Source organism: Ureaplasma rhincodontis (assembly GCF_057537535.1).
On record NZ_BAAKAX010000001.1, the window covers coordinates 1 to 57671 of the forward strand.

A 57671-nucleotide genomic window follows, 5' to 3' on the forward strand; every position below is an offset into this window, starting at 1 on the left:
GGGTTCAAACCGTCGTGAGACAGGTTGGTCCCTATCTGTCATGCCCGTAGGAAGATTGAAGAGTTCTGTTCCTAGTACGAGAGGACCGGAATGGAGACACCTCTTGTGATCCTGTTGTTTCGCCAGAAGCACTGCAGGGTAGCGACGTGTCTAATGGATAAACGCTGAAAGCATCTAAGCGTGAAGCCAACTTTAAGATTAATCTTCCCTTTTTTAAGTAAAGTAAGAATCGTTATAGACTATGACGTTGATAGGTCAGATGTGTAAGTGCTGCGAGGCATTTAGCTAACTGATACTAATAATTCGAGGACTTAAAATAAATACTTATGAATTTTGATGATTGTATAATATTTAGTTTACAACTATACTATCTATAGTGTGGTGACGTTACTATTGTGGAAACACCTGTTCCCATCCCGAACACAGAAGTTAAGCACAATGAGGCCGACGGTAGCGCAAGTGAGAATAGGAAATTGCCACGCAAAAAAAAGCACCATTATTGGTGTTTTTTTATTGCCCTATATATAGTATTTGGTATATAATTAGATATATTGATTTTATTCGAAATTAAGGACAAATATGTTAATAAATAACAAAACAAAAAATACAAAAATATTAAAAGCGGTATCTACAGATCATAAAATTAAAGGATTTGAAGATATTAAAAAAGAATATACTATTTTTAATTCTGATATGGATACTTACAACATTATTTTAAGTAATGAAAATAATTGTAATGATGAAATCTTCAGAGCATTATCTAAATTCTTTAAAGCTCAAAAAAGAAACCAATTCGATATTGATGCAGATTCATTTTTAGCTTTTATAAACTCTGATGAAGAAAAATTAAATACCATTGCTACTTTAGTTAGAAGTATTGAATATGGATCAGTTACTCCATGAACTTTAAAAACTTCAAAAATTGTAACATTAGAACATAATTTAATTTTAACTGCAAAAGAACATATTAACTATGCTGAAGAAATTAAAGTAGTTTCTGAAGCCCAAACATTTGCAAGACAAATGCAAGACACATCTTCAAATCACATGCAACCTGGTGCTTTTGAAAAAACAATTAAAGAAAAATTCAAAAATCTTAAAAATGTAAAAATTTCAGTTTTAGATCAAGCAGAAATGACTAAAAAAGGAATGGGATTAATTCTTGGAGTAGGTCAAGGTGCTTTAAATGAGATTGATAAACCAAGAATGATGGTTATTGAATTTTTAAACAATCCTGAAGCTAAAGATGATATTAGAGCTTATGTTGGTAAAGGTGTATGTTTTGACACTGGTGGTTTAAATATTAAAACTGGTGGTCATATGAGATGAATGAAATATGATATGTCAGGTGCTGCAATTTCAGCTATGACTATTTATTCATTTGCTAAAAACAATGTTAAGATTAATGCCTATGCAGTTTGTCCATTAGTTTTAAACTTATGTGGTTCAAATGGTCAAAGACCAGACGACGTTGTAACTTCATATAGTGGTAAAACTGTTGAAATTGACAATACAGACGCTGAAGGTAGATTAATATTAGGTGACGCATTAACATATGCTGCTAAAGATATTAATGCTACAATGGTGTTCGAAATTTCTACACTAACTGGGGCTATGACATATGCATTAGGTGAAACATATACTGGTGTTTGAGCTACAAACGACAGAATGTGATCTAAAGTTGAAAAATCAGCTCATGAAGCTGGTGAATTAGTATGAAGATTACCATTCCACCATGATTACTTAGATTTATTAAAATCTAATTATGCTGACATAGCTAACTCAGTTTCTGATCCAAGAGGTGGTTCATCAAGAGCTGCTGCTTTCTTGAAAGAATTTGTATTAGGAAAACCATTTGTTCATTTTGATATTGCTTCAACAGGTGATAAAGGTAATGCAGGAACTGGTGCAATATTACACACTTTCTATCATTTAGCAAAGAGATGTAATAAAACTTGCAACAAATAATTATCAAAAAGTAAAATAAAAAATTATAATATGATTTGTGTTTAATCAGAACTTAAGGTATTAATAAAATATGGAATCAGTTTTACAAAAATTTGATTTAGCTAAAGAGAATAAATTATTTCAAGCTCATCAGTCTAATATCAAAAACTATAAAAAATATTCGAGAATAGCAATTTATGCGCTATTAATTCAAATTTTAATCATTGGCGGTATAGTTATATTGTTCATTCTTCCTTCTAAACAAGTAGGAATAGATGTCGCAGCTAAATTTTTTGATGCTTTTAAAATCAACGAATTTACTGTTTATAACAACGGAATAATTGATTACACCGCAAGGAATGCTTGACAATGAGCATGATTAGAATTTATAATGTTCTTTGGAGTTGTAGGAATAATTAATTTAATTTTTATTTTCTATTTACCAAGCGCTTTCAAACCAGTTAATAAATCATTAATAGGAAACTCTTTCTTATTCTTGATTCCAATTATAGGAACTATTCTTGGTTTAGCAGTAATTAAAGGCCATTATAAGAAATCTAAATTATTAGCTTTCTATCAATAAAATAAAAAAACGGGATCTCCCGTTTTTTTATTTGTATTTTCTAACATTCAATCTATTGTTAAGTTTAATAATGTCGCTATTATAGTCAACCATATAGTTTTTAAGAATTTCTCTAAGTCTATCAATGGCCTCTATTTGAGCTAATATTTGATAATAAGAATGTTTTGTATCTATTATTTCTTTTTTAACCATTAGCAATTGTTTAGTTATATAAACAGTTTCGTCATTAATAATTGTTATTTCACAGAAATTTTGAAAAATTTCAGTAATATATTTTTGATTTGATATATTTTCATTAACAAATAACATTACTCTATAAGCTAATAAATTAATATTATAATTACTATTTTTTATTGATAAAGGAGCATCTTTTGCTAATAAGAAATATTCATTATGTTTATAATCAAATCTTTTCTTTTCTTTAATAAATTTATTGAATACGTCATTTGTTTCTCCGTTTATGACAGCGGCTGATAAATTTAAAATTATTTCAATGATTTCGCTAAATTTATAACTTTCAAAATCAAAAGTTTTTGAGAACTCTCTTTCTTTAATTTTTATAAATTCATAAGTGAATTCATACATTATATTGAAAAAGTTTGATTCAAACAATAAATTTCATTCTTTTTTTTCATTGCCTAATTTATAAACTTCAAGAGCCGCTAATGCATTGTTTGTTTTATTATTTTTCTTCATTGAACAATCTTTCTAATTCATTTTTAATAAATTCTAATATGGACTTAATAGGACCATAGTTCATTCTATTAGGACCAAGAACACTTATTTGGTGTTCTGAGTTGTTAATATTGATTCTAGCTGATGCTATGGCTATTTGTGAATTAGGTATTGACTTATCAAAACAAAGTTGGTAGTTCTCATCATCGAACTTTATTTGTTTTCATATATTACCTTTTTCGATCATTTCTATTATTTTATAAATATTTTTATTATCTTTGAATTCTGGATGTTGAAGAATAGAACTTATACCAACTATACTTTGTTTTGTTTTAGGTACAGCCATCGCGAACATTTTCATAAATATTTCTTGGGTTACATATTCATATTCTTTAACCTTTTTTCTAACAATTTCTTTTATGCTTATTAAATTTGTTTCGATATCTTTTAAAGCGGTTTTGAATAAATATTTATTGAATATATTTATACATACTTCAACGTCTTGAAATTGATTTTCATTAGTTATTTCAAATCTAGCTTTGTTAATACTTCCGGAATTAGTAAACAAAACAATCATTCCATTTGTTTCATTTAATTGAACAGCAGTAATTTTGCTAATTAATTGTGTTTCTGTAAATACATCAGTTTTTGATATAGAAGGAAGATGAGTTATTTCATTAATTATGTTAAGGCTTTCACTTATTACTGTATCTATTCCTTGTTCTCTATGGGTGAATACAGATTTAAGTTTAGATATTATATCTTCTGCAAGTTGAGAAGAACTTGCAATTTGCTCTTCATAAAACTTAAATCCAGCAATCGAAGGAACCCTTCCACTTGAAGTATGTGTTTTTTCTAGAAAACCAGTTTTTTCTAAAAAAGCCATTTCATTTCTAACGGTTTGTCCAGAAATATCTTTTAAGTATTTTTCTACAATAAGTTTTGAACTTATTGGTTTAGATGTTTTACTATATTCTTCGATAATAATTTTAAGGATATTTATTTGTCTCTCGTTTAATAAGTTCATGATTAAATCTCCAAGTTATTTTTTAAATTCATAATTATTTCTTTTGTTGAGTTAAATATTTGATAATCTATAATTTCTTCAATCGCTTCTTCTGATTTCATTTTAAATGAATCTACCATCATTGTTTTTATAATAAGATCAAAATTAAAATCAGAACTATTATTTAATATTTTTATTTCTTTATCGTTTTTAGAATATATAGTTTTTTCTTTAGAAGATACAACATTATAAGTGTTTTGATTTTCTTTAAATTTGATAGTTAAATAATTGTTTTCATCAAGTTTAAAATCATTTAAATATCATTGAACATTAGGAACTTGATTTAAGGATTCATAAATTAGTTTAATTTTAGCTTCTTTGTTTATTTCTTTATAAATGACTTTTTTTAATCAGTTTATTTTAAAATTAGTTATTATTGAAGCACCAATGAAACTCAATATAAAAGAACAAAAAAGACCAGAACCTAATAAAGCTCAATGAGCTAAACCTATTTGCAACTTAATAGAATTAACAGCTCCAAGGATCATAAGTATTACTCCAATAAAAACAAATAATCCTAAATAAATATAAGTTCACAATTTGAATTTTTTAATTATTTCTTTGTTTTTATTAGTTTTTAATGTTTTTCTAACAAATTTAGACCCTATTTTTTTATTATCCAAATCTTTAAAAAATATGTCTATCTCTTTTTTTGATAACATTTAATTTTCCTAATATAATAATAAGTTGTAAAGTTATTATAAACTAATACAAACATTAATTTAAGGTATAAGTAACAATGGATTATAAACTTACTCTTAATATGCCAAAAACATCTTTTTCGATGAAGGCAAATTTAAACAATTTAGAACCAGAAATTCAAAGTTTCTGAATTAACAATGATATTTACAAAAAAACATTGCTGAAAAACAAAAAAAGCAAAACTTTCTTCTTACATGATGGACCTCCATATGCTAATGGAAATATTCACGTAGGTCATGCATTAAACAAAGTTATAAAAGACATCATAATTCGTTCAAAAAATATGCAAGGATTTCACGCTCCCTTTATTATGGGATGAGACACTCATGGTTTACCAATAGAACTTGCAATGTTAAAAAAGAACAAAGACGCAAGAAATTTTTCTACTCTTCAAGTAAGAGAAGCATGTAAAAAATATGCTTTAGAACAAATTGAAAATCAAAAATCACAATTCATGAAAATGGGATTAAACACTGATTTTAATGATTATTATGTAACTTTAAATGAAGATTTTCAAATAGAACAATTAAATTTATTTAACGAAATGATTAAACAAAATTTAATTTTTAGAGACAAGAAACCAATATATTGATCTTGATCTTCACAATCAGCATTAGCAGAAGCTGAAATTGAATATAAAGATGTTGAATCAGATAGTATTCATTTTCTGTTTGAACTTAATGATAAAAAATTCAAAGATGTTAAAGCAATTGTTTGAACTACAACACCTTGAACACTGCCATCAAATAGAGCTATTGCTGTAAATCCAAAATTTGAATATGCAGTGATTTCAGTTAACAAAAATAAATATTTAATAGAAAAATCATTAATAGATAAAGTTTCAAAAGAACTTGAATTTTCTAATGTTAAAGTTATTTCAACACATCTTGGTAAAGAATTAGAAAATATTGAATATAAACATCCTTTTTATAATGATGTTTATAAATTCATATTAGCTGATTATGTTACTAATGATGATGGAACAGGGTTAGTTCATAACGCCCCTGGTTTTGGTCTTGATGATTATTTAGCATGTAAAGAATATGGAATTGAAATATTTTGTCCTATTAATAATTATGGTAAATTTACAAATGAAATTAATGATAAAGAATTAATTGATAATTTTTATACTTCTGTGAATCCTATAATTATTAAAAGATTAGAAGATAATAAATTATTATTGAAACATAAAAAAATAATTCATAGCGCCGCACATGACTGAAGAACTAAAAAGCCTGTAATGTACAGAGCTACTGAACAATGATTTGTCGGATTATCAAGTATTCAAAATAATATAACAGAAGCTTTATTAGAAATAAAGAATAATAATAACCAAAAAACAATCAACAGAATTCAAGATGTAATTTCTAGAAGAGTTGAATGATGTATTTCAAGACAACGTGTTTGAGGTGTGCCTATTCCTATTATTTATGAAGATAACAAACCAATTTTAGACAATGAATTGATTTATAACATTATTGATGTTTTATCTATAAACGGAATAGATTCTTGATTTGATTTAGATGTGTCTAAATTCCTAACTTCAAAATATTTAAATACTAATAAAACATATACAAAAGAAACTGACATAATGGATGTTTGATTTGATTCTGGTTCAAGCCATAATATTATGAAGAAAAGAAATCTTTCATACCCTGCGGATTTATATTTTGAAGGTAATGATCAATTTAGAGGTTGATTTAACTCTTCATTAATAACTGGAGTTATTCAACACAACAAAGCCCCCTATAGAGATCTTTTATCTCATGGTTTTGTTCTTGATGAAAAAGGCCTTAAAATGTCTAAATCAAGAGGGAACATTGTTGATCCTCTTAAAGTATTTAATAATTATGGTGTTGATATATTCAGGCTTTGAGCTGCTAATTCAGAATATAGAGAAGATCAAAAAATTGGAGACAATTTATTAAAACAAACTTCTGAAATCTACAGAAGAATAAGAAATACTTTATTTAGATTCAGTTTGGCTAATTTAGAAGACTTTGACACAGTTAATGATTTACAAAATGAATTTGAATTAGAAGATAAATTTATTCTTAATAAATTAAGCATTTTACTTAATGAAATAGATGAAAATTATAATAATTATCAATTCAGTAAAATTATTAAATTAATTAATGAATTTACTTTGTTCTTATCAAGTTGATATTTTGACTTCATAAAAGATACTTTATATTGTGAAAGCACAGATTCTATAAGAACAAAACAAATAAAAACTGTTTTATATTACATTTTAATTAACTTAACAAAAGCATTAGCTCCTATAATTCCTCACACAACAGAAGAAGTTTATAGAACACTAAAAAATGTTAACGAAGAATCAATTCATTTAGAGTCTTGATTTGAATTAAACAAATTTGTAGAATTTAATGATGCAGAAATGTTTGATAATTTCTTTTCAATTAAGGATAAGGTATACAATTTATTAGAAGTTTCACGTAAAAATGAAATTTTGAAGAAAAATACTGAAGCACTAGTTTCATTCAAAAAAATTAATCTTGATCAAGAACTTTTACAAAAATATTTAATGGTTGCTAAAGTTGTTGTTGATCCTAGTCAAAAAGAAGAAATTCTTATTTCTAACTCTCAATTTAGCAAATGTGAAAGATGTTGATTATTCAAAGAACAAGAATTGTTCGCTAATGTAGATATTTGCATTAGATGTTTAGAAGTAATAGAAAAAAGGTAGTAATGAAATCTTATTTGAGTTTTCTTTTAATTACAACATTCAAGAGATGAAGTACATACATAGCATTCGGATTATATTTGTTATCTGAATGTATTTTGTACTTTCTAATTCCTCCACTTATTGATAAAACAATAGAAGGTGTATTGAGTTATGAAGGAATGGCACAAATGTTATTTATGTTTGGTGCTATTTCTTCTGCCATGTTTGGAATATTTCTATTTAGAAGTCCAATAGATGATGGAACTGAATTATTGATGCTTTCTAAACCATTAAAAAGATCAGTGATAATATGATCAAAAATAATAGTACTTTATATACTTATTATTACTTTATCTTTATTAGCCTGCATACTTGCAATATTCTCCTTTTTAAGGCCAATTGACGCTAATAATGCAACCAACTTGATAAGTGGTACGTTTATATCGAGCTTTATAACTTTTAATTTCTTTTCAGCCATCGCTATTCTTGTTTCAACTTTCTTTAAGAAGGTGATGATCTTTTTAATAACTATAGGAACAGCACTTGCTATGTCTATATATATGCTTATAGCATTTATGTCTACAGCAACTCCAGGATCTGAATTCGAAAAACAAAATATAGAAACAACTCCAATATGTTTAGTCTCTAAAAATAGTACTACTAACAAAATAAGTTATGAGTGATATATTGTGGCTAGAAAAGACAATGTATTACTAACCCCAAAATCATTAACTATTAATGGAAATCCTAAAGATAATCCTGAATTTTATAACTTCCAAAGCTATTTATCAACTAAATATGCTGAAGCTATAAAGAACACTAATATAAAAATTTCTCAGGCTTTTAGTTTGGGTTTACAACTTATTTATATGCTAACTACAAAGACTCAAAATTATTTCTTACAATCTCCAAATGATTTCTTCTCAAGTGATGATTTAGATAGTGCTTTTTCATATAGTTTTAATCCATTATTTAATAAAGAAGTTGATAAATATTTCACAACCAACTTTAAAACAGCTTCATATTCAGAAAACAATAATTCAACAACGTATGTTCTTAATTTAAATAATAAATTTAAATTTAAATTATTAACTGATGAAAAAACATATAAACTTTATTCAGATCTTCCAGATAACATGAAGAGCGGGACATTTGATTTTTCTAAAAAAGATTCATTAAGTTATGTTCCATTATGAAACTCTCAAGAGTTGAATAATAAACCGGCTAGTTTTAGTTTGAATTCTACTAATAACGAAGCCTTATTAACTTCTTTATACACAACATTCTTTAATAAAGAAATTCTTAATTTCTTAGTAAATGATATGCATTTGAATGAAACAAATTTCAATCAAACAATTAATTTACTTTATTCAACAATTTTTTGACAATCAAACTTCTTTGAAAATAATTCTTATAAAACTTTTATTAATAGTTCATCTAGAAGAAAAGCTTTTATGAATTTTTCTAACGAATATAGCAGATTTCAATATTTAACTTATCAATTATTTCAAACTAAAAATATTATTCTTAACACTCTAGCTCCACAAGAAAAAGAATTAATAGAAAAAATAATGATTTCTATATTAAATACTAATGGATTTGATATAGCTATTAACAGAGATTATTTATTTACTGGAGTTCCAACTCAATTCAAAGATCTATTCATTAAAAATGGTTCTAATCCTAATCAAACTGAAGCAAAAAGAAAAGCCAAAAAACTTTTAGCTACTTATAGCCCCTACTTTAATTTATTACCAACTGAAAAATTATCAACCATTAATAATTATAAAGTTTCTGGAAGTTATGATATTTCTATATTAATTCCTTGCTGAACAATAATAACAACTTTAGGGATGTTTTCTTCAGTTGCTATATACGCTAAGAAAGACTTTGCATAGGAGATAAGAGATGAAATCATATATAGTATTTTTATTTAACTCCTTAATTAAAAGAGTTTCTTTTTACATAACAACATTATTGTATTTCTTCATGGAAATATTAATTTTGTTTATAGTTCCATATATTATTAACGCTCCACTAACATATATTTATCTTTTAACTTGATTTTGAAGTATGTTAGTTGTTGTTGGCGCGATAATGACTGTTGTTATTACTACTAATTTATTTAGAAGTAGTATAGATGATGGAAGTGAACTGTTAATACTTTCTAAGCCAATTAGTAGGACTAAAATTTTGTATTCCAAAATTGTAGTTCTATTTAGTGTTGGAATATTAATATCAACAACTTCTTTTTTAATAGGATTATTTACAAGCATATCTCCTAGCAATCAAGATTATTTTTGATTAATAAGTGCTGGTCTATTTGTTGGTACATTAATAATATTCTTATTGTTTAGTTCAATTAGTGTTGTTTTATCAATATACTTTAAAAAAATAATAACAATTATTGGTGTTGTTGGAGTTAATACGCTTTTATTGCTTTATTTATTTGTTTCTGCTGTTACATTAACTTCTCCTTCTTCTTATTTTGAAAATAGAAATATATCTTTTGAAAAAGTTAATGTATTAGAAAAACAAAGAGTAAATATAGACAATAAAAGTGTCTTTAAAACATTTGATGGTGTAATAGGTTTATATAAAAACAAACCTATAAATAATAAGACAACTGTTGAAAATGGTTCACTTCTATTAGAACAAAATTCAGATCCAAGATTATTCTTATCTGATTTTTATAGAATGGCAGTTAAAAACACAAACGCAAGAACAATGTCCATTACTAATTTAATGTATCAATGATCTTCTCTTTATAATTTAATATCTGAAGAATATTTAACAAGAAATTGAGATCAATTCTTATATTTATTAAATGAAAATAGTTCTTCAGTTAATTTCTCTATAAAACCTTCAAAAGAAAATTTATTCATTAATAGTACTCCAGAAGAACTTGATAATAAATATTTTATATTTAAAATAAAGGGTTTTGAAACAGATCCTACTGTTGTTCAATCATTTACTATATCTAAACAAATAGAATCTTTAATATCTCCTGTATTCTCTAAATGAATACATAATGAATATGTTGAAGACAGTTCAAATATTGTTCTTAGAACTTTACCAAATATATATTTGAAATTTGAACTTCCTTCTACAACAAATCAAAATAAACCTAAAGTAAAAATTAATGTAGATTGAAAAACTACAAAAGAAATTGATTTTGATTTATCAAAACCTACTTGAAAAAAAGAATTTGAAACTAATTTCTTAAAACCATTAATAAAGCTTAACGACACTATTAACAATCATTTATTGCCACTTTTAACTTATTTAAATATACCAATAAATGAATCATGATTAAAATCTACAATAATGGCTTCATTATTTTGAAAACAGTTATCGAATGTAAGTTCAAACAACACTCAAAATGTCACTTATAAGAATTTTGAAAAACTAAATGAAACAAAAAAATCAGAAATAGTTAACAACTTCTATTCTGATGTTAATAAATTAGATATGTTGTTATTTAAATATTTAGAACCTCCTGTTGGTTCTTCAATACCTATTTTTGATCTTTCTAATAACATTTCAACTCCAAGTGAAATAGCATTAACTCTATTGGGCGTTTCAAAGAAAATGAATAAAGAAAATCCTTTGATTGTTTCTTTATTAAATCCAAATGAATTAACAAATCTTATTAACAACTTTTCAACACCCGCTGATATCAAATCAGAACTTAAAAAGAATTTTGCTATTGTTAAAAATTCTTATAAATTAATTAATATTAATAACTTAGAAACTGTTTCAAATTTTAGACCAGAATTATTTTTGAGTTACGATTCAATGGCTGCTGGATGAACCGCTTTTGCTATAATATTATCAGCATTCTCAATAGCACTATATTCTAAGAAGGACTTTAGATAATGGAAAATATAAAAAATACTATTAACAATGTTTTTTTAAAAGATAAAAAAGCAAAATTCATTGAAGAAAATTCTTCTTCTTTATTAAAAGTTACTAATCTAACTAAAAGATATAAAAAAAATATGCCACCAGCAATTTCTAATTTAAACTTTGAAGTAGGACATGGAGAGTTCCATGTTTTTATAGGTGGTAATGGTGCTGGGAAAACTACTAGTATTAAATCAATAGTAGGAGCTTATGCTAATTATGATGGCGAAATTAGAATCTCAGGATATTTAAATAACACAGTAGATGCAAAAAGACTGATTGGTTATATTCCTGAGGTTGCTAAATTCCCAGAAGGTATGAGTTCTTATACTTATTTAGTAAGTATGGCTGAACTTTCAGGGATTTCTAAAGAAGAAGCTAAAGAGTTTGCAACTAAAACTCTTAGTGATTTTAAAATGGACAAATTATCTAAAAAATCACCTAATACTTTTTCAAGTGGTCAGAAGAAAAAGATTCTTCTTGCTCAATCTTTAGTTCATAGTCCAAAATTATTGATTATGGATGAACCAGCTGCTAATCTTGATCCAAGAGCTAGAATTGATTTCTTTCAAACTATTAAGAAATTACAACTATCAGGTTGTTCTATCTTTATTAGTTCACATATATTAACTGAAGTTGATAAGTATGCAACACATGCTACTATTCTTGATGGTGGCAAGATTGTGTTTACTGGTTCTTTAAAACAGTTTAGAAACAAACGTAATAAAGATATTATTTTAAAAACAAAAGATAATAAAAAAATATTTGAAATTCTTGAAAAAGAAAAATATGAAGTGAACTGATCTACTTCTAAAGAAGATTGTTTAATAATTTCAAATCTTAATGAATCTAAAACTAAAGAACTATTAACTAAAATTAATGAACTTACAACTATTATGATTTTTGAAAGATTCTTACCCAATCTTGAAGACATATATAAAGAATATGTAATCAAGGGTTCAGTTCATACAATGACTGAAGAAAAAAACAAAATAAATTAAAGAAAAAAAGAATTAAAGCATATATATAATACGGTGGGACTTTAATTCCTTTTTGTTCTCACCAAATAAATTAATGCATAGATTTTATATAACAAGGTTGTTCCTTTCTCTTTGTTCTTTGTTATACGTTTCTTATTTTCTTTCTCAGAGAATCTATGCATTGTGATTCATAAAAAAAGCATTAGATGAATTCTAATGCTTTTTTTGTTACTCATCTAAAATTTTTCCAAATTTTTCAAAAATAAAAATGAAAAATTCAATGTTTTTTTTTAAAATTTCTATTAATGTTGTTATTAAAATATTAATTTGACCAAATTTACGAATTCTCAATTCATTAAAAAAAAGATGTTCAATTCTATTTCTAGTAACTCTTATTCCATTTTTAGTATAAGTAATTGTATCTCAAGGATTAATTTCTTGTTTGTTTTTAATTTTCTGATTATTTATTTCTATAGATTTTTCTTCTAAAAATCAATTTCAAAATTTATTATCAACTATGCCATATTCATTAATTAAATAATCATTTATCGTTTTTCCAAAGAAATCATAAGAATAATTGCATTTAGTTTTATTATTAAAAATTAAATCTTCAATTTTGTCAAGTTCATAATTAACAATCAAAATTGTTTCATTTATTTTCAATTTTTTATTTTTTTTGACAATACTCCCATCTACTAAAACGCTTTGTTTAGCGAAATTTTTGTTTATTTCTTCTATTGTCAAAAACGGAAAAGAATTCATTATGATATCATCTATTCTTTTGCCGACATTTTCTTCATTTATTTTGATACTAATGTTTTTAATTTTGGATATTCTTTGATTTTCTTGAACTTTTTCATTCTCATCTTCAATAATTTTATTTCCTATTTTTACCATCCTTCTTCTTATTCATCAAATCATTTCTTTTTCTGAATTTGGTTTAAAATTATTTAATAATATTGTTTTTATTTCTTGTCCATGGTCTTTTTTTTTAATAAGAAATTCTTCTTTAAATTCATCAAATAAAAATTCTTTATTAGGATTCGATTTTTTTTCAAACCAGTTTAATAGTTCAAAAAATTCATAATTTCTATTTTTTTGAATTTTATCTATTTCATTTTGCTCTATTTTTAGAAAATCTTCTATTTCAAAGGGTTCTTCAAAAAAAGAACCAAATTTAAAAAAATAAAAATTTGAAATTACACAATCAGAACAAGAATAAATATCTTTGATTATATATTTTAACTTAATTCAGACTTTGATATCTTCGGTAAAATTATTTTTTATATACTCTATTGTTTCTTCTCAATTTTTCATTTTCAAAATTCAATTCAAAAATAAAAAATCAAGATTTCAATTAAACATTTTTTCATTAAAGAAAAATTTTTCACTATTGCAATTACAAAGATTCAAATTTGATTCAAAAATTTTATTTCACTTTAATTTTTGACATTTTTCGCATCAAGCAAGCAACTCTTGTAGTTTTAAACGTTCTTTAACATATTCGTTATATTTTTTTCATGTGTTTATATATAATTCACTTTTTTCCAATTTTTCGATTATGTTTTTAAAAATTTTTGAAATTTCATTTAAAAAATCTTTTTTTTCTTCTTCGGTTTTATTATAGATATTAGTAATTTCATTTTCTATGTTTTTAGAAAACAAATCTTCAAAAATTGATTTATCTATTTTGTTTTTTTTCATAATTTATACACTCACATCAACATTTAATTTTCTATTCCGTGAAAATATTCAACTAAAAAAGAAAACAAACTAAAATTGATAAATAAAGCTAAAAGCAAATCGGATATAACTGCAACATCATTTTTAAGGTCTCATCTTTTATAGGTATTGAAAATATTAAAATTATATTCAGCATATTTGCTTCTAAGTTTTCTAATAAACTCACTTTCTTCCATAGTTAAAAAAACCATATCAAACATATTAATGATTTTATTTTCTTCTTGTAAAGAAAAATTTTTTAATTCATTTTTTTCTAAAAGTTCTTTGATTAAATTAAAAAATTTTTTGCTATCTTTTTGAACGTTTTTTAAATCTTTTCAATGTTTATTCTCTCTAAAAAGATCTTCTGAAATAAATGATTCATTTAAAAAATGATTTAATTTAAAAAAGTAAAAACTTGATTTTACAGAATCACTTGAAGAACAAACACTTTCAAATAAAGCCTTAGCTCTATAATTTATATTTGTTCTTGCTTCAACGTTTCTGTTATGGATGTTTGTAAAACTTTCAAAATCATTTTTAATTTTATAAAGTGAATTACTTCAAGTTCTTATTTTTAAAATTCAATTAAAAAATAATAAGTCAATATTTTCAATAAATAACTCTTTATTAAATTTAATTTTTGGTTCTTTACAAGAACAAAAAGAAAGTATATGTGATTTAAGATTATTTCAAATTATAAACTTATCATTTATAACTCATCCACAATAATCACATATTGTTAATAATTTAGTTATTTTTTTTATATTTTCTTCTGGTTCTTCAATTCTTGATTTCATTTTTAAAAACAAGTCTTGTTCTTCCAATTTTTTCGCAACATCTTCAATTTTTTCAAAAAATCTATTTAGTATTACAAACTTTTCTTCATATTCTTCTGTTTCCATAAAATCAGATATTCTTTCATATAAATAATCTGAATCTTTGAATTCTTTAAAAATTGAATTATTTAATTTATATCTATTCATAATCTATTTACTTCTTTTAATTGTTTCTATATAATATTTAATCTTAATAACATCGGTTAAATTAATTCCACTAATTCTTGATGCTTGATCAAGTGTTAATGGTTTTATTTTATTAAGTTTATCTATTGCTTCTAATGAAATATTAGGAACTTCTTTATAGTCACTTATTTTTTCTAAAGAAAGTTTCTTGTTTTTATTAATTCTTTTAATAGATTCTTCTTGTTTTTTAATATAACCTTCAAACTTAACTAAGATTTCAGTTTTCATTATTATATAAAAATCTATATCGAAATTATTAATATCTAAATAATTAATAATATCTTTTAGTTTAACATCAGTTCTTTTAAGAAAATCAAATAGGCTTTGATTAGTTTTTTTATAGTTATATTTAAGTTCTTCTACTTGTCCAACTGTTCTTTCTTTAAGAACAGAAATAATCTTATTGATTATGTTTGTTTGTTCTATATAAATAGAGTATTGTTTGTCATTTATTAAACCAACATCATGACCATATTTAATTAATCTATCATCAGCATTATCATTTCTTAAATATAATCTATGTTCTGCTCTTGAAGTTAAAAGTCTATAAGGTTCTGAAACTCCTTTAGTTACAATATCATCAATCATTACTCCGATATAAGATTCTTGTCTAGATAATATTAATGGATCTTTATTATCTAAGAATCTAACAGCATTAATACCAGCTATTAAACCTTGTGCTGCAGCTTCTTCATATCCCGAAGTTCCATTTATTTGACCAGCAGTAAATAAACCTTTGTATTTCTTAATCATAAGCGTAGCATTGATTTGTAGAGGATCTATGGCATCATATTCAATAGCATAGGCATATTTAACTATTACAGCATTCTCAAAGCCAGGAAGGCTTTTAATCATTTCATCTTGAACGTATTTAGGCATAGAAGTTGAAAAACCAGCCAAATATTTTGTATTCAATGATAAAGATTCAGGTTCTACAAATATTTGGTGTCTTGGTTTTTCTGGAAATTTAACTAGCTTGTCTTCTATAGATGGACAATATCTTGGTCCTATCCCATTAATCATTCCACCATACATAGCAGATTCGTTTATGTGTTCATTAATAATCGAATGAGTTTTATCAGTTGTATGAACTATATAACAATCAACTTGATCTTTAAGATCCATGAACTTTTTATCGAAATGAGAGAAAGATCATTTACCTTTTGAACCGGGTTCTATTTGCATATTTGAATAGTCAATAGAACTATCTAATATTCTTGCAGGAGTTCCTGTTTTTAATCTAATAAGGTTTAATCCAAGATTGGCAAGATTAGTAGAAAGTTCAGAAGCTCCTTTAAGGCCTTCTGCTCCTATTTTTTCATTATGATCACCTTGATGAACAACAGGCTTTAAATAAGTTCCTGTTGTTAATATGACCACTTTTGTATTAATAATAAAATTTTCAAGTCTTATGCCTTTGATTTCATTTTTATTATCAAACAATAATTCTTTGGCTTCTGTAATAATAAGGTCAAGATTTTTTTGTTTTTTAACTTCTTCTAAAAAAACTTCATGATATTTTATTTTGTCTATTTGTGCTCTTAAAGCTCAAACTCCTGGTCCTTTAGAAGAGTTTAGTAATTTCATTTGCAATTGGCACTTATCAGCAATCTTACCTTGCATTCCTCCAAGCGCATCAATTTCTCTTGTAACTACTCCTTTTGCAGGTCCTCCAATAGAAGGGTTGCAAGGGGTGAGCGCTAATGATCTTTCGTGTAAAGTAACAAGCGCTGTTTTTTTATTAAGTTTAGCTGCAGCAAAAGCGGCCTCTAAACCTGCATGACCAGCGCCTACAACTACTACATCATAATCTTTTGTTTTCATATAAATCTCTTTCTATTATCATTTATTTTGTAAATTTGAAAACACTCTATCAACTTGAAATCTTAATGCACTTATAACGCCAGTAAATAAGAATATATAAATTGGTGTTTTTACACATTCTTTAATGATTCTTGGCAATAAGTAATAAATAACGCCAAATTTAAGATAACTATTTGGTTGTTTTCCATTCATAAATTTATAGTATTCTATAGCGCTTATTGGTCCTAATAAAAATGAAAATATTAAAGTCATTATAATACAACACAAAGCGCCATACATAAAGTAAATAAAGGTTTTTGTATTACTATATGTTTTCATAAAATAATACTTCCTTATCATTATAGTTTCTACTATTCCTAAAAAAATTATTATTAGAGTTAATATGAATCATCTAACAACTTCGTTAAAAGTTTCAGATAGATGACCATATTTAACTAATCTTTTAAATAATTCAGAATTTGGATCTGTAAAGTGAAACATTAATCCCAAACACACTGCAGCAAAAGACAATATAACAATTTGAAAAAATATGAAATCTATTCATATTTTTTTATTAAGTTTAAAACTTAATAACGCTATAGCACCAATCAAACCAGATATGAAACCGACCATTGGCTCTTGAATGGCATATAATCAAAACCATAAATAACCATGCATTAGAAAGTTTAATGAATCAGTTATAAATCCAAAGAATAATCCAACAAAAGGACCAAAGAATCATCCAACAACCATTGTTGGCATTCACCCAAAACTCAAAGAAATACCAAAAGCAGGTATTGGTATTGATAAAGCACTCAAAACAAAAGACAACCCCATCATAGAAGCAATTATGACAATTAGGGTTGTTGATTTAAATAACTTAAATTTGTAAGTTGGAAAAAAGAAACTTAATATTAAATCTCTTTTTGTTTTTATTGTGTTTTCAGTTTGAACAAAATTATTTTTTTGTTTTCAAATCATAAGTTAAAAACCAAATTTAGAAAATCCAGTTTGATCATTGCTTATGTCGAAATCTCTAGTTCCAGCACGTATGTCTGAAATATAAGAAGATAATAATTCATTTAATCTTTCAACATCTGTTTTGGGGTTTAATACAAAACCTAAAACAATGATTAAACAAGACAAGAAACCAAAACCAAATAAAACATAATTTGAAATTAAATAGGCATTAACAGCTCATTCGTATTTCAAGTTATTATCACCAATTGTTGTTGAGTCATTAGGAGTTATGGGATTAGGATCACTCAGAGTTTGATCAAATACTGTGTTTAATTTAACTATTGTTGAAATATCAGAAAACATAGGCAAAATAACAAACATTAAAACTATTATTGAACTTATTAATGAAAATCTAAATCTAGAATTATCATTCTTTCATGATTTAACTAATGTGAAAATGGTAACACCAAGCGTTCCAAGTAATATTAATGAATCCAATGGGAACGGACTTCTTAAAAGAGGAATAGTTTGTGCATTAATATTTGAACCTGTTGGTGGAACAAATCAAATTTTAACATTTTGAGAGATTATAAAGTTGTAAGCAAAAACAACAAAACCAATTATAACCAAAGCAGCTATTAATCCTATAAAAATGAATTTAAGAATTGGTATTGCTTCTGGTTTTGATTTAAATTTATAAACAGAACCTTTTGAAATATCATAATTCAAAAGCATTTTAGCTTGTTGAGTTATCATTGCTTCTTCAAAATCATTTGTTTTTCAATTATTTTGATTATTGAAATTTGAATAATTAGAGTAATTTGAATCATCCTCTTTTTTTGATTCTTCATAATCTTCTAATTCAATAGGTTCTTGCTCATTAGAAACTTTATTGTTTTTATTTAACAATTCATCAAGATTAATATCTAAATTATTTTGAAGTTTAGTTTTTAAATAACCAATATCATCTTCAATAAGATCTTCATCATTTGTTAAATTTTCTGTTTTAACAAATTTTTCAGAAGTAATAGTTTCATAGGCAACAATGAATTTTGAACCTACATTACTTAGTTTGTCTTTTTCTTCGATATTAAGTATATAGCTTATATATCTAATAATATCTATTTTGAAATCTTTATTATTAGATAAATACTCTTTGGTTGTTTGGTTAATTACAATTAAATCTAAATAAGATATTAATTTATCATAACAGTTTCCATAAACATCATTAGTTTTTTTATCTGTGTTCATAAAGCATTCCTTTCTTTAAAAAACTCTTATCAAAAAGCTTTTTAACATTATAAACTTGTTTAAGTTTTCATTTTTTATTTTTATATCTAAACTATGTAAACCAGAAATAATAGATTCTATTTTTTCTAAATCTCAATTTTTTAATAAACTATTTTGTATTTTAATAACAAACGGATTAATTTTAAAAATGTTAGAAATCTCTGTATCAATAATATTATAATCAATTTTTGCTTTTTTGATAAGTCAAGAGTTAAAAAATTGTGTACTTAAAATGTTAATAATTTGAATGGGATCATGTTTTTGTTCATACATGTTTTCTAATAAATTTATTAAATTAGTAAGATCTTTTTTTAATAAATATTCATGTAATTTAAAAACATTTATTTCTTGATAAGATGAAATTAAATTTTTAGCTAAATCTAAAGTTATTTCATCATGAACTAATAATTTGTTGATTTCTTGCTCTATTATTTCTAAATTATTTCCAAGAGAAAGACTTAAGTAATTAATTAGGTTTTTATTTATTTTAATATCTTTTTCTATGAATTTATCTTCTATATAAGAAGAAATGTTTTTTGAATTATATTCTTTAAGAATTTTTATATCTTTATCATCAAATAAAGATTTAAAATCTTTGTTCTTTAATAATGTTTTATCAGTTATGAATATTATAGAAATTTCAGTTTGATTATTTATAAATGATTCAAGTTTTTTCAAAATCTTAAATTCTTTTTTGAATGTTTCTAATTTATTTAAAAAAGAAGAGTTTCAAACAACAAAAACCTTTTCATTATAAAATAAATCATTTTGAGAGATTTCTATTAATAACTCATTGAAATTCTTTTCATCATAATGAAAATTTATAAACTCTTTATTAGTTTTCTTTTTCAAATCATCTATATGTTTTTTAGTTAATGTTAAAGAGCTAGAATTTAAAATTTTCATTATTTATAACCTTATTTTTCTATTTGTTTAATTGGTTTTTCAGTTAATTCGTCTTTTTTAGTTGTTCTTAAAACATAAATAGCTATAAAGACGATAAGCAATAAGGCGCCAATGGAACCAACAACAATAGCAATTATAGTTCCTTTTGATATTATTTTTACTGGAATATTAGTTAAAGTAATATCCTTATAAATTTTAGGTTTTTTAATTAAGTCGCCTGTTTTATCATCATAGTAATTACTTAGTTCATAATCAAACTGAATAGTTTTTTTGTTTTTTGAAATTCTTTTATTTGTTATTTTTATTTTTATAGGAAGTTCAAAACCATAAAAATAATTAGTCAAAATTACATTTTTTAAATCAATGTCAGTGAATTCTTCTGCTCTTGATGGAATTTCAATAAAATTTTTCATTAATTCATAATCAAGTGTTTTAGAAGGTTCGCCATGATAAATCAAATTAAGATTTTTAACTTCAAATTTTATAGGTTCTGTAGATGAAGTAGTAACTATTCCATTATTCAATATGTTAGTTGCTCTTAATTCAAAACTGGTTGCTTGACAATTTGCAGGTTCAGAATTGTATTTAAGTTCTAATTTCGTTTTCAAAGATGGATTTTTGATTTCTAATCCTGTATATTTTATAAATGTAAGAACATCGTTGCTATATTTATCTTTGATATCATCTGAATTTAATTTATTAATTATTATTTGCAAATCATTATGAAGGGTTATAAAATTTTTATTTATATCTTTAAAATCAAAAATTAATTTTTTGGCAGTTATAGTGGTTTTTAAAAATGGCAAAGTGTTTGTTGGTATTTGAAACTCTAGATTACTACTTGTAGTATATTTATTGTTTATTTCAAATGAAACTTTAATTGTTTGTTTTTCTGTTGTTATATTTAAACTTCTTAATATATTCACATTATTAACTACATCATTTGGAGCAGAAGTTTTTTTGAAACTAAAATATGAATTTTTTTCACTATTTGGAAGTGATGTAAATACGGTTTGGAATTGCAATAAACTGTCACAAAGTTTAGCAAGATTTTTGAATTTTTCCAATTGAAAAACAAAAGATACATCAGTTTTTGAGGTTGGATAAAGTGAGGTTTGATTATTTGCTAATCCAATTCTTAATCATTCTTTTGAAGTGTTAAAAATATTTGGTAAATTGAAGTTCTCTTGATTAAAAGCGTTAGTTGTACCAAAAGTAGAAAGCTTAAATGCATTATCTCCTATTTTTTTACATGTTGAAGAAACAAAAGCAGAATTTAATTTAGTATTAGAAAATGCTAATGTTCCAATTTCTTCTAATATTTTTGCGTCATGTAAATTAATCGAAACCAAATCAAGATTATTTTCAAAAGCACTATTGCCTATTCTTTTTATAGTAAAACCATTTAAAGTGGCTTTTGTAATTTTATTTCCTTTAAAAGCACTATTGCCTATTTCTCTTATTTCACTAATTTTAAGATCTAAATTAGTTAAATTGCAATTTTCAAAAGCTCCTGCTTGAATTGTTCTTATGTATTTAGGAAATAATACCGAAGTTAAATTAGTAAGACCATTAAAAGCATTAGCAAACACATCTACTAATCAGTTCGCTTTTGACATGTCTACAATAGTTAGTGTATTTTTTAGTTCAGGACTTGAAAAAGCATTTTCTGCTATTCCTTTTACGTATAAATCATTAATTTTAAGCGGAATAGTAATTCTTGTAGGAGAAGGTTTAGTTATTGTATCAAATCCTGTAATCAAACCAGTAGTTTCATCAAAAATCAAACCTTCTGGTGTGGTGATTACTTTTTTAGTATTTAAAGTTTTTTCATTAGAATAATCATTTTTTGTCTTATTATTTTGATTAAAAGACAAAGCAGAAAAAATACTTATAGGTATTAATAAAGAAGTTGATAAATAAAAAAATCTTTTTAGTTTCATAATTTAACCATCCATAGATAATATAAATTATAATTTTTTTTTGATTAAATGCCAAAGTATATATTTTTTGAAGACTAAATATAATATAAAATATATTGGGGTGTCAGAATGAAAATTAAAGTTAATCATAAAAATTTAGAAAACAAATCTGATAAATATGTAATAAAAGATATGATTAGAAAAAATTGAAGAGTGGATTCATTTTTTTCTAATGAAGAAAATATAAAGAATATTCTAATCTTCTTTTATAAATATTTAGAAAAAACCGCAGATACAAAAACACATATATACAAAGACAATAAACTAGTGTCAATTGTTTATTCTATATGTTCTAAAATTGAACCAAAAGGTTTTAAATTTGAAAATTTTGATAATCTTGAAAAGAAGTTTAGAAATGTTGGTCATTTAAAAGACCTTAATAATTTCAAACACTTTAAACATTTTTTTTCTACGAAATTTTTATTTGAGTGAAATCACTCTCATAATTTAATAGAATCTGGTGTTTTATTAGCAAAATTTGTTGATTTGTCAACAAACGAAAACAATGATGTGCTTGATGCTTTCCATGAGCAAATCAAAGAACTTTATAAAAATAAAAAATGAAAAACAGCATATTATTTTGATTTTGAAACTCAAGATCAAAATTTCACAAATTATTTTAAAACAATATCAAGACTTAAAATAAAAATAGAATCTGAATTCTTTTGTTGATATGAAACATATGTAAATCTTAGTGATAAGATCGGTTTTAATGATAATTTCTTCAAACTTCAACCTAATCATATTTATTACGAAAAGCATATATCTCATGATAAATTTAATAGAGACAAAAACTTCTTACTTATCCATGGTTTAGCATCTTCTTCAGTTACGTTTAACAAAATGGTTGATTTTTTAAGAGGATATGGAAACGTTTATTTAATTGATTTACCATTACATGCTAAATCTAACGTTCATCCTCTTAATGAAATATATTGAGATGCGGTGAATATGGGAATATATGTTTCTACGTTAATCAAAAAACTTGACTTGAAAAATCTAATAATTTGAGGTCATAGTTTTGGAGCTGCAATTGCTATGGTTCTTTCATATTTTATGAAAGAAAGAATCAAATCAATAATATTAGAAGATGCATATAACCCCCAAGCTTTAACTAATAGAAGAGATTTTTTTAAATCTCTTTCTTATGCTGCCATTAAAGGATTTGAATTCAATAAAAAATATAATCTCTCACAAGTTCAAAAAGATATGACTGAACAATTTGAAGAACATAATCATAATTCAAATATTTACAAACCAATTACTTCTAGAACTATATTCTTTTTAAACAATTTATTATTTGAACCTGTAAGATATTTTTTAGATTGAATATATACAGAAAACACCAATATTGATACATTAGTTTTATATGGTGTGTATGATCATGTTATTAGCACAGACGAATCAAAGAAATATTTTGAAAGTTTAACTGATAATTATATATTTAAAACTATTAAATATGCCTCACACTCTGCACACTTAAATAATCCATTAGATGTATATAAAGAAATATCTTCTTTCTTAATAAACAAAAGTGGATGAACACAAAAAAGATAATAAAAAAGCATCAATACAACTTGATACTTTTTTATGTAGTATGTTACTGTTTTTGAGACTAATATCTTCTAGTTTTAAAATTACGTTTTCTAGATTCTTTAGCTTTTTCTTTAAGACGTAATCCAGGTCTTAAATAAAATTGATGACGTTTAGTATCTCTTTTAGTTTCATTAGAAATTCTCTTGAATCTCTTAATAGCTTTTTCTAGATCGCCATCAACGTTGATTCCTCTTGACAAAGTAACTCACCACCTTTCTATTGATTTACATGTTAATGATTATATAATAATTATTAATATGAAAACAAACTATTTTATAAAACAAATAAGTTCCAAAGATAATGATATTTTTAAATCTTTAGTCAAATTGAGAACTAAAAGAAATAAAGAACTGTTCATTATTGAAGGACATAAAATAATCTTAGAAGCTTTTGCTCATAACTATGAATTTGAATATATAGTTATTAATGAACAAAAAGAAACAAATATTATTAATAAAATTAATAATACTAAACTTATTTCTTTGCCTGAAAACTTATATAAAAAATTATCTATAAATAAAGATCCTAGCGAATGCTTGGCTGTTGTTAGAACTAAACAAACTGAATTAAAAGATTACGAAAATTATAAAAACATATTGTTTTTAGATAATCTACAAGATCCTGGTAATGTAGGAACCATAATAAGAACAGGAGCTGGACTTGGGGTAGATTTAATAATTTTAAATAATTGTGCTTATTTAACGAATGATAAAGTTATTAAATCTTCAATGGGAGCTATATTCAAACAAGATGTTTTAGAAGTTAATGGTATAGAAGAATTAAAAAATATCAAATCAAAAGGATTTGATTTGATATCCACTACATTAAGTGATAAATCTATTTACTTAGATGAGTTCAAACAAGAACTAAATAAGAAAGTTATTATTATAGGAAATGAAGGTCATGGAATTTCAAAAGAAATTCTTGATTTAAGCAATATACATATAAAAATAAGATTACATAATAATGTTGAAAGTTTTAATGCAGCTATTGCTGCTTGTATTGTTATGTATGAATTGATAAATAAGAAATAATATACAAATATTAATGTATATTATTTCTTTTATTTTCTACCTGATAAAATAAATTCATGAAAAATAAAATATTAAAGTTACTAACTAAAGATTTTAAAAAAAGTGAATCTTATTTTACTGAAGATGACAAATGAGATTTAACTAGATTTAACGTTTGTTCTGAATTTATTATAGATATGTTGTTAAGAAGTTTATTTGAAAACAGCATTTTAGAAATCAATGATGAATATTATAGATTGTCTAAAATAAAATACAAAGAAAAAGTTAAAGTTGGAACTAGAAAAACACAAGACATCAATGCAATTAAACAATGATGTGGAATTAATTTGAATTCTAAAGAATTAAAGAATATTGACAAGTTGGTTTTAGAAGAAATTTTAGTTGAGCTTGTAAATGAACATTTTGAAAATAATAAAAAATATTTACTTGAGCATTCTAATAAAAAAGCAAAAAGAATTTATTATGAATGAAGTGAATATTATAAAGATTATTTAAATAAAGATATAAACAATAAAAAAATCTTAAATCTTATTGATGAATTGGATGAAGTTTCAATATTATCTGATAAGAATTTTACTTATACGAGCGTTGAAAAATTAAAAAATGAAATAAATAAAAAAACATTAAAGTCAATCAAAAGAGATGAAATTGTTTCAATTTTGCTTAGAAACAATTATTCTGAAAATGTTGATGAATTTTTAAAAATGAAAAATGTAGAAAAAGATTATTTAAGAAACACTTATTCAAACAAAAGAAATCTTATTCATAAATGTCATATATTAGAAATTAAAACTATAAAAAAATTATATTTTGATGAATTGATAACTGCTTCGCAAGCCATAAAATACGCTCAAGATCCAGAAAATTGTTTAATGCTTGAATCAAATATTCACAATCTTTGAGATAGTGGAAATATCAAATTATTAGAAAATGGCATCTTTGTTAATGTTGATTTATCCCCAGAAGAATGAAATTTGTTAAACATAGAAAATAAATCTGTTTTTTCAAAAAATAATGTCAATTTCTCAAATCATAAAAAATATTTATTAAAAAGAATAGCTCATTAACAAGAAAAAAAGCCCACTGCCAGGCTTTTTTTATTACATAACTAATGTATTTAATGTTTTGTTTTTTTGTATTAAATAACAAAACAAGATATTTTAAGACAGATTTGTTTTATCAACTCTGTTTTTAAAATCGATTTTGGTGTTGTGTAAATAGCATATTCTTAAATATAAATTTATGAGGAATTTATATTTGAACATTATAACAATATGTTTTTTGTTATTTTATGATAAAAGGATGTATGAATTTTTGAAAAACAAACAAGAAGTTTTAACTAGTTGTCGAACGTTTTGAATTTAGAATATTCAATTTACACAATATTAAGAATAACACTTTTTTTAGTTTTAGATTAAATTATTTCATAAATATTTTTTAACATAGATATTAAGTATAATATAAAAATATAATTTTAATCAAAATTTGATTAAAAAATATAAGGATAAAAATGTCAAAAAAAAGAAAAATAGGTATAAGTATTTTTTTGTTATTTTCTATTGGAGTTATAATAACAGCAACTACTATATCAGTACTTAATAAAAATTCAAATAATTTTGTTGACGATTCAATTCCACCTGTTGAACCAGATCCAGTTCCTCCAGTTGAACCAGAAATTCCAACTCCAAATCCAGAACCAACCCCTTCAAAATATAATTTAAATCTAATAGCATCTACTTCAGATTTAAATTTACATTACGATCCAAAAACTCAAATAATCACAGACAGCACAGACAAACAAGTAAATAACTCATTAACAAATTCGTTAAAAACAGCATACATAACTATTGAAAAATATATAAATTTATTTATAGAACATTTAAAAACATTAAATAATATAGAAACTTTAAACATAAATGACGCTTCTACAAAATTTAATATTAAAAATCTTTTAAAAAAAAATCTTTGTTTAAAAAAGGTCAGTTTAATTAATATAAATAATTTTAATATGGAAACCGTTATGAAACAATATGATGGTTTTGATGGTTTTAAAGTAGTATTAGAAAATCTTGACAATAAAAACGATAGATATACCGTAACTTTTAAAAATAAAGTTGAATTAGATTCAAACAAAGAAGCATTTATTAGTTCAACTTTTGATCAAGATTTCAATTTTTCTATTAATTGAAAAACTAGCAAAGAGTGAAACGATTATTTAAATAACCAATTAGTAACGACAGAATTCAAAAACTTTTCTAATTTTTTAAATAAAAATGTAGCATCTATTGAATTAGAAATTCTACCAACTCAACCAACTCAACAAATGATTGATAATATTGATCAATTATATGTTCAAAAAACCATTTATCAAATGATGGCTAAAAATACCGCTGATTCTATTAAAAAATCAAAAGGATGATATCCTGGAAAAGATTTTGATATAAATTCATTCAGCAATATTAACTGAGGTTATATTAACGGTGACCTAATTGGTAGATGAGAACAAAATCCATTAATGATGGGTTGAGATCAATATACTGGAATTATGTCAACTTCTGGTCGTGGATCTAATTATTGAATTTCAGAAGTTGATGGAGAAAACAATGAACTTCATGAACCTAATTCAGTACTTAATATATTTAACATTTTAGGTTTATTTGGAAGTAATTATTATCAAGGTATGCCTTTTGAAAATAGTTTAAATTCTTATAAGCTTCCAGCCACTACTCAAAATAAAGTTTTGGGTTCAATATATAACCAACAAGTAGTTGATAAATTACAAAAAAATAAAAACTACAAAGGAATGAACACAGATGCTTCTGTATTATCACCTACTGGTCTTATTGGTTTAATGACTATGAATTCATACTTAATTCCAGAACAAGCAAACGGCATAAGTTATATTGGAAATAATTGAAACTTTTTTGGACTTAACATTAATGGGGCTAACGATGGAACTTCAATTAATGCAACACAAAAAGCAGAAGTTTCAAAGAATATAAATAAACTAGCTAACGATATTTTTGAAATGTATGATGTTTTTAATTTAAATCATATTGATTTTGATTATGAATATCCAACTGGAGCTCAATGAGATTTTAAGTTAAGTTCATATGTCGATTTAGTTGAAAAAGTTAGAAAAAAACTCTATTACTTATCTGTATTAAAAGGTAGAAAAATGTATGTTTCTATGGCTGGTTCAGTGAATATGATGGGTGGATGAGGAAACAATATAAATAGATTAGCTGATCTTTGCGATTATTTAAATATCATGACTTATGACATGACAAGATCAAGTAGTAAATTAACTGGATATAATTCTCAATTATTTAAATTAAGTTCAAAAGAAGCAGGAGATATTATAAATTCTAGCAATTCAACAGTTAATCTTGAAAACAGAACTTCTAAATTATTAACTGGTGTTAACAAAATAGATACAATAAGCAAGTCAAACACGCCAATTTCTTCTTCAAGTTCTTCATGAACTCAAACTTCGATTGAATCGTGAATAAACACATTGATTAGTTGAGGCATTGATTCTAAAAAAATAATTATAGGCAATGCTTCATATATGTATACATGAGATATTTCTTCTAATAAAAATGGTCCACTATCAGATAGAAATCTTGTAGGAGCTTTCACAAATGGTAAAAAAACTTCTGATTCTGATGAAAATAGAGGAATCGAAGGGTTCTTAGAAGATATTTATGCAAATAAAATAAAAGTATATTTCAATCCTTATCTTGGAGCTAATCATATGATTGCAGAAAACGGAAATAAATATTTAACTTCTGATTTTGTTTCTTCAATATTAGCCAAAAGAGAATTCATCAAACAAAAAAATCTAGCTGGAATGATGGTTTGAACTTTAAATTCACAAAGAATATTAAAAAAAGGAACAAACATGAAATATGATATTTCATTAGTGAGTGATCCGACTAAGTTAATAAAAAACTTTCCAATACTTTCAGCTTCTACTGGAAAATATACAAATCAACAAATTTTCGAGGCAATCGGCCCTTATTTAGCTCCTAATTTTAAAGAATATTTTTTAAAATAATATTAAAATTAATCTTTTTTTTTAAAAAAAAGTCTTTTGTACTATAATTATTCTCAATAAAAACTAAAAAGTAAGGATAAAAAATGAAAATAAAAAAGAAAAACTTAATTTTATTAGGCTCTACGTTTTTAGCAGGAGTTGTTTTAACAACCACTGCATTCACAGTAATTTCTAAAAATCAAAATAATGAATTATCTGTAAATAATAAAAAATCTTATTCGTCAATAAGAAACACAAAATCAATAAATGGCATTGATCCAAATACTAAATTCATTGCCGGACAAGTAGTTACTACTACAATTGATGGAGTTTCAAGAAAAGTTTATACTCCATTAGAAACTGAATTTAAGGACGTTATTAACTTATCAGAATTAAATTCTCAAAATACTTTACCAGAAGACATTTATTTCAATATTAATGTTCCTGCTGCGACTACTAATATTAACTTTGACAATGATGCAACTGCGACTGTCTCGCCTTCGCAAAAACAATTTTTTCAAAAAATTGTTAGAGTTGATTTTACAGGTTCTCAATGTTCTAAAATAACAGCAATTCGTGGTCTTCCAGAATTAAAAGAAATTGTATTTGTAAGTTCAATTTCAGATATGCTACCAAATTCAATGAGAAATAACCCAAAATTAGAAAAATTAACTAATTTTGAAAAAATTTGAATTTGAAACACTGGAATTGGCGACGGCATTTTCTATGGTTCAAATATTACGAACTTAAATAACTTACCTCCAAAATTAACTTATATTGGTAAAAGAACTTTTGGAAACATGCCAGGACTTAAAACAGTTGACTTATCGTATGCAACGATTTTAACATCTATTGGTGAAGGTGCGTTTGAATATAGTAATGTTGAACACTTCTATGCTCTTGAAAATTTAAACACATTGGGAGATGGCGCTTTCAAAAAACATCCTGATTCACCAAAAGGAGTTACTAAATATAATGTTAATTTACCCACAAAATTTATTAATGTTAATGATTTCATTAGATTAGGAATTCTTAAAGGTGATGGAACTGAATATAAACAAGGAGATACTCTTAAAAGAGATACTATTAATCTTTCATTTAATCAACAAAAAATTAATGAATTTATTGATAAAATTAACCCCGGAGAAGATGTAATGAGAGCCTTTGGTGCTCTTTCATTTAAACAAAAATCTGAATTTGTAAATGTAAGTTTAGATTCTGTTCCTGGTTTAACTGCTTTTGATGTACTTAGAAGTGTTGCTCTTGTTAAAGATCCAAAAACTAATGAAATTACTATTAGAGTATTTTTAAATAATATATTATACACAACAAATGATGCTAAAGAAACAAAATTTGAGAAGAAAGCATTTATTATTGATGTTCCCGAAGGAGCAGAACCCACTTATGCTAAAGGAAGTGTAACAAAAATTAAAAACGGAACAAGCTTTGCTTATGTTTACACTCCAACCGATAGAGAGTATGCTGCTGTTGATAATATTACAGAATTAATATCAGACCAAAATATTCCAGAAAACGTTTATTTTAATCTTGAGATTCCAAATTCAACAAATGCTGTTTATTTAGATAATAGTTCTGTAAACACTTCAAAACAATCTAATTTCCTTAATAAAATTGTTAGAGTTGATTTCTCTAAATCAAATTGTCCATGAATTAACATGATGCGTGATTTACCAGAATTAAAAGAAATTATATTTTCAGAAAAAATCAACAAAATATCTTGAGATTCAATTAAACAAAATCCAAAATTAGAAAATATAACTAATTTTGATTCAGTTCAAATTTCTGAACTTGGACAAGGTGTTTTTTATGGTTCAAATATTCCAATTATAAACAATATGCCTAATGGATTAACTTCTATTGGTAAATGAGCTTTTGGTAAAATGGCTAGTCTTAAAACAGTCGATTTATCTAATACTTCTGTTGTTTCTATAGGAGAAGGTGCATTCGAATATAATAATTTTGAACACTTCTATGCTCCTGAAACATTAACTACAATGGAAGGTAATGTTTTTACAAAAGATCCTGATTCACCATCTGCAAAAGGAATTAATAAATATCAAGTTAATTTACCTTCTAAATTTAATACTGTTGAAGAATTCATTAAATTAGGAATTGTTAAAGAAAATGGAGAACCTTATACAACAGCAGATAAGAGATTAGAACAAGAATATGTTTCTATATCTTTCAACAAAGCTAAAATTGAACAGTTCTTGAATAACAATAAAAATAAAACTATAGAAGAATTAAAAGATTTATTTAATAATTTACCATTTGCTTATAAATTATCAATGGTTGACGTTAAATTAAATAATCGTCCTCTTTCAAGAACTCTTGATTTAATTAGAACAGTTAATGCTGTTATAGATTCAAATACACAAGAATTAAATCTTGAAGTAAACTTGAATAGTTTATATACAAGTACTGATTCTAATGTAATTACTTTAGTAAAACCAAAAATCCCTCCAACGGTAACAGATAAAGTATCTATTGTTATTAATGAAAATAAATTTCAAGAAAAATTTGGTGAAGCCAAAGATGATAATTTATTCATTCAGGAATTTAATAATTTACCAATTGCTAACAAATTAGAATTATTCACTATTAATGGAACTACTAAACCTTCTTCTGAATTATTTGCTGATATAAAAGCAAAACTTATTTGAAATAAAATTCAATTTACTTTTACTACAAATCCAGGAATAATTATTCCAAATAATAAACTTGAAATTCCTGCAAACAATATTCATATTACAAATAATAATAGTAATAATACTGACAATACTGGAGTTATTGTTGGTTCAGTTATTGGTGTTTTATTAGCTATAGCATTAATTGCTGGAATTGTATATCTTGTTAGAAAAAGAAATAGCGAAGTAAATTAATTATTGAAAAATTTATATATTTTTAAGTTTACGAAACAAAATACATTGATAAAAATTAATGAAAAAGATAAAATCTAAGCTAAGTTTAATGGTCTTAGCCTTACCGAAAAAATTGATTTTGTTCCATGATTTATTATTGATGAAGATGTTACAAATGGCGGGTATGAAAATTTTAAAATTATTAGAAACGTTAAGGCATTTTTAAAAAAAATAATGAAATGTTTTTAAAAGCAGAGTTTAATAAATTGTTTAAATCTAATAATGACATAGTTATTTTGAAGAAGCGAATATTTATCCTCCGCAAAAAAATAGAACAACAAACCAAGCTGGAATTATTGCTGGTTCAGTTGTTGCCACCATTACAGTTACAGCTGTGGTTATTGGAATTGTCTTGTTCATGAAAAAAAGAAATAACAACAACAAAAACAATTCTAAATAATTTAAATTATCGTTAATACTTAAAATTGAAAATAAAAAATATGATTGTGGAAGAAGTACTTTCACTTTCATATTTTTTGTTGATCTTATCTATCAAGTTTTTTATACACAAGAATTGATTAATCAATAAAATATTTAAATGAAACATAATTTATACTTAATATTTTTAAAAAATTAATATATATGATTACATACTTTTTTTAAAAAAATAAGTAAAATAAATTTGAATAATATATTTTAAGTTTGTGAATTAACGAAGGAAGAAAAATGAAAAAATTAAACTCTAAGCTAGTTTTAGCAGGATTAACTGGAATTGCATTGACCTCTATTGTTGGGGGAACAATAGCATTAAATGTAAAAAATCAATCTATTATCAAAAAAACAAAAAAATCAGTAAATGAAATTACTTTGTCAGATGATAAAAATAATAAGACAATTAAAGAAATAACTTCTAATGTCCAACTAATCCCAGGTCAAGATGCATTTTTTAATTCTTCAGGGAAAACATACACTGTTTATACACTTGAACCTTCTGATTTTACAAATAAAGTTGAATTAGAAATAAATCTAAATTCTTTAAAAATCGAACAAAGAATAAATAATCCCGATATCTTTTTCAATGTTTTGGCTCCTAAGGAGACAAAAGGAACTACAAATGTTATTTCTAAATTGAAAAATAAAATCTGTAGACTTGATTTCTCGCAAGCAACTGGCGTTTCGATAAGTACTTTTATGAGTGGTGCAAAAAATTTAACCGAAGTTATATTTCCATCAGGAACTGGAAGTGAAATATTTCTAGGAGCATTTCAAAATGCAAAAAAATTAAAATCAATAAAAAATCTAGGATCTATTATAGATATTCCGCAATGAGCTTTTCAAAATACTGATTTAAGGTCAGTCAATTTATTAAATACTAAAATTGAAAGAATTGGTAATGAGGCATTTGCAGGAAATTCTAATCTTACAACATTTATTGCTCCTGATTCTTTAATGCAAATTGGTAATGCAGCATTTAGAGGAACTTTATTTAAAAGATCCACTATTAACTTGCCAGATAGATTTGTAAATCTAGAAACGTTTAATCGTTTAGAAATTAGTAATTGAAATGGTGGTTTATTTACTGAAAGAGATTTTATATCAAAACAAATTAATTTTAATTTTTCTGAAAGCAAAGTTATAGATTTTAAATACAAGAATAATAATTTATCTGAAAATGAATTAATGGCCAAGTTTAATAGTCTTAGCCTTACCGAAAGAATTGATTTTGTTCCATGATTCATTAACGATACAAGTATTCCAATTTATGGTGGATATGAAAATTTTCAAATAGTTAGAAACGTTGAAGCAGTATTAAAAAACAATCAAGTTGTTTTAAAAGCATCGTTAAATAAATTGTTTATGTCTGATAAATATATGATTAATTTTGATGGGGTGTATATTTCAGAACAAAACAATGGCGGAGAACAACCACAGCGAGAAATTATAACAATAGAACCTAATGTAAATAAACTTATTGAAATATATGGAAAAAACAAAGATTCTAATTCATTTGTTAAAGATTTTAATAGTCGTACAATTTATGAAAAACTAGAATTTTTTCAATTTCGGGGTGCAATTAAACAGCCGAGCGAAATATTTGACAATATAACTGCAGAATTTGTTTTTAATAATAATAAGGTTATATTTAATTTTTCTCCAAAATATGGAGTGAGCGTCTCACATGGTCCAGTAGAATTTTATGGAAACACTTCTTCAAATTCATATAATAAAACAAACCAAGCTGGAATTATTGCTGGTTCAGTTGTTGCTTCAATAGTGGTTATAGCTGCAATTATTGGGACTGTATTCTTTATAAAAAGAAGAAACAAGAGTGAATAATCACTAAATAATTTAAAATTTTTCAAAAAAGATTTTAAATTATTGTATAATATTTGGAATTTAAAATAAAAAATATGATTGTGGAAGAAGTACTTTCACTTTCATATTTTTTATTGATTTGATTCATCAAGTTTTTTTAATTTTAATAGATATTCATCTTTTGTTAAAACATTTGATTTATATAATTTAAATAAAATTTTCTTTTGGTTATCGATTTTCTCATATAGTTTTTCTTTATTAATAAAATCATATTCAATTTTATTGTAAATATTTCATTGTAAAACACCAAAAAATAAACATACAAAAATTGTGGAACAGAAAAAAAACGAAAATGTTATAGAAAAATTATTTATTATTTTTCAATTATTAGTTGGATATAGAAAAATCAAAAAATAAAAAATAAAACAAAGCCCTGTTATTATTGAAGGAATTAAAAAAGACAAGTTCAAAATTATTATTCTTTTTAAACTTATGTTTTTTCTATATTCTTCTTTATTTTTGATTAAATCAAAAATTTTAATAATTGCAAAAATTAATAATATAGGAAAAACAAAGATTAATCACCATCAATAAGTTATTTTTTTGAATCTAATTAGTTTTGAATAAAAATAATTATTATTCTGATTCATTATCGATTTCCTTTAATTTCTCTTCATATTCTTCCTTTGAAATAAGTCCTTCTTTTAATGAATCATGTAAAAATTCATATTTAAATTTTTTATTTATTCCCTTCAGTTTATCTTCGTATTCTTCTTCTGAAATGATTTTGTTTTCTAACAATTTATCCAAGTATTCACTTTCAGATGGTTCTTTTTCTTTTATTTTTTTAATTCTTAATTCACTATTTTCGCCTACTATATAAGCTCCATATATGTCTTCAAAACTATCCTTGCAAATTTTGACTAAATCAACGATTCCTCATATTATTGAAATTCCAGTAGGTCAAAGAAGTCAAAACAATATATTAGTTCCAATTTTACCTACATAAAATCTATGAACAGAAAAGAAAAAACAAACAACAAGAGTAGATTTTCTTTTTTCAGAAATTTTCACTTTACACCTCCGCACCAAATAATTATAAAAGATTCCAAATAAAAAAACAAAAAATTTGTTCCTTCTTATTGGGGTTATATTTTCTTAAGATAATTATATTCTTTTATTAACTCATTATTATTAGTGTTCTTTATTATTTTAGATAAGTGTTCCATTCTTTTATTTACTTTATCAAAGAAATTCCTATCTTTGTTTTTTAATAAAACAGGACCAAGAAAGAGATTCTTTTGAGAATAAATTACTGGAAGTAAAGATCTCTCAAAATGAATTATTTCATAATGTATATTATTATCTAAAACAACTATTTCATTTTTAATTTTATAATTAATTTTCATCATATATTTTCTTAATAAAAACATATTTGGATTATTAGATTGTAGTATGTAGTTTTTGGGTTTAAAAGAAACATTTGAAAGAATTTCAATTATAGTATTTGTTCCTAATCCACTTATGGTTATAAAATCAGGAATTTTATAAGGTTTATAATTTTTTAGACCATCATTTAATACAAATGAAATAGAGTCTTCTAATTCATGTTTTTTAACATTGGAAACACCAGCTTTTAATGGTTCTTCATTAATTTCAAAATTAATAACTTCTTTTGTTTTGTTTTTTTTAATTAAATCAATAGAAAGATAAGCATGATCAGAACCTATATCAAAAACAAGTTCAGAGTCATTTATTAAATTACTTATTTCTTTTATTCTTTTATTCATTTTTCAAGAATGATTTTAATTTCATAGATTTAGATGGGTGTTTTAATTTTCTTAATGATTTAGATTCTATTTGTCTTACTTTTTCTTTAGTTATTTTTAATCTCTTAGCAATTTCTTCAAGAGACATAGCTTTAGTATTGGTAGATAATCCAAATCTCATTCTAATTATTTCTTCTTCTTCTTCTGTAAGAACTTTTTGAAGCATTTCATCTATTTGTTCTATCATTAAGCCATGTTCTGTAAATTCAACAGGAGAAATAGAGTCGTTGTCTTCAACAAATAAAGCGAATTGTGATTCTTCATCATGTCCTACTGGTTTATCTAATGAAACAGGATCAATGTTGATTTTTTTAATGTAACTAACTTTTTTAGGCGTTATTCCAGCAACTTGACCACCCATTTCTTGAGATAACTCATCAACTGTAGGATTTCTTCCATAAAGCTGTATAAGCTTCTTTTCTGCCTTAATCATTTTATTGATAGTTTCAACCATGTGAACTGGTATTCTGATTATTCTAGCTTGATCAGCAATAGCTCTTGTAATAGCTTGTCTTATTCATCATGTTGAATAAGTACTGAATTTATTTTTAAGTTTGTAGTCGTACTTACTAATAGCCTTTAATAAACCTTGCGAACCTTCTTGAATAAGGTCTTCAAGATCAAGTCCTCTATTTAAATATTTCTTAGCAATAGAAGTAACAAGTCTTAAATTAGAAGTAAAGAATTGATTTGTTGCATATTTCTTTTCTTCTTCATCGCCCTCTAATAATAGTTTACCTAAATACATCTCTTGGTCAGTTTTAAGCATTTTAGAATCACCAAGTACTCCTAAGAATGATTTAATACCATCTTCAACTTTTTCATTAGTTGTAGTTTGGTAAGCATTTTTAGCAGTAATTGTTTTTTCAGTATCATCAATACCGAAATTAAGGTTTTTAGTTTCTTCTCTTTCTTTTTTCTCTTCTTCAGAAGGTTCAGAAATTATAATTTCATTCTCATCTAATGTTTTACAAATTTCAGCAAAATTATCATCAGTTAAATCTAAATGTTGAAAAGCTCTTTCAATCTTAGAAAAGTCTATTTGATTTTTTTGTCTTTTTTTCTTTTTTGCCTCATGAATTAAATTATTTAAAATTTCATCAGGAGATAAAAAATAATTGTTGTTTTTTGATAATGATTCTAATATGAATTTTGAAGAAATAGTTTCTTCATAATCTTTTGAAAAACTTAGATCAGAAATTTTTTCAACATCTTTTGATGGTTTTTTTGTTTTTGTTTTAACAGCAGTAGAAGATTTTGCTGTACCTAAAACTATAGAAGTTTTCTTCTTTTTCTGTTTTAGTTCAGAAACGTTTTCTACTTCTTTTGCTTTTTCAGTATCAACTTTTATATCTTTAACAATTTTAAGTTTAGTTGTTTTCTTCTTTTTTGTTAATAGTAGTGATTCATTTTTGTTGCTCATAACCCTTTTTGTTCCTTATTTAAGTTTCTTAATAATTATATTTCATTGAATATTCTTTTCATTAGTAAATGATAAATTATTAATAAATCTTTTGATTAATTCAGGATTAATTTCTTTTGAAGAATATAAACTAGCTATTTTATCGCCTTCTTTAATTTCATCATTATTTTTCTTATACAACTGTATTCCTGCTTCAAAATCAATATTATCAGCTTTTGTTAATCTACCAGCTCCCAATGAAGCACTTATCATTCCTATTTCGCTAGTTGATTTGAATTTTAGAAAACCAGATTCTGGAGAAATAATATCCAATTTATATTTTGGTTTTCAAAAATTTTTATTTATTAATAATTCTTTATTAGAACCTCTTGATTCTAAATAGTTTATTAATATATTTAAAGCTTTCTTAGATTCAATAACACTATTATACATATCAAAAGCTTCTTTTTCAGTTTCTGCTTTGTTAGTATCCATTAATATGTCTATAACAAAACTTGTAATTAGTTCTTCAAGATCTTTTGATTTTTCTTGATTATCTAAATAATTTATAGATTCTAGCACTTCATTTTTGTTGCCTATTTGTTTTCCTAGTGGCTGATCCATAGAAGTTAAATGAATAATTGTTTTTCTATTAAAATCTTTCGATATTTTTAAGATAATGTTACTTAATTCTTCTGCTTCTTCTACAGTTTTGCAAAAAGCGCCATCTCCTACTTTAATATCTAAAAAAATGTATTCTGAATTTATAGCTAATTTTTTAGACATAATACTACTTGCTATTAAAGCAAATGAGTCTACAGTTCCTGTAACATCTCTTAGAGCATACATTTTTTTATCAGCTGGCACAATATTTTCAGTTTGTAAAGCTAAGAACATTCCGTATTTATCAATGTTTTTTTGATGATCTTCGATATTTGAACTGGCATTAACTGATTCTAATTTATCTACTGTTCCACCAGTAAATCCTAAACCTCTACCAGACAATTTAGCAACATCATAACCAAGAGCTGATAAAATTGGAGTTAATATCAAACTAACTTTATCACCAACACCACCAGAACTATGCTTATCAACTATTATATTAAAAGAATTATTTGCTTTTACATTTATAGAAGTACCACTTTTTAACATTGCTTCTGTTAAATTATTTATTTCTTTTTGGTTTAATTCGTTTAAATATATTGCAGTCATTAGAGCAGAGGCTTGATAATCTGCTATATTGCCATTTGTATAATTTGAAACAAAAAAATCAATTTCATCTTTGCTAATTTCATTTTTTTTTAATTTCTTAATAATAATATCTATTATATTCATAAAACATCTCCTAAAAGATCAATCCTTAAAAATTATAAGGGAAAAAAACTAATAAATATTATTACTTTTAATACAAAAATTAACTCAATTTCTTTTTTAGTTCTAGAATAGAAATAAGTCCAAAAAAGAAAGTTTAAAAATGACAAAATTTAAGCGTTTGATCCTTTCGGGATCTGCAATTTTGGTGTGTAGTGCTTTTGTGTCTATAGCGTCTGTCGCGTGTTATAAAAATAATTATTCTAATAACAAAATAATCGGTACTAGTGATTTGTATTTAAATAATTCTACAAACCCAAACAACTTTGTTTTTAAAACTAATCAACACAATAATATAAATTTATCTAAATTAGCAGCAACTGTTAATATTAATACAATAAAATATATTTCTAAAGAAATAAATAATTTATCAAATTATAAAACTAATAATTCGATTTCGAATTTTCTTCATTGAATACAATCTCAAAAAATATTAGTTGTTAACTCAAGAATTCCTAATCCGAAGTGACCAGGAATTCCAACAACTGAACCTTCATCTAATATTGAAACAACAATCGAAAACAACTTTGTAATTGAAACACCTCAAATTACTCCATTTTTATATGCTTCAAATGAAAATGATACTTCACCAGGACTGGGAATGAAATTTGCTCTTCCTACGAATTCTGAAGATTTATTAAAATGAAATAAAGGAGAAATAATAGCAAATAAATCAGGTACTGATGTTTCATTGCCTCTATTTAATGCATTTAAATCATCTGCTAATTTAATTTTGTATTTATATCCTGATACTTCTAGCTGAATAAAATCTAATCCTTCAGAGCTTTCAAAAGCTCTAAATCCACTTTTAACAAGCGATTCGCAAAATCAAATAATTGCTTTATCGATTAAATCTGGTTTTGATGCTGAAAATTCAAATATTGGTATGTTGTATTTAATGTCAAGATTGCTTAATACTAAAAATATGAATTGAAGTTCTTCTTATAGTGGAAAATGGACTTCAAATCCTGTTGTTCAAGCAAACAACAATTTGAATCCTTTTAATAACACTCTTTCTAGCATTTGATTAAATGATAATAAATCAAATATAAGTCCAACTAATTTTATTAATTATGAAAAACAACTGAATGATATTTTTCCTTATTTATCGCTAAATATTAATCCATTTAATATTGATTGAAAATCAGATGGTTATATTGAAACTGATTCAAAATCTTCAATCCCAGTATTTCCATTTGCACAAAATTTATTAAAACCAATTAGTCAAAACAACAAAAAATCATTATCAACTTATTTTAATGCTGTTGATTTTTTATTAAGTTTAGGATTTATTCCAACATATACTACATATATACTTGATCCACATCAAGATAATAATTCAAAAGGAGTTTCTCTTCCTATTTATATAAAACAAGAATATCCAAATTTAATAGGAAATAAATCAAATCAAATAAGTCCTGTTAAGCAATCAACAACAGGAATATATCAACATCATATTGATCCGAACATAAATTGATTTATATCTGAAAAAATAAACACTGTATTTTCAGATGATTGATTAATGGGAAATGGTGCCATAAATGAACTTTATAATCATGGGAATAGTGTAGTTAATCACATTATTTATAATTCACAAGGTGATTACACTACTAATTCAGAAGTATTTTTTACAAAAAACAACAAATTAGCCAATTATGAATCTTCTGAAACATCTAATATTAATATTGAAGGTTTCATTCCTAAAAACTTATTAAATTTAAAAGGATATTATTCTCAAATAATAAAAGAACCAACAACGGGAATTAATTCTCAAAAAGGAAATTCAATAATATCAGTTTATAGAAATTTGCAATGATTTGCTAACCAAATTAACATGATAAAAAACAAAGATTTTCAAATACCTAATACTAACTTTAAATTCGTAAATAATTCAAATACAGGCATTAATGATTATGAATGAAACATTCAAAATAAAAAGATCACAAAAAACTAAATATAAATTATATTTTTTGTGATTCTTGTTATTCGGATTTTTGACAATTTTTTTCTTTTTTATAGGAATTTTTTATAATCCATCAAAAAATCAAATATTTATGATTTCTAATATAAGTTGAAACAATGTTTTGTTTCATTCACAGCTTATCTCAGAATTCGAAACATTAGTTTCTGGAATTAGTTTAGGAATAGTTGGTGTTTCTTTGCAAGCTATAACTGGAAACAAATTAGCAGGTCCAACTTCATTAGGTTTTTTTCCAGCAATTTTAACTGGTGTATATATAACAATTATTTTATTCTCTAAAACAAACATTATTTTCTTTAATACTATATATGCAAAGCTTATATTTAGTTTTTTAATAGGATTTGTTTTATTAACTATTAATTTTTTATTAACAAAAAAATTAAATAGAACAAGAAATGGATATTCAACTATATTATTAGGTTTTGGTTTAGGTGTTTTATTAATAATAATTTGTCATATATTGACTAATCTTTATTTGCCCATTAGAACAAGTCCTTATAGAGTTGAAAATTTATTTGGTAATGTTGATCATGTCAATGTTTCTAACAAAGTTTTTTATGTTTGCATTTTTATTAATTTATTTAGTTCAATATTTATATTATCTTTATCTAGTTATTTAAATATAGTCAACAAAGACGTATTATTAGCTAAATCATTAGGAATTAAAATAGATTTTTTATATTGAGCTGTTGGTATGTTAATTCTTATATCTGTATCATCGTCTTTTTTGATGATAGGAAATATAGCTCTTTTATCTATGGTTATTCCAAAAATAAGTCAAAAAGCACTTAAAAATTCTAATATACTTTTAGTTTCTTTATTGTCTGGTTTATTTGGTTCTTTTGTTCTTAATTTTTCATATTTAATAACAAGTGTTTATCAAAATTTATCACTTAACCTTATTCCGGTTATTATTTCATTTCCTTTATTTTTTATATTAATAAGGAGAAGTAATGACTAAAATTAGATATAGATTAACAAAAAATGATTTTTATTATAAAAAATTTATTAAAGATATTTTAATCATCTCTTTTTTAATTATTTCTTGTTTAATTTTTGTTTTAATTACATTATCGATTTTTCCTGTAAATAAAACAGAAAATCTCTCAATAATCGAAAATATAAATATTGAATGAATATATAACAAAACTAAAATAATAAGTATTTTAGTAGGTTGTGGAAGTTTAGGGTTTAGTTCTTTCTTAATTCAAAGAGTCAGCAAAAATAAACTAGCTGATACTAATATATTAGGGATATCAGCCAGCAATGCAGTTGTTATGATCATATTATTTTCATTAGGTGTTGGCGATTTTGTTCTTTTTAAATATTTAAGCCCGATAATAGTAATCGTGGTTTCTATTTTAATTACACTTTTAATATATTACATGGGTTTTAAAAAAAATAAACAACATTCGATGAAAATAATAATAACGGGAATAGTTATTAACTTTTTGATGATTGCAGTTGGTAATACATTTTCAAATTCAACAATGGCTAATAATCCAATTTTTGAGGCGATGCCATATTTAATTGGACAATTACCTATTCCTTCGGTTGGAAATTATGAAATTTATTTTGCATTAATTTTGTTTGTCATTTCTACAATTTGATTTTTATTGATAAATAAAAGATTTGTTTATTCTGAAATGAATTATGAAATATCTAAATTAGTTAATGCAAAACCATCATCAACACAATTACAAATAATGATAATCTCTGCGTTGCTAAGTTCAGCTTCATTTATATTGATAGGCAACATTTCTTTCTTAGGAATTTTTTCAGCAAACATTACTTTCTTATTAATAAATAGTAAAAAAAGTTCTTCATTTTTAATATCAATTTTCACTTCAATTCTTATAAGTTTGATTTCGAATTTTTTAGTTTCAAATTGTTTTTACAACATTTTTTTAAAAAATTCTTATCTAATAGCACTTATTTCAGGGCTTTTTATGGCAGTTGCAGTAATATTTTTTAAAAAAAAGAGTTCATTACAATATAATAAATAAAGTAAAAAAATTATTTTATAAAATAAAATTAAGGAAATAAAAAATGAGTAATTTCATGAATAAAATTAAAAACGTTTTTGCAAAACCATCAAAAGATAGCAAACCTGCTAACAAAAAAGATTGCAAAACAACAAAATGCGAAAAGAAAGAAACTGCTAAATCTACAGAACAAAAAGAAGATAAAGCAAACGCAACTAACAAATAATTATTTAAATAAAGCAACCTTTTTGGTTGCTTTTATTTTTATCTTAAAATCTTAAACACCAAAAAATAAGATTATAATTAATTAAATATGAAAATACTAATCTTTGGCGGTTCTTTTGATCCTATTCATAAAGGCCACACAAACATATTAAAAAAAGCAATAAAAGAATTATCTCCAGATAAAACTTTTGTTATACCTTCAAACAATCCTCATTTTAAATTAAGAGAATTAACTTCATTTGAACATAGAGTTGAAATGATTAAAATTGCATTAAAAGATTTCGAAAATATTGAAATTTCTGATTTTGAATACAAAACTAATCTTAAAAGCTATACTATAGACACCATTAATTATTTCGAAAGAAAATTTAAAGGCGCAGAACTCTTTTTATTAATAGGATCAGATAATTTAAATAAATTCAAATCATGAAAACAATATGACAAAATTTTAGAGAAAGTAACTTTAGTTAGTTATAAAAGAGAATCATATTGTAATTGTAAAACAGAGATGCCAAATTGTAATTGTAAATTACATATTAATAACTTTAATAACATCATTAATATTAATGATGAATTATTTGATATTTCTTCTACAGAAATTAGAAATGGAACTTGTTCTCTTTTGTCTATACCTGAAATTACTAATTATGCCAATCATCATGGATTGTATGCAGTTGACAGACTTAAAAAATTTATGAGTGAAAAAAGACTGACTCACTCAATAAGAACAGCAGAATTTGCCTCTAAAATAATGTCAAAAATAGATAAAAAATTAACATGCATTGCTTATACAACAGCTATTTATCATGATATTTGCAAAGAAGTTCCTGCTGAGAAACAAGAAAGAATAGCGAGAGAAGAACTTAACATAACCGATTATCCAAGTTGAAGGGTTCTTCATGGGCCTGTTGGCGCTCATATTTTAGAAACTAAATATGGTTTTAAAAATGAAATGATGTTAAACGCGATTAGAAGACATACAGTTCCTTATTTGTTCAATAACAATAAAGATTTAACGCCATTAGATATGGTGGTATATCTAGCTGATAAGTTAGAACCAAATAGAACAGATCATGACGTAGTTAATGAAAACATTGAATACTATAGAGAATTATTAGAAAAAGATTACAAAAAATGTTTTAAAGAATTATTAGAAGAAAACACTAATAGACATAAAGGAAAATAATAATGAATAAAAAAACTTTTTATATATTAACTTTAGGTATTGGATACATAATAACTAAAAACAAAATAAAGAAAATAAACAACAACAAAGAAAACAATATAATTGTTGATGAAAAGATTAAATTTGATATTAATAAATTATTAATATCACTAGGCAACAAAGAAAACATAATAAATGTCAACTCTTCTATATCAACACTTAAGATAAAACTTAAAGATATTAAAATCATTAATGAAGAAGAAATTAAAAAACTTAAAATATCTGGAATTTTTATTAATGATCAAGTTATCAATATAAGATTTGGTAATAATGCAAAAACAATAGAAACAAAACTAAAAGAACTATTGTAAATGATATTTAAATACAACAATAAACAAAAATTAAATAAACTTAATATGTCAATTAGTCTCTTTTTTTGTTTAATTAATGTATTTTAAATATAATGATAAAAATAATTTATTATGTGTACTTGTAAACAAAGTATGTATATGCGCTTTCTTATTTTTGTAATATGTCCAAGCCGCTCAAGAATAAAAAAGCAAAATTATGATAAAAATCAATATTTTCTAAACAGTCATTGATTTTTATAAATAAAACACAGCTTGTGAAAACACGCTGTGTTTTTAAATTAGATTTTTTTGAAATTCTTACATATTTAATATATAGGAGGATTTCTTATGAAAAAAGAAAACAACATGGAATTTTCTAAAATATATAAAAACGAATTTGTAGAATTAGAAAACGAAAAAATAGAAGTAGTCTCTACTGGTAATTTAGAATTAAATAAAAATCTAGGTATAGGAGGATTTCCGAAAAATAGATTAATAGAAATTTATGGTAATGAATCTTCTGGAAAAACAACAGTAGCATTGCAAGCTGCAAAAGAGGTTACTGCAAACAAAGGCAAAGTATTATTTTTAGATTTTGAATGTGCTTTAGATCCCACTTATATATCCAAAATAGGAATCGATTATAAAAATTTTCTTATAGCAAGGCCAAAATATGGAGAAATTGGTTTTTCAATAATTGAAGAAGCCTTGAATTCTAAAGAATATGATTTAATAATAGTTGATTCGGTTGCTGCTATGATGAGTGAAGATGAGTATTTAACTAAAGTCGATGACACATTGGTTTTGGGAACTCATGCAAGAATGATGTCAAAAGGTATTAAGAAAATTCAAAAATCATTATCTGAATCTGGAACTTCTTTAATTTTCATCAATCAAATTAGAGAAAAGATTGGAGTTATGTTTGGTAGCAATGAAACAACAACTGGAGGAAGATCTCTAAGGTATTATGCTTCTATGAGAATAGAGATTAGAAAAGTTGAATTAATAAAAGATGGAACAGAAAAAATAGGAATTAAAACAAAAGTTAGAGTTGTAAAAAATAAATTAAGTTCGCCATTTACTGAAACCTTCATAAATATTTATTTTGGTGATGGATATGATCAAACAAAAGATCTTATCGATTATGCTATTAATAAACACATAATTGATAAAAGGGGTTCTTGATATTTTTATGAACAAAAACAATTATGTCAAGGAACAAAAGCATTGTTTGTTTTATTGAAAGAAAATCAAGATTTATTTAAAAAAATTAAAAAAGAATGTTTTAAATTGCTTGATGAAGCGAATTCTTAACATTCTAAATTAATTTATTTATAAGCGACTCATAAAGATCAAAGTTTTTTATTCTTATAAAAGTTCCATTTTTTATAACATAGTCACTTATTATGTCTTTGTAGATTTCATAAGCTACTATGTTTTTATTGGTATTAAGTTCTATTCCATCTAACAAACTTAAACCACTAAATAATATTTGTTTATTTATTTGTTCTTCAGATAATTTTTCTTCTTCTAATACATTATTAAAAAGAATTTTATTAGAAGTTTTGTATATTGTGTCTTTTTCAAAACCATTTGAATTCAAACCAATAGCTATTATATCTTTCAATAAGCAACATTGTTTTAAATATAAACAATCATAATGTTTTGTTAATGAAAAATTAGTGTATTCATATCTTCTATATAATGAAAAAATTTCTGACAATTTGTTTATATTGTTATTCTTGCTGTTTCTTGTTAAATAGGAAATATGTTTTATATTATATTTTAGTAAAAATTCCTTTAGAATTTCTTTGTGATATAAATCATTAAAAAAATCAAAATTATAATTATCAAAATTTTCTTGAATTATTTCAATAGTGTTAATTAATTTTTTATTTTTTAAAGAAAAATTATCTTTTGAATTTAAAGTGTAATTAATTGATATTCTGTTTACATTATTTTTCTTAAATGTTTTTATTAAATTAACATCAAATTCAAGTGGATTAATTTCAATTGTGAATTCTTTTAAATTGATTAATTTATAATTAATGAATTTTAAGATTTTATTTAACATATAACTTGAAGTTAAAGAATTTTTAGAAATCAAAGATATATAAACTGCATTTACTTTTTCTATATCTTTGTTTTTTAATTTTTTTAGAATATGTTTGTATAATTTTCATTTAAATAAAATAGAAACAACAATACTAAATATTTTTGTTTCTATTTTTTTGTTTTCATATTCTAAATTTATAAATAAATTCATTAGATGTTTATTTAATAAATGATATTTGGAAGTTCTACAACAACTAAATATATTAATCCTGTTATTGAAGCTATACATAAACAAAATAATATTAAACAAAAAATAAATTTAGTTCTTTTTTCTCATTTTTTGAACTTTCATTTATCTTCAATAACTAAATCTTCGACTTTTTCGGGATGAAGTTCGTATCTATCTTTTTGATCAATCATTATTTGGCACCAGTTTTTCCATAATTAGTTTGTAATCATGTGTAGAATTCTGATGTTGGTTCTGTTTGAGTATTATTTGAAACAACTGCTCTTGTCGCTGGCGGTGTTGATGGAGTTTCTCCAGAAGGATCATCAGCTGGCGGTGCTTCAAATGAACCCGAATAATCAGAAACTTTTTGACCATTTTTGAATCCAATTATAAAACCAGAAGAATCAGCAATATTTTTTGAAGTTGGATAAACTGATTTAATAAATGATTCTAATTTTTTAAATATTTCATTAGATTTCGAATTTAAGAATTTAACGGTCTTTCCATTTCAGGTTGTATAAGTAGCATCGGGATTAAAACTAAAAGCAGGTGCTGACATCGCTCAATTATATTGTTTATATGCATCTGAATCTGGTTCTAGGAATTTATCATTAGCTCCAAGATTTTTAAATTTAATAATTAATTCATCATAGGAATGTTTTGCATTTAAAGCAGATGCATTTAAAACGTTGTAATAAGAAATGAATTTAACATTTTCAAAATCGTTTTTATTAGATTGAACTCATTTGATTGATTTTGCAAAATCTCCATTCATATCATAAATTTGATTTGATGCTAAATTTTCAGGAAGCAAATTATTTCCTGTTGATGTTTTAGAGAAAAGAAAATTTATATTTGATTGATATGCCATGTTTCCTACATATAGAACATAATTTCCATTGTTAATATTTCTTGTTCCCAAAAGTGCTTTTTCTATTCCAGTTCCAATAGAAATTGGTTTTTTGTAATTAAATTTTTGATTATTCGAAAAATCAACAATACCTGGTTTAATTGCTATTGTGTTTTGTAGGGTCGGCAAATAAACAGATGTTGCAGTTAATGCAGAAATACTTAAAATTATTCCTGCCGTCGTTAAGATTGCTTTTTTCATATATATTAATACTTCCGATATTTTATTTAAAATCTTTAATTATTTTAACATATTATAAATAAGATATTAAATATAAAGAAGAATACATATATGAACAAAAAAAATAAAGTTGTTGTGGGTTTGAGTGGTGGTGTAGATAGTGCTGTTAGTGCTTATTTACTTAAAAAACAAGGTTATGAAGTAATTGGACTTTTTATGCAAAACTGAGATAGTGCTGTAAATTCTGAGAATAATTTTGATTCAAAATTTGATGTATGTGAATCAGAAGTCGATTTTAAATATGCAAAAGAAGTTGCAAAACATTTAGATATACCAATTCATAAAGTTGAATTTGTAAGTGAATATTGAGATTATGTTTTTAAATATTTTATAAAAGAATACAAAAAAAGCAGAACTCCAAATCCTGATATTTTGTGCAATAAGCATATTAAATTTGATCATTTTTTGAATTATGCTTTAAAAACATTTAATGCAGATTATATTGCTATGGGTCATTATGCTGGTGTTGAACACTCTGTAGAGCCTAAATTATTATCTAATAAAGATGAAAACAAAGATCAGACTTATTTTTTGTGTCATTTAAAACCTTGACAATTACAAAAAACTCTTTTTCCGTTATCAAATTATTCTAAAGATGAAGTTAGAAAGTTGGCTAAAGAAATTAAACTTCCTAATTTCGATAAAAAGGATTCTACAGGAATTTGTTTCATTGGAGAAAGAAATTTTAGAAATTTTTTAGAAAATTATATACCAAACCAACCCGGTGATATTATCGACATAACAACTAAAAAAGTTGTTGGTAAACACATAGGTACTATGTATTATACAATAGGTCAAAGAAAGGGTTTAAATGTTGGAGGGCTTTCTGAAAGATATTTCATATGTAAAAAAGATATTGAAAATAAAATTATTTATATTGCACCTGATTCTTTAGAAGAAGAATATTTATTTTCAAATAAATGTCTTTTAATTGATTACAACGAAATAACAAAAATAAATTCTGATAAACCGATATATGCAAGATTTAGACATAGACAAAAATTACAAGAAGTTGAAGTCTTTTTTGAAGATAAAGAAATGTTTATTAAATATAAAAAACAAAAAAATATTGTTGAAGGCCAATTCTGTGTACTTTATCAAGATAATTATTGTTTAGGTGGTGGAATTATTGAAAAAGTATTTAAAAGCAATTTTTAATATTGATAATTATTTTTTTAGAAAATGTTAAAATAAATTTATGTTAGTAATAAATTTTTAAAAATGAGGTTTAATATGAGAATTATTAAAACAATATTATCTATAATTCTGGCCCTTGTGTTGGGATTTGGATTATTTGTGTTGGGCTCATATGTGTATAATACATATATAAGACAAAAAGTTTACTCTCAAACGGGTAATTTGGGACGTATTGGTCAAGAAAAATATAAAGTAGTAAATTATTATACTCAAAAAATTTATAAGTTGTCTATGCCTGTTTTTTTCCAAGTAACTCCTCCTGAATCTAATAGTGGATTAATCATATCAGGTACAGCTTGAATATTTGACGTAGCAAAAGATAAAAAAACACAAAACATTAAAACTTATTTAGCAACAAATCATCATGTTGTTGATTTTAAGGATGCTGTTTTAAAAAACATTGAACAACCTGATTCTATATTTGGTTCAAATCCGAATAATTTCAGTTTCACAGTTAAAATGTTAATTCCTGGTTATCAATTTTATCCAAGTCAATCGCATAAGCAAAGTTTAACGGATATCAAAATTGATCAATTGCCAGAAAATCCGACTCCAGAACAAGAAAAAGCATACAACAAGCAAGTTGCAAGTTATTTAGACTCTTATAGTTATAAATATCAAAATGATCTTGGAATATCTATACTAAATAATCGAAATGTAGTCGAATCACAAAACACGATTGAATACACTTATAAAAACAATGTATTATCTAAAACTATAGTTTCTTCAAATATTGGAATACCTGGTAAAGATTATGAATTCAATCCTTTAACTATTCCCGAACTTCAAAAAGACTCAAATACGAGAATTAACCAGGATCCAGATATTGCATTTATTGAATTAACTAATCTTGTAAATCCTGCGCTTCCGCTTGACACTTTAGCTTATAGAACTTTTAAAACTAATTACATTGATAAAAATAAACAATTAATATCAACATCTTCATTAAAAGCAAATTCAAAAGCATACATTGGTGGTTTTACTGGTTCTGAAAACTTCTCAGGTGTAGAACAGAAATACCAAAGATCTTCAATTTGAGTTTCACCTAATAATGTTTTATCTCTATCAAACAATAAAGATATTAAATTTTCAATAACTGATGGTTATTCAACTGCATCTAAGAAATATCCAATATATGAATTTAATGGTTTAGATTTAGGTCATGGAACATCTGGTTCAATGATTATGAATTCAAATGAACAAATAGTTGGAATTTATTGAGGTGGTCTTTCAAATGGCGAAAACTTCAATGGAGCAGCAGTTGATTTTAGTAAATCACAAATATTTAAATTGTGAAAAAATTATTGTACAACAAAAGGTTTAACAAACTATCTTAATCTAGAAGCAAGTGCTCAATAATATAATAAAAAAAATATGAACTCACAAGTTCATATTTTTTTATTAATAATCAAATCAATTCTTTTTCTTTAAGAAATATTCAATTTCTCATGCAACTCCATCTTCATTGTTTGTAAACTTCGTCATATGTCTAGCTGCTAATTTTGCAGGTTTACCTGCGTTTTTCATCGCGAATCCAAATTTTGCATAACTCAACATTTTCAAATCATTATCTCCATCACCGAATGCTAATATCATATCTGATGGTATTCCATAATAAGAAGATAAATATTCTAAAGCCGTTGCTTTATCTGAAAAGTTAGAATTGATTTCAATAATAGGTCCTAAATTAGGAATTGATCATTCTCTAACAACAAGGGTGCTAGCAACCGTCTTAATTCAATAAACAATGGTATCAAAATCTTCTTTGTTTTTCAAATACAATAAAGTTGAATGAACATCTTCTTTTAAATTTTTGACATCTTCTAAATCTTTTGAAACTATATTATCACTTAAATTTAATATTTTTTTTGAGTATTCTAAAACATTTTCATCAATTTCAGTGTTTAACATTCAAGTGTTTTCAGAACCTTCTATTAAAACATTTTTTATTAAACTGGTGATTTCATCATTACTTAATATTTTTTTAACTATGTCTGCTGAAAATTTAAGATGAATTTCTTTAAAATTTTGATTAGAAGGATTAGAAATTAAAGATCCATTGTGATTAACCATAATAGTGTCTAATTCTAATTTGTTATATATATCAATAGAACCCCTGAATGGTCTTCCTGTTGCAATACAGAATATATGGCCTTGTTTTTTTAAATTTTTAATAGCTTTTTCTGTTCTTGGTGATATTTCAGATTTTGAATTTAATAGTGTTCCATCTAAATCTGAAATAATAAGTAATTTTGGGTTTGTTAACTTATTTGCGCTCATTTATTGTTCCTATCTGAATCCTAAGGTTTTATATAAATTATCTAAATTGTTTTTAGATATTTCTTTAACTCTTTTTATAGATTCGTTGTTTATATCGTTTATTTCTTTATCTGTTATATTGTTAAATTTATTTTGATAATTCATTAAAAAACTTTCTAAGGAATTACAAATTGATAATTTGAATTCACCATAATTTCTGTTTGCAAATTCTTTTTCTATTTCTTTAACTGTTTTAGAAGTTAATAAACTATATATATTGATTAAATTAGATATGCCAGGTTTATTGTCAATATCAAATTTAATTAGATTTTCATCATCAGTAACTGCGGTTTTAATTTTTTTAAGTGAGGATTTGATTTCATCAGTTAAAAAAATGGTTCCCTTCTTTGTAGGTGATGATTTAGACATTTTCTTCAATGGATTTTGTAAATCCATTATTTTGGCTCCAGATTTATTAATTAGTATTTCTGGAATTTTGAAAATATCTTTTTTATATTTATTGTTTAGTCTTATGGCAATGTTTTTAGTTAATTCTAAATGCTGTTTTTGATCAGCACCAACAATGACATAATCTGGATTATATAATAATATATCGCTAGCCATTAGTGTTGGATAGATTAATAATCCAGTAGGAATCTTTTCGGTTCCATTAGCTTCTTTTATGTTTTGTGACTTATCTTTAAATTGTGTCATTCTATTTAATTCACCAAGGGTTGTGTTGCATAAAAGTATATGTGCGAGTTGTGTATGTTCTAAAATTTCAGATTGAAAAAATAAATTAGTATTTTTAAAATCCAAACCAGAAGAAATATAGTGCTTCATGATATTTTTTCTATTTTTTCTAAATTCTTCTGGATCAATATTATTAGTAGTAATTGCATGTAAATCAGCTACAAACAAAATTAATTCATGCTCTTTTTGATTTATTTTAATTAAAGGTTCAATAGCACCAAAATAATTGCCTAAAGTAAGGTCATCGGTGGGTTGTATCCCAGAAATAATTCTTTTCATTGATTTTACTTTCTTTTTTTTCGTCTTTAAGTAGTAGAATACTATATGATATGATTTTATGCTATAAAAGTGTTTAATGTTAATTTATAGAGAGATTTAATGATGATTTATTTGATTAGTAGCCCCAACTGTCCTTCAACTTTGAAAGTTAAAAAGTTTTTACAAAAAAACGAACTTGATTTTGTATTTATTAATACATTCAAGTTTCCTTTAGATAAACAAACACTTACTGATATTCTTTCTTTAAGTTCCAATGGATTAGATGATATTATTTCAGACAATAACAAATTTATATCTGAACATGATATTCAAATTAATGATCTAACAATGAACGAAGTAATTCATTTAATACAACATGAACCTGTTGTATTAAAAAAACCTATTATTTATCAAAATAAAAACAATAGACCTTATAGATTATTAATAGGTTTTAATAAAGGTAATATTAAAGTCCTTCTAAGGCCATAACATGAAATCATTAACATATACATTTGGTATCATTTCTTTTGATAAAGAAATCAATCAAAAGAAAATAATAACTGAAATTGAAAAAAAATTTAGAAATTTAAAATATGATGAAGATAATACAGATTATCTTTTTGTTTTTGGTGGAGATGGTACTTTTGTATCAGCTCTTAGTCGTTATAGAAATCTAAGAAAAAGATTTATTTTAATTAATACAGGTAATTTAGGTTTTTTATCTTCTGTATCGAGCATAGAAGAAATTAATGAAAATATTTTTGATGAAAAATATTTTAATTCTTACAATTCAATTGAATTGAAATCAAAAGAAATTTCGTTAAATGCTATTAATGAAATTAGCATTATTTCTAATGTTCCTTTAAATTTTAATTTAAAAATAAACAGCAAAGAGTTTTATGAACCATTTTCAAGTGGCTTCAGTTTTATTAGTCCAATAGGTTCAACCGGTTTAAATAGAGCTAACAATGGGCCTTTATTCTTACAAGAGTCTAATAATTTAATTCTTAGGGAATTAAATGTTGTTAAAACTAATAAAACTCAATTTTTAAATCAAGATTTAATAATTGATTCTAATAACAAATTAAATGTCGAAATCAAATCGAAATTCGAATCTGTTAATATCCAATATGATAATAATTTAATTCAAACTTCAAATAAGCAATTTGAAGTAAATTTGAATCTTTCGAACGCCAAAATATTTAACTATAATTTTGAAAATGAAAAAATTAAAAAACTAAGAGAAAAAATTTTAAATATAATTAAATAAGTTTTATTTGATTAGGAGATATATAAAAGATGAACAAATTTGACAATTTTTTTAATTTTTTAATAGATGAATTAAGTTTTTGTAATGATCTTATTTTATACAATAATTACAAAAAATCATTCAATCAGAATTCTAAAAAATTTAATAATTTAAATGAAATTTTAATTTCAAACAAAAATTTCAAAGAAGAAATCAAACAAGATATTAGGAATACAAAAGATTTTTGTTTTGAAATGCAAATGACAGAACAAATGACATATGAATTTTTACATTCCAATTTCATAGTCTTGATAGACGCCATTGCTAAAACAAAAAATATATCTTCTGGAACGTTTTTATCTTCACTTCGAAAGTCTGTGAATGAAAAAAAATAAAACTTTAGTTAATATAAAAAAAAGTTTAATTAAAAATAAAAAATTAAATTTTTTATATTTAGCTTTTACTGCTTTTATAGGTTTTTGGATAATTAATCTTTGTTCATCTTTAGATTTTAACTATTCAAGAATACTTACACTTTCTGGTGGGATAATATTTTTATTTATATCTTTAATTTTAAGTTGTTTTCATCTTTATTTTTTGTATAGAGATTATAAGGACATAAGTTTAATGAAACAAGAATTAATTTTATTTTCTATTTCTTGACTTCTAATTTTTATAAGTATTGGTTATTCTTGACATATATTTATTACTTTAATACCAGAAATTTTAATTAACAAAACTCAAGCCGGTGATTGAATAACTCCACCTACAACTTTACAAAATATCAAAATATCAGCTGCACAATGACTTGTTATATCTATAACTGCTATGGTTGTTGTTGTCTACGGATATTTATTACATAGAGAATATAAATATACACTAAACCTAGAAAATGAAAAACAAGAACTCATTCTTCAAAAAGAACACGAAGAAAAATATAATCAATAACTATTATTCAACTAAATATTTTCTCACAACAGAAAAAATACTTAAAAAAACAAATAAAACCGATATAGTTTCTGTTTTACAATTTTTTTCTTTTTCTGAAGAAGATATTAAAGTAACAGGAATAACAGAGATAATAGAATTAATTAATTTTTATTTGTCTAAAAAAGACAAAGAACTTATATCTGTTTTTGGTGTGAAAGAAGGAGATATCATTTCTCCTAAAACTCCCATATTAAAAATTAAGGGACCTTATTATTTAATATGTAATTTGGAAAATATAATAGATTCAATATTGAGTAGAAGATGTTCGGTTTCTACTAACGCAATGAATCTTATTAATGAACTTAAAGAAGATCAAGAAATAATTTATATGGCAGATAGAAATGATGATTTCAGATTATTGCCATACGATGCTTATTCTGCTTACAAAGCAGGAATAAGAATCTTCACAAATAATGCTCATTTAGAATTTATTAAAAATGACAAAACAGTAAAATTAATAGGAACAATTCCTCATTCGTTAATACATCAATATAAAAATGATTTAAAAACCTTAATAAAAGATTTTAATGAACACATTAATCAAAAACCAACTCTTCTTGTTGATTTTAACAATGACGTAATTAAAGCATTAGAAAGTTGTAAGAAAGAGCTTAATAATATAAGTGCTATAAGACTTGACACTTCTTCTAATATGATAGATAAATCATTAACTAGAACTAAAGAAAATTATGGAATAAATTCTAATTTAATTTTTTTGGTTAGAGAATGATTAGATATCAATAATTTCCAAAAAATCAAAATAGTTGTAAGTTCTTCTATATCAAAGTATAAAATTAAAGAAATGAACAATGCAAACGCTCCTGTAGATTTCTTCGGAATTGGACAACATTTTATTAAAAATTCAGTTCACATAACTGCTGACTTAGTCAGATACAACAATGAAAATTTTGCTAAAGAAGGAAGAGCTGAACTTAAAAACCCTAATAACTGAAAACAATATATTTAATTAAGAGCATAAAATGAATACAAACATTAATGAAAGAAAAAAGAAGATAAAAACATTAATTGATGATCACATCAATCTTAAAAATTCAAACGTATTTAATCTAAGTTTAGTAAGAAAACATAAAAAACTTAAAAATAGATTAAGTAAAGTTCAAAAAGAGATAAATGAAAAGTACAACAAATTCTTTTTAATTTTTCTTGTTTCATTAAATGTTATTTTATATTTGTTTTTAATTTATCCTGGTATTCTTTTTTATAAAAAAGCTTTTAAACCTTTTGAATCTAATAGAAATAAAAAATTAAGAGAATATTGAGACATACACGCAGATCTTATTAGAACTCAAAACAAAATAGTAGAGAGTCTTAATTTTGAAAAACTTTTAAATGAAGTTTTTTTATTTTTGGATTTAGATCACAATTCGAATATATCAACAGAATTTTTAAATAAAATTCCATTGAATGATTTTTTAGGTGCAAAAAATAAAAATCAAAAGAGTTATAGATATAATACATTTAATTCTTCTTGATCAGTATATAAACAAAATAAGATAATCATTAATCTAGCAATTAGAGAACTTTATTTAGAAAAAAAAACATACACTGGAACTACTAAATCAAACTATGTATATGTTTCATATAAATCAAGACAAGCCGGAAAAGAAGATGTAACGGCATCTATAACTAAATATGTTCCCGTTTTTAAAACAAATTATCAATCTATTGTTTTTACAAAAAATCAACCTAATTTAGATTTCCAAATTAAGGATGTTTTTGAAAGAAACTTTTTTGGTAAATTAAAAACAAAACCAACAAAATTAGATTTATCCAATGAAAAATTTAATGCGTTTTTTGATGTCCGCTTTACAGAAATTAATCAACTTCGTAAATTTGTTGATTTTAAAGCTCAAAAAACTTATGTTGACATTGTAGAAAAATCTAATTTCACATTAGATAATAGTTTTAAAGTTATTAAAAACAAAAACTTCATTTTTTCAAAATATAACGAAATAAATCTTAATATTAATCCAGATAAAATCGATTATATTATTGAATTCAAAAATAAATTTTTCAATGATCTTAGATTTCTTGAAAACAAACTACAAGAAGGTTTTTATAATTTAGCATCTCAAAAAATTGATAATCTAGCTTTCATTGAATTGTTTGATTGTTTAATCAAAGAAGATAATCAATCTTTAATTAAAGAAATAAATTCGCAAGATGAACCTACTTTAAATTACTGACAATTAAATAGAATAATAGCTAATTTTGATAGTTTTTATATTAATTCTAAGTTAATTTCAGATTGTTTTAACGAAATAAAGAATCACGAAGTCAAAAAAGTTGGGAAATATACGATAAATCAACTTGAAGTAAATACTATTTATTACGATAAAGAAAAAAAACAAGAAGTATTAAGCACTTATAGTGTTAAAGCAGATCAAACTGTTAATGTTGGTGTTGATTATTATGATTACAAAGAAATAATTCACAAAAGATTTATTTACATTATTCCTTTTAAAACAGAAGTAAAAATTAATTATAGTAATTTGAATTTACATACAAATATAAATGAATTTAATTTTAAAGATTTTAGAAATATAAATAATGTCTTTGAAAGTTTGATTCTTAAGAAAAATCTTATTTATATTTCAGCAAATAAAAAACTAACATCTGATGATATTAACAAAGTGTTAACTTTCATAAAAAAAATAAATAAAGAGAAATAAAATGAAAATTAAAAATAATTTAGAAAATGAGCAGACGCCATTTTCTACATTAGACATAAACGACAAAAAAACAAAAACTAAAAAAATTGGTTATCTATCAGTTATTCTTTTGGTTATAAGTTCTTCTATAGGTGCCGGAATATTCTTTAAAGCTGGTAATATTCTGGATTTAAATGGAAATAGTATTGTTTTGTCTTTGATGTCTTGATTTATAGCAGCCGTTGGAGTTATAGCAATGGCCTTAGCTCTAATTGAAATTGTTGGAGTTAAAAACGACAATTTAAGTATTATTGGTTGATGTAAAACATTTACCAAAAAATATGTTTATAAAGCATCTAAAAACTTTATGTTCTGAATTTATATGCCTTTAAACTTTTTCACAATTCCATATTATGTAATTATGTCTTTCCAAGACAGTTTAAATGCTTTT

Annotated in this window: 50 protein-coding genes and 2 rRNA genes (1 of these 52 running past the window's edge); 30 read left to right on the plus strand and 22 right to left on the minus strand. The window is 24.4% G+C overall.

All coding sequences use genetic code 4. The features are described from left to right. The 4 genes from AC27EK_RS00005 to AC27EK_RS00020 all read left to right on the plus strand — a co-directional run. Window positions 1-319: ribosomal RNA gene (locus tag AC27EK_RS00005) — 23S ribosomal RNA — on the plus strand; the annotation flags it as partial. Between the two features lie 58 nt (window positions 320-377). Continuing rightward, window positions 378-482: ribosomal RNA gene (gene rrf / locus AC27EK_RS00010) — 5S ribosomal RNA — on the plus strand. Between the two features lie 97 nt (window positions 483-579). Beyond that, complete coding sequence (locus AC27EK_RS00015) at window positions 580-1968, plus strand: leucyl aminopeptidase (RefSeq protein WP_487231320.1); 1389 nt, start codon at window positions 580-582, stop codon at window positions 1966-1968. 70 nt (window positions 1969-2038) lie between these two features. Next, complete coding sequence (locus AC27EK_RS00020; RefSeq protein WP_487231321.1) at window positions 2039-2530, plus strand: hypothetical protein; 492 nt, start codon at window positions 2039-2041, stop codon at window positions 2528-2530. Window positions 2531-2557: 27 nt separating this feature from the next. Here the strand turns inward: AC27EK_RS00020 and AC27EK_RS00025 are convergent, their stop codons facing one another. Genes AC27EK_RS00025 through AC27EK_RS00035 form a run of 3 tightly spaced genes read right to left on the minus strand, consistent with a single transcriptional unit; the run spans window position 2558 to window position 4933 of the window. After that, complete coding sequence (locus AC27EK_RS00025) at window positions 2558-3226, minus strand: hypothetical protein (protein WP_487231322.1); 669 nt, start codon at window positions 3224-3226, stop codon at window positions 2558-2560. Continuing rightward, the gene (hrcA, locus tag AC27EK_RS00030) at window positions 3213-4232 is read right to left on the minus strand and encodes a heat-inducible transcriptional repressor HrcA (protein WP_487231323.1); all 1020 of its coding nucleotides are present in this window, start codon (window positions 4230-4232) and stop codon (window positions 3213-3215) included. The genes AC27EK_RS00025 and hrcA overlap by 14 nt, the downstream gene beginning before the upstream one ends. 2 nt (window positions 4233-4234) lie before the next feature. Beyond that, entirely contained in the window at window positions 4235-4933 is a 699-nt protein-coding gene (locus AC27EK_RS00035) for a hypothetical protein (RefSeq protein WP_487231324.1), read from the minus strand. A gap of 77 nt (window positions 4934-5010) precedes the next feature. On the opposite strand from AC27EK_RS00035, the gene ileS reads away from it, so the two are divergent. Genes ileS through AC27EK_RS00055 form a run of 4 tightly spaced genes read left to right on the plus strand, consistent with a single transcriptional unit; the run spans window position 5011 to window position 12566 of the window. Continuing rightward, a complete protein-coding gene (gene ileS / locus AC27EK_RS00040; RefSeq protein ID WP_487231325.1) occupies window positions 5011-7680 on the plus strand; it encodes an isoleucine--tRNA ligase in 2670 nt (889 codons plus the stop codon). 2 nt (window positions 7681-7682) lie between these two features. Further along, window positions 7683-9557: an ABC transporter permease gene (locus AC27EK_RS00045; RefSeq protein WP_487231326.1), complete on the plus strand. Its 1875-nt coding sequence runs from the start codon at window positions 7683-7685 to the stop codon at window positions 9555-9557. Window positions 9558-9567: 10 nt separating this feature from the next. Continuing rightward, the gene (locus AC27EK_RS00050) at window positions 9568-11538 is read left to right on the plus strand and encodes an ABC transporter permease (protein ID WP_487231327.1); all 1971 of its coding nucleotides are present in this window, start codon (window positions 9568-9570) and stop codon (window positions 11536-11538) included. Further along, on the plus strand, window positions 11538-12566 hold the full coding sequence (locus tag AC27EK_RS00055; protein ID WP_487231328.1) for an ABC transporter ATP-binding protein: 1029 nt from the start codon (window positions 11538-11540) through the stop codon (window positions 12564-12566). The genes AC27EK_RS00050 and AC27EK_RS00055 overlap by 1 nt, the downstream gene beginning before the upstream one ends. A 207-nt stretch (window positions 12567-12773) precedes the next feature. Here AC27EK_RS00055 and AC27EK_RS00060 read toward each other — a convergent pair whose 3' ends face one another. The 7 genes from AC27EK_RS00060 to AC27EK_RS00090 are packed head-to-tail and all read right to left on the minus strand — an operon-like array spanning window position 12774 to window position 22194. Continuing rightward, window positions 12774-14249 carry a hypothetical protein gene (locus AC27EK_RS00060; protein WP_487231329.1) on the minus strand — a complete coding sequence of 492 codons (1476 nt, stop codon included), beginning with the start codon at window positions 14247-14249 and terminating at the stop codon, window positions 12774-12776. Window positions 14250-14272: 23 nt separating this feature from the next. Then, a complete protein-coding gene (locus AC27EK_RS00065; protein ID WP_487231330.1) occupies window positions 14273-15253 on the minus strand; it encodes a hypothetical protein in 981 nt (326 codons plus the stop codon). A gap of 3 nt (window positions 15254-15256) precedes the next feature. After that, window positions 15257-17116: a tRNA uridine-5-carboxymethylaminomethyl(34) synthesis enzyme MnmG gene (gene mnmG / locus AC27EK_RS00070; protein ID WP_487231331.1), complete on the minus strand. Its 1860-nt coding sequence runs from the start codon at window positions 17114-17116 to the stop codon at window positions 15257-15259. Between the two features lie 15 nt (window positions 17117-17131). Beyond that, entirely contained in the window at window positions 17132-18076 is a 945-nt protein-coding gene (locus tag AC27EK_RS00075) for an ECF transporter S component (protein WP_487231332.1), read from the minus strand. Window positions 18077-18079: 3 nt separating this feature from the next. Continuing rightward, on the minus strand, window positions 18080-19306 hold the full coding sequence (locus tag AC27EK_RS00080) for a hypothetical protein (protein ID WP_487231333.1): 1227 nt from the start codon (window positions 19304-19306) through the stop codon (window positions 18080-18082). A gap of 15 nt (window positions 19307-19321) precedes the next feature. Continuing rightward, a complete protein-coding gene (gene holA / locus AC27EK_RS00085; RefSeq protein WP_487231334.1) occupies window positions 19322-20251 on the minus strand; it encodes a DNA polymerase III subunit delta in 930 nt (309 codons plus the stop codon). 11 nt (window positions 20252-20262) lie between these two features. Further along, window positions 20263-22194, minus strand: a complete 1932-nt coding sequence (locus tag AC27EK_RS00090; protein WP_487231335.1) for a leucine-rich repeat domain-containing protein — start codon at window positions 22192-22194, stop codon at window positions 20263-20265. Between the two features lie 108 nt (window positions 22195-22302). Here AC27EK_RS00090 and AC27EK_RS00095 point away from each other — a divergent pair, with 108 nt between their 5' ends. After that, on the plus strand, window positions 22303-23790 hold the full coding sequence (locus tag AC27EK_RS00095) for an alpha/beta fold hydrolase (protein ID WP_487231336.1): 1488 nt from the start codon (window positions 22303-22305) through the stop codon (window positions 23788-23790). 58 nt (window positions 23791-23848) lie between these two features. Here the strand turns inward: AC27EK_RS00095 and rpsU are convergent, their stop codons facing one another. Then, window positions 23849-24028, minus strand: coding sequence for a 30S ribosomal protein S21 (gene rpsU, locus AC27EK_RS00100; RefSeq protein ID WP_487231337.1), 180 nt, complete (start codon window positions 24026-24028; stop codon window positions 23849-23851). 58 nt (window positions 24029-24086) lie between these two features. Here rpsU and AC27EK_RS00105 point away from each other — a divergent pair, with 58 nt between their 5' ends. From AC27EK_RS00105 to AC27EK_RS00120, 4 genes are all read left to right on the plus strand, one after another. Beyond that, window positions 24087-24863, plus strand: a complete 777-nt coding sequence (locus tag AC27EK_RS00105) for a TrmH family RNA methyltransferase (protein WP_487231338.1) — start codon at window positions 24087-24089, stop codon at window positions 24861-24863. A 56-nt stretch (window positions 24864-24919) separates the two neighbouring features. Then, the gene (locus AC27EK_RS00110; protein ID WP_487231339.1) at window positions 24920-25930 is read left to right on the plus strand and encodes an HNH endonuclease; all 1011 of its coding nucleotides are present in this window, start codon (window positions 24920-24922) and stop codon (window positions 25928-25930) included. A gap of 443 nt (window positions 25931-26373) precedes the next feature. Then, window positions 26374-28923, plus strand: coding sequence for a glycosyl hydrolase family 18 protein (locus tag AC27EK_RS00115; protein WP_487231340.1), 2550 nt, complete (start codon window positions 26374-26376; stop codon window positions 28921-28923). A gap of 83 nt (window positions 28924-29006) precedes the next feature. Further along, window positions 29007-31805, plus strand: a complete 2799-nt coding sequence (locus AC27EK_RS00120) for a leucine-rich repeat domain-containing protein (protein ID WP_487231341.1) — start codon at window positions 29007-29009, stop codon at window positions 31803-31805. A gap of 291 nt (window positions 31806-32096) precedes the next feature. Here the strand turns inward: AC27EK_RS00120 and AC27EK_RS00125 are convergent, their stop codons facing one another. Next, on the minus strand, window positions 32097-32315 hold the full coding sequence (locus AC27EK_RS00125) for a hypothetical protein (RefSeq protein WP_487231342.1): 219 nt from the start codon (window positions 32313-32315) through the stop codon (window positions 32097-32099). A 195-nt stretch (window positions 32316-32510) separates the two neighbouring features. Here AC27EK_RS00125 and AC27EK_RS00130 point away from each other — a divergent pair, with 195 nt between their 5' ends. Further along, window positions 32511-34121, plus strand: a complete 1611-nt coding sequence (locus tag AC27EK_RS00130) for a leucine-rich repeat protein (RefSeq protein WP_487231343.1) — start codon at window positions 32511-32513, stop codon at window positions 34119-34121. 110 nt (window positions 34122-34231) lie between these two features. Here the strand turns inward: AC27EK_RS00130 and AC27EK_RS00135 are convergent, their stop codons facing one another. From AC27EK_RS00135 to AC27EK_RS00155, 5 genes are all read right to left on the minus strand, one after another. Further along, window positions 34232-34750 carry a hypothetical protein gene (locus tag AC27EK_RS00135; protein ID WP_487231344.1) on the minus strand — a complete coding sequence of 173 codons (519 nt, stop codon included), beginning with the start codon at window positions 34748-34750 and terminating at the stop codon, window positions 34232-34234. Then, window positions 34737-35174, minus strand: coding sequence for a TM2 domain-containing protein (locus AC27EK_RS00140; protein WP_487231345.1), 438 nt, complete (start codon window positions 35172-35174; stop codon window positions 34737-34739). Before AC27EK_RS00140 ends, AC27EK_RS00135 begins: the two co-directional genes overlap by 14 nt. Window positions 35175-35248: 74 nt before the next feature. Beyond that, on the minus strand, window positions 35249-35890 hold the full coding sequence (locus tag AC27EK_RS00145) for a tRNA (adenine(22)-N(1))-methyltransferase (RefSeq protein ID WP_487231346.1): 642 nt from the start codon (window positions 35888-35890) through the stop codon (window positions 35249-35251). Continuing rightward, window positions 35883-37352 (minus strand): sigma-70 family RNA polymerase sigma factor, encoded by a 1470-nt coding sequence (locus AC27EK_RS00150; RefSeq protein WP_487231347.1) that lies wholly within the window; start codon window positions 37350-37352, stop codon window positions 35883-35885. The genes AC27EK_RS00145 and AC27EK_RS00150 overlap by 8 nt, the downstream gene beginning before the upstream one ends. A gap of 15 nt (window positions 37353-37367) precedes the next feature. Continuing rightward, the gene (locus AC27EK_RS00155) at window positions 37368-38666 is read right to left on the minus strand and encodes a thymidine phosphorylase (RefSeq protein ID WP_487231348.1); all 1299 of its coding nucleotides are present in this window, start codon (window positions 38664-38666) and stop codon (window positions 37368-37370) included. A gap of 139 nt (window positions 38667-38805) precedes the next feature. Between AC27EK_RS00155 and AC27EK_RS00160 the strand changes: the two genes are divergently transcribed. From AC27EK_RS00160 to recA, 7 genes are all read left to right on the plus strand, one after another. Further along, a complete protein-coding gene (locus AC27EK_RS00160; RefSeq protein ID WP_487231349.1) occupies window positions 38806-40656 on the plus strand; it encodes a hypothetical protein in 1851 nt (616 codons plus the stop codon). A gap of 100 nt (window positions 40657-40756) precedes the next feature. After that, the gene (locus AC27EK_RS00165) at window positions 40757-41644 is read left to right on the plus strand and encodes an iron chelate uptake ABC transporter family permease subunit (RefSeq protein ID WP_487231350.1); all 888 of its coding nucleotides are present in this window, start codon (window positions 40757-40759) and stop codon (window positions 41642-41644) included. After that, window positions 41637-42689: an iron chelate uptake ABC transporter family permease subunit gene (locus AC27EK_RS00170; RefSeq protein ID WP_487231351.1), complete on the plus strand. Its 1053-nt coding sequence runs from the start codon at window positions 41637-41639 to the stop codon at window positions 42687-42689. Before AC27EK_RS00165 ends, AC27EK_RS00170 begins: the two co-directional genes overlap by 8 nt. A 55-nt stretch (window positions 42690-42744) precedes the next feature. Then, a complete protein-coding gene (locus AC27EK_RS00175; RefSeq protein WP_487231352.1) occupies window positions 42745-42894 on the plus strand; it encodes a hypothetical protein in 150 nt (49 codons plus the stop codon). A gap of 87 nt (window positions 42895-42981) precedes the next feature. After that, a complete protein-coding gene (locus AC27EK_RS00180; RefSeq protein WP_487231353.1) occupies window positions 42982-44079 on the plus strand; it encodes a nicotinate-nucleotide adenylyltransferase in 1098 nt (365 codons plus the stop codon). 2 nt (window positions 44080-44081) lie between these two features. After that, window positions 44082-44429: a hypothetical protein gene (locus tag AC27EK_RS00185; RefSeq protein ID WP_487231354.1), complete on the plus strand. Its 348-nt coding sequence runs from the start codon at window positions 44082-44084 to the stop codon at window positions 44427-44429. Window positions 44430-44756: 327 nt separating this feature from the next. Continuing rightward, entirely contained in the window at window positions 44757-45722 is a 966-nt protein-coding gene (gene recA, locus AC27EK_RS00190; protein WP_487231355.1) for a recombinase RecA, read from the plus strand. Window positions 45723-45726: 4 nt separating this feature from the next. On the opposite strand, the gene AC27EK_RS00195 is transcribed toward recA, so the two are convergent. The 3 genes from AC27EK_RS00195 to AC27EK_RS00205 are packed head-to-tail and all read right to left on the minus strand — an operon-like array spanning window position 45727 to window position 47803. Next, window positions 45727-46674, minus strand: coding sequence for a hypothetical protein (locus AC27EK_RS00195; RefSeq protein WP_487231356.1), 948 nt, complete (start codon window positions 46672-46674; stop codon window positions 45727-45729). 11 nt (window positions 46675-46685) lie between these two features. Beyond that, complete coding sequence (locus AC27EK_RS00200) at window positions 46686-46883, minus strand: hypothetical protein (RefSeq protein ID WP_487231357.1); 198 nt, start codon at window positions 46881-46883, stop codon at window positions 46686-46688. Next, the gene (locus AC27EK_RS00205; protein WP_487231358.1) at window positions 46883-47803 is read right to left on the minus strand and encodes a DUF6856 family protein; all 921 of its coding nucleotides are present in this window, start codon (window positions 47801-47803) and stop codon (window positions 46883-46885) included. The genes AC27EK_RS00200 and AC27EK_RS00205 overlap by 1 nt, the downstream gene beginning before the upstream one ends. Before the next feature lie 72 nt (window positions 47804-47875). Between AC27EK_RS00205 and mnmA the strand changes: the two genes are divergently transcribed. Further along, window positions 47876-49000 (plus strand): tRNA 2-thiouridine(34) synthase MnmA, encoded by a 1125-nt coding sequence (gene mnmA, locus AC27EK_RS00210; RefSeq protein WP_487231666.1) that lies wholly within the window; start codon window positions 47876-47878, stop codon window positions 48998-49000. Window positions 49001-49075: 75 nt separating this feature from the next. After that, complete coding sequence (locus tag AC27EK_RS00215) at window positions 49076-50398, plus strand: DUF31 family putative serine protease (protein ID WP_487231359.1); 1323 nt, start codon at window positions 49076-49078, stop codon at window positions 50396-50398. Between the two features lie 42 nt (window positions 50399-50440). On the opposite strand, the gene AC27EK_RS00220 is transcribed toward AC27EK_RS00215, so the two are convergent. Then, on the minus strand, window positions 50441-51319 hold the full coding sequence (locus AC27EK_RS00220) for an HAD family hydrolase (RefSeq protein ID WP_487231360.1): 879 nt from the start codon (window positions 51317-51319) through the stop codon (window positions 50441-50443). A gap of 9 nt (window positions 51320-51328) precedes the next feature. Beyond that, window positions 51329-52330, minus strand: a complete 1002-nt coding sequence (gene trpS, locus AC27EK_RS00225; protein WP_487231361.1) for a tryptophan--tRNA ligase — start codon at window positions 52328-52330, stop codon at window positions 51329-51331. Between the two features lie 111 nt (window positions 52331-52441). Between trpS and AC27EK_RS00230 the strand changes: the two genes are divergently transcribed. From AC27EK_RS00230 to AC27EK_RS00260, 7 genes are all read left to right on the plus strand, one after another. Next, window positions 52442-52798: a Spx/MgsR family RNA polymerase-binding regulatory protein gene (locus AC27EK_RS00230; RefSeq protein WP_487231362.1), complete on the plus strand. Its 357-nt coding sequence runs from the start codon at window positions 52442-52444 to the stop codon at window positions 52796-52798. A 1-nt stretch (window position 52799) separates the two neighbouring features. After that, window positions 52800-53579 carry a diacylglycerol kinase catalytic domain-containing protein gene (locus AC27EK_RS00235; protein ID WP_487231363.1) on the plus strand — a complete coding sequence of 260 codons (780 nt, stop codon included), beginning with the start codon at window positions 52800-52802 and terminating at the stop codon, window positions 53577-53579. Window positions 53580-53608: 29 nt separating this feature from the next. After that, on the plus strand, window positions 53609-53953 hold the full coding sequence (locus AC27EK_RS00240; RefSeq protein WP_487231364.1) for a hypothetical protein: 345 nt from the start codon (window positions 53609-53611) through the stop codon (window positions 53951-53953). A 232-nt stretch (window positions 53954-54185) separates the two neighbouring features. Continuing rightward, the gene (locus tag AC27EK_RS00245) at window positions 54186-54506 is read left to right on the plus strand and encodes a hypothetical protein (RefSeq protein ID WP_487231365.1); all 321 of its coding nucleotides are present in this window, start codon (window positions 54186-54188) and stop codon (window positions 54504-54506) included. Further along, window positions 54451-55515, plus strand: a complete 1065-nt coding sequence (locus tag AC27EK_RS00250) for a nicotinate phosphoribosyltransferase (RefSeq protein ID WP_487231366.1) — start codon at window positions 54451-54453, stop codon at window positions 55513-55515. The genes AC27EK_RS00245 and AC27EK_RS00250 overlap by 56 nt, the downstream gene beginning before the upstream one ends. Before the next feature lie 13 nt (window positions 55516-55528). Further along, entirely contained in the window at window positions 55529-57241 is a 1713-nt protein-coding gene (locus AC27EK_RS00255; protein WP_487231367.1) for a hypothetical protein, read from the plus strand. 1 nt (window position 57242) lies between these two features. After that, window positions 57243-57671, plus strand: partial view of an APC family permease gene (locus tag AC27EK_RS00260; RefSeq protein WP_487231368.1) — the 5' end (the start) only. 1239 nt of this gene lie beyond the right edge of the window; only the first 429 of its 1668 coding nucleotides appear in the window; the start codon lies at window positions 57243-57245; its stop codon lies off the right edge, out of view.